Source organism: Bradyrhizobium sp. CFUWI, assembly GCF_056429085.1.
In genome coordinates, this window is the sequence record NZ_JBWJZE010000002.1 from 632,979 (window position 1) to 689,582 (window position 56,604).

At 66.8% G+C, this 56,604-nt stretch carries 52 protein-coding genes and 3 riboswitches (2 of these 55 running past the window's edge); of the genes, 40 read left to right on the forward strand and 12 right to left on the reverse strand.

Annotation, left to right across the window (positions count from 1 at the left end):
• The 10 genes from AC066S_RS06685 to AC066S_RS06730 all read left to right on the forward strand — a co-directional run.
• Positions 1–53 carry the end of a nitric oxide reductase activation protein NorD gene (locus tag AC066S_RS06685; RefSeq protein WP_478269240.1) on the forward strand. 1,867 nt of this gene lie to the left of the window's left edge, so only the last 53 of its 1,920 coding nucleotides appear in the window; its start codon lies off the left edge, out of view; its stop codon occupies positions 51–53.
• Positions 54–121: 68 nt separating this feature from the next.
• Complete coding sequence (locus AC066S_RS06690; RefSeq protein ID WP_478269241.1) at positions 122–784, forward strand: HAD family hydrolase; 663 nt, start codon at positions 122–124, stop codon at positions 782–784.
• 7 nt (positions 785–791) lie between these two features.
• Complete coding sequence (locus AC066S_RS06695; RefSeq protein WP_126256013.1) at positions 792–1,742, forward strand: sugar-binding transcriptional regulator; 951 nt, start codon at positions 792–794, stop codon at positions 1,740–1,742.
• A 295-nt stretch (positions 1,743–2,037) separates the two neighbouring features.
• Complete coding sequence (locus tag AC066S_RS06700) at positions 2,038–3,351, forward strand: ABC transporter substrate-binding protein (RefSeq protein ID WP_478269242.1); 1,314 nt, start codon at positions 2,038–2,040, stop codon at positions 3,349–3,351.
• 158 nt (positions 3,352–3,509) lie between these two features.
• Entirely contained in the window at positions 3,510–4,382 is an 873-nt protein-coding gene (locus tag AC066S_RS06705) for a carbohydrate ABC transporter permease (RefSeq protein WP_126256011.1), read from the forward strand.
• A 3-nt stretch (positions 4,383–4,385) separates the two neighbouring features.
• Positions 4,386–5,216 (forward strand): carbohydrate ABC transporter permease, encoded by an 831-nt coding sequence (locus AC066S_RS06710; protein ID WP_126256010.1) that lies wholly within the window; start codon positions 4,386–4,388, stop codon positions 5,214–5,216.
• Between the two features lie 15 nt (positions 5,217–5,231).
• On the forward strand, positions 5,232–6,233 hold the full coding sequence (locus AC066S_RS06715; protein ID WP_135168247.1) for an ABC transporter ATP-binding protein: 1,002 nt from the start codon (positions 5,232–5,234) through the stop codon (positions 6,231–6,233).
• Positions 6,234–6,270: 37 nt separating this feature from the next.
• Positions 6,271–7,044: an SDR family NAD(P)-dependent oxidoreductase gene (locus tag AC066S_RS06720; protein ID WP_135164065.1), complete on the forward strand. Its 774-nt coding sequence runs from the start codon at positions 6,271–6,273 to the stop codon at positions 7,042–7,044.
• Positions 7,045–7,084: 40 nt separating this feature from the next.
• Entirely contained in the window at positions 7,085–8,731 is a 1,647-nt protein-coding gene (locus AC066S_RS06725; RefSeq protein WP_135168248.1) for an FGGY-family carbohydrate kinase, read from the forward strand.
• A gap of 5 nt (positions 8,732–8,736) precedes the next feature.
• A complete protein-coding gene (locus AC066S_RS06730) occupies positions 8,737–9,672 on the forward strand; it encodes a carbohydrate kinase family protein (protein WP_478269243.1) in 936 nt (311 codons plus the stop codon).
• 6 nt (positions 9,673–9,678) lie between these two features.
• Here AC066S_RS06730 and AC066S_RS06735 read toward each other — a convergent pair whose 3' ends face one another.
• Positions 9,679–10,566 carry a LysR family transcriptional regulator gene (locus tag AC066S_RS06735; protein WP_126256005.1) on the reverse strand — a complete coding sequence of 296 codons (888 nt, stop codon included), beginning with the start codon at positions 10,564–10,566 and terminating at the stop codon, positions 9,679–9,681.
• Positions 10,567–10,690: 124 nt separating this feature from the next.
• Here AC066S_RS06735 and AC066S_RS06740 point away from each other — a divergent pair, with 124 nt between their 5' ends.
• From AC066S_RS06740 to AC066S_RS06775, 8 genes are all read left to right on the forward strand, one after another.
• Entirely contained in the window at positions 10,691–12,112 is a 1,422-nt protein-coding gene (locus tag AC066S_RS06740) for an amidase (RefSeq protein WP_478269331.1), read from the forward strand.
• Between the two features lie 99 nt (positions 12,113–12,211).
• Positions 12,212–13,162, forward strand: coding sequence for an ABC transporter permease (locus AC066S_RS06745; RefSeq protein WP_135168251.1), 951 nt, complete (start codon positions 12,212–12,214; stop codon positions 13,160–13,162).
• A complete protein-coding gene (locus AC066S_RS06750) occupies positions 13,159–14,046 on the forward strand; it encodes an ABC transporter permease (RefSeq protein WP_126256002.1) in 888 nt (295 codons plus the stop codon). The genes AC066S_RS06745 and AC066S_RS06750 overlap by 4 nt, the downstream gene beginning before the upstream one ends.
• Positions 14,047–14,048: 2 nt before the next feature.
• Positions 14,049–15,062, forward strand: a complete 1,014-nt coding sequence (locus AC066S_RS06755; protein WP_478269244.1) for an ABC transporter ATP-binding protein — start codon at positions 14,049–14,051, stop codon at positions 15,060–15,062.
• A complete protein-coding gene (locus AC066S_RS06760) occupies positions 15,059–16,063 on the forward strand; it encodes an ABC transporter ATP-binding protein (protein ID WP_478269245.1) in 1,005 nt (334 codons plus the stop codon). Before AC066S_RS06755 ends, AC066S_RS06760 begins: the two co-directional genes overlap by 4 nt.
• Before the next feature lie 55 nt (positions 16,064–16,118).
• The gene (locus tag AC066S_RS06765; protein WP_478269246.1) at positions 16,119–17,612 is read left to right on the forward strand and encodes an ABC transporter substrate-binding protein; all 1,494 of its coding nucleotides are present in this window, start codon (positions 16,119–16,121) and stop codon (positions 17,610–17,612) included.
• 552 nt (positions 17,613–18,164) lie between these two features.
• Complete coding sequence (locus AC066S_RS06770) at positions 18,165–19,370, forward strand: hypothetical protein (RefSeq protein ID WP_478269247.1); 1,206 nt, start codon at positions 18,165–18,167, stop codon at positions 19,368–19,370.
• Between the two features lie 354 nt (positions 19,371–19,724).
• Positions 19,725–20,585 carry a L,D-transpeptidase gene (locus tag AC066S_RS06775; protein ID WP_478269248.1) on the forward strand — a complete coding sequence of 287 codons (861 nt, stop codon included), beginning with the start codon at positions 19,725–19,727 and terminating at the stop codon, positions 20,583–20,585.
• 62 nt (positions 20,586–20,647) lie between these two features.
• Here the strand turns inward: AC066S_RS06775 and AC066S_RS06780 are convergent, their stop codons facing one another.
• Together AC066S_RS06780 and AC066S_RS06785 are read right to left on the reverse strand one after the other, a co-directional pair.
• Complete coding sequence (locus AC066S_RS06780) at positions 20,648–21,274, reverse strand: alpha/beta hydrolase (protein ID WP_478269249.1); 627 nt, start codon at positions 21,272–21,274, stop codon at positions 20,648–20,650.
• Positions 21,271–22,209, reverse strand: a complete 939-nt coding sequence (locus tag AC066S_RS06785; protein WP_126255995.1) for a ring-cleaving dioxygenase — start codon at positions 22,207–22,209, stop codon at positions 21,271–21,273. Before AC066S_RS06785 ends, AC066S_RS06780 begins: the two co-directional genes overlap by 4 nt.
• Positions 22,210–22,337: 128 nt before the next feature.
• Between AC066S_RS06785 and AC066S_RS06790 the strand changes: the two genes are divergently transcribed.
• Complete coding sequence (locus AC066S_RS06790) at positions 22,338–23,246, forward strand: LysR family transcriptional regulator (protein ID WP_478269250.1); 909 nt, start codon at positions 22,338–22,340, stop codon at positions 23,244–23,246.
• 206 nt (positions 23,247–23,452) lie between these two features.
• Here AC066S_RS06790 and AC066S_RS06795 read toward each other — a convergent pair whose 3' ends face one another.
• From AC066S_RS06795 to cobU, 5 genes are all read right to left on the reverse strand, one after another.
• Positions 23,453–26,146 (reverse strand): hybrid sensor histidine kinase/response regulator, encoded by a 2,694-nt coding sequence (locus AC066S_RS06795; protein ID WP_478269251.1) that lies wholly within the window; start codon positions 26,144–26,146, stop codon positions 23,453–23,455.
• On the reverse strand, positions 26,143–27,174 hold the full coding sequence (locus tag AC066S_RS06800; RefSeq protein ID WP_478269252.1) for an ABC transporter substrate-binding protein: 1,032 nt from the start codon (positions 27,172–27,174) through the stop codon (positions 26,143–26,145). The genes AC066S_RS06795 and AC066S_RS06800 overlap by 4 nt, the downstream gene beginning before the upstream one ends.
• A 153-nt stretch (positions 27,175–27,327) precedes the next feature.
• Complete coding sequence (bluB, locus tag AC066S_RS06805; RefSeq protein ID WP_478269253.1) at positions 27,328–27,960, reverse strand: 5,6-dimethylbenzimidazole synthase; 633 nt, start codon at positions 27,958–27,960, stop codon at positions 27,328–27,330.
• 4 nt (positions 27,961–27,964) lie between these two features.
• On the reverse strand, positions 27,965–28,747 hold the full coding sequence (gene cobS, locus AC066S_RS06810; protein WP_478269254.1) for an adenosylcobinamide-GDP ribazoletransferase: 783 nt from the start codon (positions 28,745–28,747) through the stop codon (positions 27,965–27,967).
• Positions 28,744–29,247 (reverse strand): bifunctional adenosylcobinamide kinase/adenosylcobinamide-phosphate guanylyltransferase, encoded by a 504-nt coding sequence (cobU, locus tag AC066S_RS06815; protein WP_135168261.1) that lies wholly within the window; start codon positions 29,245–29,247, stop codon positions 28,744–28,746. The genes cobS and cobU overlap by 4 nt, the downstream gene beginning before the upstream one ends.
• Positions 29,248–29,368: 121 nt before the next feature.
• On the opposite strand from cobU, the gene cbiB reads away from it, so the two are divergent.
• Together cbiB and cobD are read left to right on the forward strand one after the other, a co-directional pair.
• Positions 29,369–30,310 (forward strand): adenosylcobinamide-phosphate synthase CbiB, encoded by a 942-nt coding sequence (gene cbiB, locus AC066S_RS06820; RefSeq protein ID WP_478269255.1) that lies wholly within the window; start codon positions 29,369–29,371, stop codon positions 30,308–30,310.
• Between the two features lie 11 nt (positions 30,311–30,321).
• Positions 30,322–31,284: a threonine-phosphate decarboxylase CobD gene (gene cobD, locus AC066S_RS06825; protein WP_478269256.1), complete on the forward strand. Its 963-nt coding sequence runs from the start codon at positions 30,322–30,324 to the stop codon at positions 31,282–31,284.
• Here the strand turns inward: cobD and AC066S_RS06830 are convergent.
• Together AC066S_RS06830 and cobO are read right to left on the reverse strand one after the other, a co-directional pair.
• Complete coding sequence (locus tag AC066S_RS06830; RefSeq protein ID WP_478269257.1) at positions 31,273–32,721, reverse strand: cobyric acid synthase; 1,449 nt, start codon at positions 32,719–32,721, stop codon at positions 31,273–31,275. The two genes, cobD and AC066S_RS06830, sit on opposite strands and share 12 nt — an antisense overlap.
• A 6-nt stretch (positions 32,722–32,727) precedes the next feature.
• Complete coding sequence (cobO, locus tag AC066S_RS06835) at positions 32,728–33,363, reverse strand: cob(I)yrinic acid a,c-diamide adenosyltransferase (RefSeq protein ID WP_126255987.1); 636 nt, start codon at positions 33,361–33,363, stop codon at positions 32,728–32,730.
• A 40-nt stretch (positions 33,364–33,403) separates the two neighbouring features.
• A riboswitch (cobalamin riboswitch) is annotated at positions 33,404–33,624 on the forward strand.
• A gap of 94 nt (positions 33,625–33,718) precedes the next feature.
• On the opposite strand from cobO, the gene AC066S_RS06840 reads away from it, so the two are divergent.
• From AC066S_RS06840 to cobJ, 7 genes are read left to right on the forward strand one after another with little or no spacing between them, the layout of a single operon-like run.
• Positions 33,719–34,093 carry a DUF1636 family protein gene (locus AC066S_RS06840; RefSeq protein WP_126255986.1) on the forward strand — a complete coding sequence of 125 codons (375 nt, stop codon included), beginning with the start codon at positions 33,719–33,721 and terminating at the stop codon, positions 34,091–34,093.
• Positions 34,090–35,124, forward strand: a complete 1,035-nt coding sequence (gene cobW / locus AC066S_RS06845; protein ID WP_478269258.1) for a cobalamin biosynthesis protein CobW — start codon at positions 34,090–34,092, stop codon at positions 35,122–35,124. The genes AC066S_RS06840 and cobW overlap by 4 nt, the downstream gene beginning before the upstream one ends.
• The gene (gene cobN / locus AC066S_RS06850; protein ID WP_478269259.1) at positions 35,124–38,372 is read left to right on the forward strand and encodes a cobaltochelatase subunit CobN; all 3,249 of its coding nucleotides are present in this window, start codon (positions 35,124–35,126) and stop codon (positions 38,370–38,372) included. The genes cobW and cobN overlap by 1 nt, the downstream gene beginning before the upstream one ends.
• Entirely contained in the window at positions 38,369–39,532 is a 1,164-nt protein-coding gene (gene cobG / locus AC066S_RS06855; protein WP_126255983.1) for a precorrin-3B synthase, read from the forward strand. Before cobN ends, cobG begins: the two co-directional genes overlap by 4 nt.
• Positions 39,532–40,161, forward strand: coding sequence for a precorrin-8X methylmutase (locus AC066S_RS06860; RefSeq protein ID WP_126255982.1), 630 nt, complete (start codon positions 39,532–39,534; stop codon positions 40,159–40,161). Before cobG ends, AC066S_RS06860 begins: the two co-directional genes overlap by 1 nt.
• Positions 40,162–40,163: 2 nt before the next feature.
• Positions 40,164–40,895 (forward strand): precorrin-2 C(20)-methyltransferase, encoded by a 732-nt coding sequence (locus tag AC066S_RS06865; protein WP_478269260.1) that lies wholly within the window; start codon positions 40,164–40,166, stop codon positions 40,893–40,895.
• The gene (cobJ, locus tag AC066S_RS06870; RefSeq protein ID WP_478269261.1) at positions 40,892–41,626 is read left to right on the forward strand and encodes a precorrin-3B C(17)-methyltransferase; all 735 of its coding nucleotides are present in this window, start codon (positions 40,892–40,894) and stop codon (positions 41,624–41,626) included. The genes AC066S_RS06865 and cobJ overlap by 4 nt, the downstream gene beginning before the upstream one ends.
• On the opposite strand, the gene AC066S_RS06875 is transcribed toward cobJ, so the two are convergent.
• Positions 41,602–42,345 (reverse strand): cobalt-precorrin-6A reductase, encoded by a 744-nt coding sequence (locus tag AC066S_RS06875; protein WP_478269262.1) that lies wholly within the window; start codon positions 42,343–42,345, stop codon positions 41,602–41,604. The two genes, cobJ and AC066S_RS06875, sit on opposite strands and share 25 nt — an antisense overlap.
• A gap of 1 nt (position 42,346) precedes the next feature.
• Between AC066S_RS06875 and cbiE the strand changes: the two genes are divergently transcribed.
• The 8 genes from cbiE (at position 42,347) to cobT (ending at position 49,542) form a co-directional block, all read left to right on the forward strand.
• Positions 42,347–43,528 (forward strand): precorrin-6y C5,15-methyltransferase (decarboxylating) subunit CbiE, encoded by a 1,182-nt coding sequence (gene cbiE, locus AC066S_RS06880; RefSeq protein WP_478269263.1) that lies wholly within the window; start codon positions 42,347–42,349, stop codon positions 43,526–43,528.
• Entirely contained in the window at positions 43,525–43,893 is a 369-nt protein-coding gene (locus tag AC066S_RS06885; RefSeq protein ID WP_478269264.1) for a cobalamin biosynthesis protein, read from the forward strand. The genes cbiE and AC066S_RS06885 overlap by 4 nt, the downstream gene beginning before the upstream one ends.
• Positions 43,890–44,672 (forward strand): precorrin-4 C(11)-methyltransferase, encoded by a 783-nt coding sequence (cobM, locus tag AC066S_RS06890; protein WP_478269265.1) that lies wholly within the window; start codon positions 43,890–43,892, stop codon positions 44,670–44,672. The genes AC066S_RS06885 and cobM overlap by 4 nt, the downstream gene beginning before the upstream one ends.
• Entirely contained in the window at positions 44,672–45,982 is a 1,311-nt protein-coding gene (locus AC066S_RS06895) for a cobyrinate a,c-diamide synthase (RefSeq protein ID WP_478269266.1), read from the forward strand. The genes cobM and AC066S_RS06895 overlap by 1 nt, the downstream gene beginning before the upstream one ends.
• Positions 45,979–46,710 (forward strand): uroporphyrinogen-III C-methyltransferase, encoded by a 732-nt coding sequence (cobA, locus tag AC066S_RS06900; protein WP_478269267.1) that lies wholly within the window; start codon positions 45,979–45,981, stop codon positions 46,708–46,710. The genes AC066S_RS06895 and cobA overlap by 4 nt, the downstream gene beginning before the upstream one ends.
• Positions 46,711–46,755: 45 nt before the next feature.
• A riboswitch (cobalamin riboswitch) is annotated at positions 46,756–46,974 on the forward strand.
• 37 nt (positions 46,975–47,011) lie between these two features.
• Entirely contained in the window at positions 47,012–47,689 is a 678-nt protein-coding gene (locus AC066S_RS06905; protein WP_478269268.1) for an energy-coupling factor ABC transporter permease, read from the forward strand.
• A gap of 40 nt (positions 47,690–47,729) precedes the next feature.
• Complete coding sequence (cobF, locus tag AC066S_RS06910; protein WP_478269269.1) at positions 47,730–48,479, forward strand: precorrin-6A synthase (deacetylating); 750 nt, start codon at positions 47,730–47,732, stop codon at positions 48,477–48,479.
• 10 nt (positions 48,480–48,489) lie between these two features.
• A complete protein-coding gene (cobT, locus tag AC066S_RS06915) occupies positions 48,490–49,542 on the forward strand; it encodes a nicotinate-nucleotide--dimethylbenzimidazole phosphoribosyltransferase (RefSeq protein ID WP_478269270.1) in 1,053 nt (350 codons plus the stop codon).
• Here cobT and AC066S_RS06920 read toward each other — a convergent pair.
• Positions 49,535–50,107: a histidine phosphatase family protein gene (locus AC066S_RS06920; RefSeq protein WP_478269271.1), complete on the reverse strand. Its 573-nt coding sequence runs from the start codon at positions 50,105–50,107 to the stop codon at positions 49,535–49,537. The genes cobT and AC066S_RS06920 overlap by 8 nt on opposite strands.
• Positions 50,108–50,179: 72 nt before the next feature.
• Positions 50,180–50,381: riboswitch (cobalamin riboswitch) on the forward strand.
• 116 nt (positions 50,382–50,497) lie between these two features.
• Here AC066S_RS06920 and AC066S_RS06925 point away from each other — a divergent pair.
• The 4 genes from AC066S_RS06925 to AC066S_RS06940 all read left to right on the forward strand — a co-directional run.
• Positions 50,498–52,855 carry a TonB-dependent receptor gene (locus tag AC066S_RS06925; RefSeq protein ID WP_478269272.1) on the forward strand — a complete coding sequence of 786 codons (2,358 nt, stop codon included), beginning with the start codon at positions 50,498–50,500 and terminating at the stop codon, positions 52,853–52,855.
• 12 nt (positions 52,856–52,867) lie between these two features.
• Positions 52,868–54,292: a PepSY domain-containing protein gene (locus AC066S_RS06930; protein ID WP_478269273.1), complete on the forward strand. Its 1,425-nt coding sequence runs from the start codon at positions 52,868–52,870 to the stop codon at positions 54,290–54,292.
• Positions 54,293–54,522: 230 nt separating this feature from the next.
• Positions 54,523–56,124, forward strand: a complete 1,602-nt coding sequence (locus tag AC066S_RS06935) for an ABC transporter substrate-binding protein (RefSeq protein WP_478269274.1) — start codon at positions 54,523–54,525, stop codon at positions 56,122–56,124.
• Positions 56,125–56,141: 17 nt separating this feature from the next.
• A protein-coding gene (locus AC066S_RS06940) for an ABC transporter permease (protein WP_126255966.1) crosses the window boundary here: on the forward strand, positions 56,142–56,604 show its beginning. 479 nt of this gene lie beyond the right edge of the window; 463 of the gene's 942 nt are visible here — the first part of the coding sequence; it begins with the start codon at positions 56,142–56,144; the stop codon falls past the right edge of the window.

Here is a 56,604-nt window from a genome sequence, read left to right on the forward strand (position 1 = left end):
TCAAGCGGCTGCCCGCGGCGCTGCCGGCGATCTATCGGCAGGTCGCGCATTGACAAGGAACCGCCAGCGCCTCGCTGCTTGAGCTATTGCTCACCTAATGGGTATATGATCGAATGGCCGGATGGAGCAGGGCCGGCCGAGACCTGAACTGATCATCTTCGATTGCGACGGCGTGCTCGTCGACAGCGAGCTGCTGAGCTGCCGGTGCCTGTCCGAGGTGCTGGCCGAGTTCGACATCGCGCTCAGCCAGCAGCAGGCGCTCGAGCTCTTTCTCGGCCGCAGCACCAAGGCGATCGAGCAGCATTATCGTGGTCTCGGCCGGATCGTGCCGGAGAGCTTTCTGCCGCGCCTGAAGTCGCAGGTGCTGTCGACGTTCGCAGCCTGTCTTCAGCCGATTCCCGACATTGCCGGCGTGATATCCGACTTGTCCGTGCCGTTTTGCGTGGCCTCGTCCAGCGATTTCGATCGCGTCGCGCTCGCTCTCGACGTGACCAGCCTGCGGGCGCATTTCGGCGAGCGGATCTACACCGCGCAAATGGTCAGGCATGGCAAGCCGGCGCCGGACCTCTTTCTGCTCGCGGCGGAGAAGATGGGGGTGCAGGCTGCGCGCACGCTGGTGATCGAGGACAGCGTCAGCGGAGTCGCGGCGGGCAAGGCGGCCGGCATGACGGTCTGGGGATTTGTCGGCGGCAGCCATTACCGCGGCCGTGACGGGCAGGCTATATTGTCCGGCGCGGGGGCCGACCGGGTCTTCGCGCGCATGAGCGATTTCTGGGAGGCGTGAGGCCCGCATGGCCGCCGACAACGACAAGTCGCGACTCGACGATGCCGCGCGCGCCGGCTGGCTCTATTTCATCGCCGGTCACACCCAGGACGAGATCGCAAAGATGCTCCAGGTCTCGCGGGCCTCGGCGCAGCGGCTGGTCTCGCTGTGCCTTGCCGAGCGCCTCATCACCTTCCGGCTCGAACATCCCATCGCCGCCTGCATGGAGCTTGCGGCGCGGCTGAAGCAGCGGTTCGACCTCGTCCATTGCGAGGTGGTACCGGCCGATCCTGCTGCTCCCCAGGCCACCGCAGGCATCGCGGAGCGCTGTGCCAATCTGCTCGACGCGACGCTGCGTTCGGAGACGCCCGTGATCGTGGCGCTCGGCACCGGCCGTGCCGTGCGCGCCGCGGTCGAGCGCGTCACGCCGATCGACCGGCCCAATCACCAGATCGTCTCGCTGGTCGGCAACATCTCCGCCGACGGTTCGGCGAGCTTCTACGACACCGTCGGCCGGCTCGCCGACCGCACGGGGGCGCGGCACTATCCGATGCCGCTGCCGTTCCTGATGTCGTCGGAGGACGAGCGCAACAAGATGGTCCGCATCGAGCCGATCGCCAAGGTGAAGGCGGTCGCGGCCAAGGCGGATTTGCGCCTCGTCGGCATCGGCCAGATGGACCAGAAGGCGCAGGTTCACATCGACGGCTTCGTCACCCGCGACGAATTGTTCGAGATGATGCGGCTGGGCGCCATCGGCGAGATCACCGGCTGGGCCTATGATTCCAGGGGACGTCTGCTCAAGGCCGGCACCAACAAGCGCCTCACCAGCATTCCGCCGGAAGTGCCGGCGAAGGCCACGACGATCGGTGCCGCGGTGGGGGCGGCGAAGGTAACCGCGATCGCCGCGGCGTTGAACGGGGGGCTGATTAACGGCCTCATCACCGACGAGACCACCGCAAGGGCGATTCTGGAGCGGTAGGGCGGTCTCGCCACTTGCTCCGCTGTCATCATCCGCGAAAGCGGATGATCCAGTACGCCGCGGCCCCGCTTGGGGCAAACCAACTGACGACACGGAGTACTGGGTGCCCCGCTTCGCGGCGCATGACAGTGTGGGTGAGGCAACACCTGCCACTAACACCTGCCACCCCTCCCGCACCGCAGCACTCATAAGTTGCGCAAACGCCCGCGCGCCTGCTTGACAAGGCTCCTTCCTTGAGTTGAACATACGCCCAACGCGTGGGTATATGCTCAAACGCGATTGAGGGGAGGTCACCGTGAAACACATCCTGGGCGCCGTCTGCGGCGCATCTGCACTTTTGCTGGCCGTTCCCGCGATGGCCGAAACGACCCTGACGATCGCCACCGTCAACAACGGCGACATGATCCGCATGCAGGGGCTGACGAGTGAGTTCACCAAGAAGAACCCCGACATCACGGTGAAGTGGGTGACGCTGGAGGAGAATGTGCTGCGCCAGCGCGTCACCACCGACATCGCCACCAAGGGCGGTCAATTCGACGTGCTCACCATCGGCACCTATGAGGTGCCGATCTGGGCCAAGAAGGGCTGGCTGGTGCCGCTCGCCAATCTCGGGAGCGATTACGACGTCGCCGACCTCCTGCCCAAGATCAAGGACGCGGTCTCCGTCGACGGCAAGCTCTACGCCGCGCCGTTCTACGGCGAAAGCTCGATGGTGATGTACCGCACCGATCTGTTCGAGAAGGCCGGCCTGAAGATGCCGGAAAAGCCGACCTGGGATTTCGTGGTCGATGCCGCCAAGAAGATCACCGACAAGGGTGCCGGCACCTACGGCATTTGCCTCCGCGGCAAGGCCGGCTGGGGCGAGAACATGGCGTTCCTCTCGGCCATGGCCAATTCCTACGGTGCGCGCTGGTTCGACGAGAAGTGGCAGCCGCAGTTCAACACGCCGGAATGGAAGACGACGCTGACGACCTACGTCAATCTCATGAAGGAAGCCGGCCCGCCCGGCGCGAGCTCCAACGGCTTCAACGAGAATCTGGCGCTGTTCAACGCCGGCAAGTGCGCGATGTGGATTGACGCCACGGTCGCGGCATCCTTCGTCACCAACCCGAAGGAGTCCAAGGTCTCCGACAAGGTCGGTTTCGCGCTGGCGCCCAACACCGGCCTTGGCAAGAACGCCAACTGGCTGTGGGCCTGGAATCTCGCGATCCCCGCCGGCTCCAAGAAGACCGAGGCTGCCGAGAAGTTCATCGCCTGGGCAACCAGCAAGGACTACACCAAGCTCGTCGCCTCGAAGGACGGCTGGGCCAACGTGCCGCCGGGCACGCGTACCTCGCTGTACCAGAATCCCGACTATCTGAAGGTCGCCCCGTTCGCCAAGCTGACGCTGGCCTCGATCGACGCGGCCGATCCGAACAAGCCGACGGTGAAGCCGGTGCCTTACGTCGGCGTGCAATACGCCGCGATTCCCGAATTCCAGGGCATCGGCACCCAGGTCGGCCAGCAATTCTCGGCCGCGCTTGCCGGCTCGATGACGGTCGATGCCGCGCTGACGGCGGCACAATCGGCAACCGAGCGCGAGATGAAGCGCGCCGGCTACATCAAGTGAACCCGAGCTCGACCTCCTGAGCTCAGACTTGCGGCCATCCGCCGATCCCCGGATGGATGGCCGCCTTCTTCCCGAGGTTTCATTTTGACGCATTTTCTTCTTCTTCCCGTGAACCGGTCTCCACTTCGCTCGAAAACGCTCTGAAGGAGAAGTCAGGGATGGCAACCCGGCAGACGCAGCTTCTTGCGCGCTCGCTCCTGACGCCTGCGGTCGGGCTGCTCTTCATCTGGATGATCGTTCCGCTCGCGCTGACGATCTACTTCTCGACCCTGCATTACAGCCTGCTCGATCCCGGCTCCGAGTCGTTCGTGGGCCTGGAGAACTTCCGCTACTTCCTCACCGATCCCGCCTTCCTGGCCTCGCTTCAGAACACGCTGGTGCTGGTCGGCTCCGTGCTCGCGCTGACGATCCTGCTCGGCATTCCGCTCGCGCTGTTGATGGATCAGCCGGTGATCGGGCGCAATTTTGTGCGGCTGATGGTGATCGCGCCGTTCTTCGTGATGCCGACGGTCAGCGCGCTGGTCTGGAAGAACCTGCTGATGCATCCGGTGTCCGGCCTGTTCGCCTGGCTCGCCCAGTTGTTTCACCTGACGCCGATCGACTGGTTCACCGACGCGCCGCTGCTCGCCGTGATCCTGATCGTGACCTGGCAATGGCTGCCGTTCGCGACGCTGATCCTGCTCACCGCGCTGCAATCGCTCGACGAAGAGCAGAAGGAGGCCGCCGAGATGGACGGCGCCAGCGCGGTATCGACCTTCATTTACATCACACTGCCGCATCTGGCGCGCCCCATCACGGTGGTGATCCTGATCGAGACCATCTTCCTGCTGACGGTGTTTGCCGAGATCTTCGTCACCACCGGGGGAGGGCCGGGTCTGCAAACCACCAACATCGCCTTCCTGATCTATTCGCAGGCGCTGATCCAGTTCGACGTCGGCAGCGCCTCGGCGGGCGGCCTCGTCGCGGTGGCGATCGCCAACGTCGTCGCCTTCTTCCTCGTCCGCATCGTCGGCCGCAATCTGGAGGCTTGAAGCATGGCGCGGATGGCGACGACAGGGCGGGTGGTGGCCTCGACGATCGGAGCGTGGTTCTTCGGCTTCCTGATCTTCTTCCCGATCCTGTGGATGATGCTGACGAGCTTCAAGACCGAGCTCGAGGCGTTTGCGATACCGCCGTCCTTCCTGTTCTTCCACTGGACCACGGAAAACTATGCCACCGTGCAGGAGCGCAGCGACTATTTCCACCACGCGATGAACTCGATCATCATCGCCGGCGGCTCGACGCTCATCGCGCTCTTGATAGCCATTCCCGCGGCCTGGTCGATGGCGTTCTCGCCGACCAAGCGCACCAAGGACATCCTGCTCTGGATGCTCTCGACCAAGATGATGCCGCCGGTCGGCGTCCTGGTGCCGATCTACCTGATCTACAAGTCCTTCGGTCTGCTCGATTCCCGCATCGGCCTCGTCATCATCCTGTGCCTCGGCAATCTGCCGATCGTGATCTGGATGCTCTTCACCTATTTCAAGGAGATCCCGCGCGACATTCTCGAAGCCGCGCGCATGGACGGCGCCACCATCGGCCGCGAGCTGGTCTACGTGCTGACGCCGATGGCGATCCCGGGACTGGCGTCCACGATGCTGTTGAACCTGATCCTGGCCTGGAACGAGGCGTTCTGGACGCTCAATTTGTCGACCTCGAACGCGGCGCCGCTGACCACGTTCATCGCCTCCTATTCGAGCCCGGAAGGGCTGTTCTGGGCAAAGCTGTCGGCGGCCTCGACGATGGCGATCGCGCCCATTCTCGTCCTCGGTTGGTTCAGCCAGAAGCAGCTCGTGCGCGGGCTCACCTTCGGCGCGGTGAAGTAGAGGGGCTGCCGGATCATGGGTCGGATCACACTTCAAGGCGTGCAGAAATCGTTCGGCCCCGTGCACATCATCAAGGGCGCCGATTTGGACATCGCCGACGGCTCCTTCGTGGTCTTCGTCGGCCCGTCCGGCTGCGGCAAGACGACCTTGCTGCGTCTGATTGCCGGGCTCGAAGACGTCTCTGGCGGAAAGATCCTGATCGACGGCAAGAACGTCGTCGACACGCCGCCCGCCAAGCGCGGACTGTCGATGGTGTTTCAGTCCTACGCGCTCTATCCGCATATGAGCGTGCGCGGCAATATCGGCTTCGGCCTGAAGATGGCCGGCCTTGCCAAGGACGAGATCAACCGCAAGGTCGAGGCGGCCGCCGCCACGCTGAACCTCACGCCTTATCTCGACCGCAAGCCGCGCGAGCTCTCCGGCGGCCAGCGCCAGCGCGTCGCGATCGGCCGCGCCATCGTGCGCGAGCCCAAGGCGTTCCTGTTCGACGAGCCGCTGTCCAATCTCGATGCCGCGCTGCGCGTGCAGATGCGCATCGAGGTGACCAGGCTCCAGAAGCAGCTCGGCACCACCGCGATCTACGTCACCCACGACCAGGTCGAGGCCATGACCATGGCCGACAAGATCGTCGTCCTCAACGGCGGCAAGATCGAGCAATATGGCTCGCCGCTCGAGCTCTACGAGCGACCCGACAATCTCTTCGTCGCCGGCTTCATCGGTTCGCCCAAGATGAATCTGGTGACCGGGGATCCGGCCAAGCAGCACGGTGCATCCACCATCGGCGTGCGGCCGGAGCACCTCAAGATCGAACGCGACGGCACCGGCGGCTGGCAGGGCACGATCGCGGTCGCCGAGCATCTCGGCAGCGACACGTTCCTATACGTCGATGCCGGTGCGCTCGGCATGCTGACGGCGCGCTATATCGGGGAATTGAGCCTGCATGCCGGCGACCGCGTCTCGCTGGTGCCGGACCCTGCGCGCATCCACCGCTTCGACGAGGCCGGCAACGCGTTTTGAGGCTGACAAGAAACGTCAAGACAACGGAAACACCACCATGTACCTGGAAAAATTCAAGCTGAACGGCAAGACCGCGTTCATCACCGGCGGCGGCCAAGGCATCGGCCTTGGCTGCGCGGAAGCGCTGGCTGAAGCCGGCGCCAGGGTCGTCATCGGCGACCGCGACGGCAAGGTCGCCGACAGCGCCAAGGCCAGCCTGAAGGCGAAGGGCTTCGACATCGAAACCGCGATCATGGACGTGACCGATACCAAGCGCGTGGCCGAGGTCGCGAACGACCTCGTCGCCCGCCACGGCAAGGTCGACATTCTCGTCAACAATGCCGGCATCGCCCGCAGCGAAACCCCGGCCGAGACCGTCACCGACGAGCACTGGCTCAACGTCATCGACGTCAATCTCAACGGCACCTTCTGGTGCTGCCGCGAATTCGGCAAGCACATGCTGAAGGCGAAAAGCGGCGCCATCGTCAATGTCGGCTCGATGTCCGGCTTCATCGTCAACAAGCCGCAGGAGCAGTGCTTCTACAACGCCTCCAAGGCTGCCGTGCATCACCTGACCAAATCGCTGGCCGCCGAATGGGGCGCGCGCGGCATCCGCGTCAATGCGGTGGCGCCGACATACATCGAGACGCCGCTCAACGCTTTCGTGAAGAGCAATGCCAAGATGTACGACGCCTGGATCGGTGGAACTCCGATGGCGCGGATGGGGCAGGTCGAGGAGATCGCCTCCGTCGTGCTGTTCCTCTCCTCGGAGGCCGCGAGCCTGATGACCGGCAGCATCGTGCTGGTGGATGGCGGCTACACTTGCTGGTAGGCTCACCGTCAAAACTGACGGAAAGCGACCGGGAGCGACAATGCCGCGAGCGTATATCGGCGTCGACGTGGGGACCACCAGCACGCGGGCAGGGGTGTTTGACGAGGCTGGAAACCTGCTTGCGACCGCGCGACATCCGATCCGAATCTGGCACGAGGCCGGCGACATCGTCGAGCAGTCGTCTCAGGACATCTGGGAGGCCTGCACGACGTCGGTGCGAGCCGCGATGGCGCAAGCGAGCATTGCGCCCGACAGCATCGGCGGCATCGGCTTTGACGCCACGTGTTCGCTGGTTGTCCTCGACAGACAGGGCGAGCCGCTCACCGTCAGCGCGTCCGGCGAGGCGCAGCGCAATGTCATCGTCTGGATGGATCATCGTGCCATTGCCGAGGCGCGGCTGATCAACGAGACCGAGGATGCCGTGCTGCGCTACGTCGGCGGCTCGATCTCGCCGGAGATGGAGATGCCGAAGCTGCTATGGCTGAAGCGGCACCTTCGCGGCAGCTTCGACGCCGCCGGCCACTTCTTCGATCTGGCGGATTATTTGACCTGGCGCGCGACCGGCTCGCTGCAGCGCTCGACCTGCACCGTCACCTGCAAGTGGAATTATCTGGCCCATGACGGCGGCGGCTGGAGCGCGCAGTTCTTCAAGCGCATCGGCCTGTCGGACTTCGCGAACGAGGCATACGCCCGCATCGGCACCGAGATCGTCGCCCCCGGCACGCGGCTCGGCAGCGGTCTCACCCGCACGGCCGCGGCAGAGCTCGGCCTGTCGCCGGGCACGCCGGTCGGTGCCTCGCTGATCGACGCCCATGCCGGCGGCATCGGCGCGATCGGCGGCCGCGACGGCTCGGGCGGGGCCAGCGATGTCTGCGACCGGCTCGCCTACATCATGGGGACGTCGGCCTGCATCATGGCGACGACCAAGGAGCCGTGCTTCGTCCCCGGCGTGTGGGGGCCTTATTACTCCGGCATGGTCCCGGACTTCTGGCTCAACGAGGGCGGCCAGTCTGCCGCGGGCGCGGCGATCGACCATCTCCTCAAGTCGCATCCGGCCCATGCCGAAGCCGGCGCGCGGGCGCGCAACGAGGGGCTCGACCTCATCGACTTCCTCGAGCGCCGCATCATCGCGCGGGCCGGCGATGCCAGCCGCGCCGCGCTGCTCGCGCGCGACGTTCATGTCCTGCCTGAATTCATCGGCAACCGCTCGCCCTACGCCGATCCTGATACGCGCGCGGTGATCGCGGGCCTCGATCTCGACACCGACATCGCCTCGATGGAGCGGCTGTTCGTCGCCGGCCTGTGCGGGCTCGCCTATGGGCTCGCCGAGGTGATCGAAGCCTTTGCCGCGCATGGCGTGCGCTCCAGCATGATGATCATGGGCGGCGGCGCCAGCCGCAGCCCGCTGGTACGGCAGATCATGGCCGACACGACGGGGCTCGCCGTCGCGCTGCCGCAGACCAAGGAGCCGGTACTGCTCGGTGCCGCGATGTTGGGTGCGGTGGCCGGCGGTGCCTATGCGTCGATCGGCGAGACCATGGCCAAGATGTCGGCGCTGGGACGGAAGAGCGAGCCGACCGCGCCTGACATGGCGGCGTTTCACACCCGCAAGCGCGAGGTCTACAAGCTGCTGCGCGAGCTCGATCGCGGCAGCCGCGCGGCGATGGGCGGCATCGCGAGAGGTTGAATGACATGCTGATTGCCTGCGGCGATGCGCTGATCGATTTCGTGCAGACGCGAACCGGCGAGGGACGCGAGGCGGTGATGCCGGCCGTCGGCGGCTCCTGCCTCAATGTCGCGATCGGCATGGCGCGGCTGGGAGCGCCGACCGGCTTTGTCGGCGGCATCTCGACCGATTTGTTCGGGCGGATGATCGCAGATCATGCCGCGGCCTCTCACGTCGAACTCAATCTCGCGACCCGCAGCGATCGTCAGACCACGCTCGCTTTCGTCCGCATCGTCGCGGGCGAGTCGCACTATGCCTTCTACGATGCCGAGACCGCGACGCGGAACTGGACCTATCGGCGCGGGTCCATTCCCTTCGACACGGTTGAGGCCGTCCACATCGGCTCGACCACCCTGGTCAACGACCGGGGCGCGGCCGAGACCAGGGCCTTGATCGCGGACGCACGGCCGACTTCGACGATCTCCTTCGATCCAAATTGCCGGCCCAATCTGGTCAAGGACAAGCCGGCCTATCTCGCGCGCATGGCCGAGTTCGCGAACCAGGCCGATCTCATCAAGATGTCGGACGTCGACTTCGACTATCTCTTCGGCGACGAGCCGTATCAGCAGCGCGCGCGCGTGCTGCTCGGGCAGGGCACCAGCCTCGTCGTCATCACCCGCGGTAATCATGGCGCGATCGCGTGGCACGCGGGGGCGGGGCAGATCGAGGTCGCAGCGCCGGAGGTCGAGGTCGCCGACACGATCGGCGCGGGCGACAGCTTTCAGGCGGCGCTGCTGTTTGCCCTGTACAAGCAGGGCCGCATTGCCCGGGAAGCCTTGAAGGACATCAGTGCCGACGAGCTCCGCCGCGCGCTGTCCTTTGCCGCCAGTTGCGCCGGCCTCACCTGCACGCGCCCGGGCGCCGATCCGCCCTGGAGCCATGAGATGAGTGGGAACTGGTAGCGCGCCTCATATCCGCGCGACAACCTTCTCGGCGCATTTGAGAAATCTGGAGATCAGCGGGCTCTGGGAATCTCTTCGCCAGCACACCGCGATGTCGATGGAATCGGCTGCATCGCGCAGCGGCCTGAACACGATGCCGCGTGGCGCGCCGAGCTTGGCGCAGGCCGGCACGATCGCAAAGCCTTCGCCGGCGAGAACCAGGCTCATCGCCGAATGCACTGTCTCCACGCGGCTCGCAATCGGCATCACGATCTGATGTCGACGCAGCATGGCTGCGACTGCGGAGGAGGCCGGATCCTGCTCCGGCGGCGGCAACGCGATCAGCGGGCGGCCCTGCAACCGCTCCATCGGCACCGCGCCGAGCCGTGCGAGCGGCGAGTGGATCGGCATTGCCAGCATGAAGGGCTGTGCGCCGATCCGAGCCACCTGGATCTCGGGATGGTTGATGGCCGGCATGCACAGCGCGACCGTGACGCTGCGATCGAGCAGCCGGGCCTCGCGTGTCGATGCGCTGAGCTCGGCGAATTCGAGGTCGACGCCGGGAACCGAGCGCCGTAGCTCGGGGATGAGCCGCGGCAGCATCGCATTCGCCAGCACGAACATGTAGCCGACCGAGAGCCGCCCGCGCTTGCCGGCGGCGACCGCGCGCGCGGCTTCGGCGCCGTCGACGGCCAGCGCCAGTGCCTCGCTCGCGCGGGCCAGCAGCGCCTGGCCGGCCTCGGTCAGGTCCATGCCACGGGTGCCGCGGCGGAAAAGCGGCGCCCCGATCTCGGCCTCGAGCTTGCGGATCTGGACGGACAGCGGAGGCTGCGCCATCCGCAGCCGCTCGGCGGCCTTGCCGATGCTGCGCGCCTCGGCGACGGCGACGAAATAGCGGAGCCGGCGAAGATCCATTGGCATACCGAAAACGTATGGGTTGGCGATCAAAATCGTATTGGACGGCGAGTTAACAAAACTGTCATTCTCGCTGTCAATGTCCTCGGGCCAACGGCGGCCCGCTCCGGAGCGTGACGTGGCGATGAACGGCGACCCCTGTCTCTTGTCCGCAACCGAACTGCGCGGCCTCGTCGCCGCAAAGCGGATTTCGCCGGTCGAGATCGTCCGTGCCGTGCTTGCGCGCGCCGAGGCGCTCCAACCCGAGTTGAACTGTTTCATCACGCTCTGTGGCGACGAGGCGATGGCGCAGGCGCGTGCGGCCGAGCGCATGCTGATGGCCGGTGAGCCGCTCGGCCTGCTGCACGGCATCCCGGTCACCGTCAAGGACATCGTCAACACCAGGGGCGTCAAGACCACCTTCGGCGCCGTTCCCTACAAGGACAACGTGCCGACCGAGGACGCCGTCGCGGTGGCGCGGCTGCGCAGCGAAGGAGCCATCCTGATCGGCAAGACCACGACGCCGGAATTCGGCAGTAAATGCCTGACGGATTCGCCCTTGTTCGGCCGCACCCGCAACGCCTGGGACGCCTGCCGCTCATCCGGCGGCTCCAGCGGCGGCGCGGCGGTTGCGGTCGCCAGCGGCATCGCGCCGCTCGCGATTGCGACCGATGGCGGCGGCTCGACGCGGATTCCCGCCGCCTGCAATGGCGTGGTGGGTTTGAAGCAGAGCAACGGAATCATCCCGCACAGCCAGGCGCTGGATGTATTCGGTAATCAGACCTATGTCACACCGACCACGCGCACCGTCGCCGACACCGCGCTGATGATGCAGGCGATGGCGGGCGAGGACGCCTGTGATCCCTGGTCGATCGGCGTGCCCGTGCCGGACTTCATCGGCAGCGCCGTACCGCGCGCCGATCTGCGCGGGCTCAGGATCCTGTACTGCCTGACGCCGCCGGGCCGTCCGGTGTCCGCGGAGGTCGCCGCCAATTTCAAGGCGAGCCTCGACCGGCTGGCAGGGTTGGGGGCCGAGCTCGAGGAATTCTCGGGCGAGGGTTTCGACATCGAGCCGATCTGGCGCGCCATCAACCACACGGTCTGGCGCACGCGCTTTGCCAAGCTCGCCGCCGAGCACAAGGACGAGCTGAGCGAGGCTTTCCTCAAGCAGCTTGCACTTGCGACCGAGGTCAGCGGCGTCGACTATCAGGAAGCGATGTTCGCGCGCACCGCGCTGTTCCGCCGCGTGCAATCGCTGCTTGCGCGCGGGCACCTGCTGGCGATGCCGACCCTGACGCGGACCGCACTGCCGATCGGCCAGGACCTGTTCGGCACCATCGAGATCGATGGACGGCATTTCGATAGCGTCCGGCCGCACTGGTTCCCCTGGACCATGCCGTTCAACATGACCGGCCATCCCGCCATCAGCGTGCCCTGCGGCTTCGGCCGTGACGGCCTGCCGATCGGCCTGCAGCTCGTCGGCCGCTTCCGCGGTGATGCGGAGCTGCTGCGCGTCAGCGCGCTGTTCGAGGCGTCGAGCGACCTTCTGTCCCGCTGGCCGGCTTGAGGGGACGGGCATGCAGCAGAGGGCTCGTGCGCAAGGGACTTGCCTCCGGCGTCCGGACATGTTGATCGTGCCGCAGCTGAGCCCTGAAGCCGAGCGCGCATGAGCGTATTTGTCCTCCGACGTCTGGTGACCCTGCTGGCGACGCTGGTCGGCGCCTCGCTGATCATCTTCCTGGTGCTCGACGCGCTTCCCGGCAATGCCGCGCAGATGTTGATGGGCGCCGATGCCTCGCCGGACGCGGTGCGCGCGCTCACCATCAAGCTCGGGCTCGACCAGCCCCTGGCGGTTCGCTATCTGCAGTGGATCAAGGGACTTCTCTCCGGCGATCTCGGCAATTCCTATGTCTATGGCACGCCGGTCGCCAGCCTGATCGGGGAGCGGCTGCTGCTGACCGTTCCGCTCGCGATCATGGCCATGGCGATCACGGTGACGCTGGCGCTGTCCGCCGGCATATACACCGCCGCCAACCACAACAAGCTCGGCGACGTCGGCGTGATGTCGCTGACGCAGATCGGCATCGCGCTGCCCAATTTCTGGTTTGCGATCCTGCTGGTGCTCTTGTTCTCCGTGCGGTTGCAATGGCTCTCGGCGGGCGGCTTTGCCGGCTGGGAGGACGGCATCTGGCTCGGCTTCAAGTCGCTGCTGCTGCCGGCGATCTCGCTCGCGGTGGTGCAGGCCGCGATCCTCGCGCGCGTCACGCGCTCCGCCGTGCTGGAAGTGCTGCGCGAGGATTTCGTCCGCACCGCACGTGCCAAAGGGCTCGGCAGGCGCGAGGTGCTGTGGAGTCACGTGCTGCGCAACGCCATGATCCCGGTGATGACGGTGATGGGGCTGCAATTCGCCAATCTGCTGGCCGGCACCATCGTGATCGAGAACGTGTTCTACCTGCCGGGGCTCGGCCGCCTGATCTTCCAGTCGATCGCCAACCGCGACCTGATCGTGGTGCGCAATTGCGTGATGCTGCTCGCGACCATGGTCGTCATCGTCAATTTCGTGGTCGACGTGCTCTACGCCTTCATCGATCCCCGCATCAAGGTCCACGACCTGTGAGCGCGCCCATGACCATCGACGCGCCGCTTGCGACGCGGCCGCTGCCGGCCCGGACCTTCTGGCGCCGCGCACTGCGCCACCGCAGCTTCGTCCTCGGCGGCGCGTTGAGCCTTCTCGTGTTGGCTTCGGCACTCCTGTCGCTGGTGTGGACGCCGTGGTCGCCTTACGAGATCGACATCGCCTCGAAGCTGCGGCCGCCGTCGGCGGCGCATTGGCTCGGCACCGATTCCTTCGGCCGCGACATCGTCTCGCTGCTGCTCGCCGGCGCCCGCTCCACCATCATGGTTGGAATCATCGCCGTCAGCATCGGTCTCACCTTCGGCGTCACGCTCGGTCTGATCGCCTCGGCGCGGCGCGGCTGGACCGAAGAGATCATCATGCGCTTCTCCGACTTCACCTTCGCGTTTCCGGCGGTGCTGTCCGCGATCATGCTCGCCGCGGTGGCGGGGCCGGGCATGGTCACCTCGATCATCGCGATCGGCATCTTCCAGATCCCGACGTTGACGCGGCTGACGCGGGGCTCGGCCAACGCGATCTGGGCGCGCGAATTCGTGCTGGCCGCGCGCGCCGCGGGCAAGGGGCGCTTCCGCATCACCATCGAGCACGTGTTGCCGAACATCCTGTCGATCCTGATCGTGCAGGTCACCATCCAGTTCGCGCTCGCCATTCTCGCCGAAGCGGCGCTGTCCTATCTCGGCCTCGGCACGCAGCCGCCGCAGCCGTCCTGGGGGCGGATGCTGAACGATGCGCAGAGCCTGCTGTTCCAGTCGCCGATGCTCGCGGTCTATCCGGGCGCGGCGATCGCGGTCGCGGTGCTGGGCCTCAATCTGCTCGGCGACGGATTGCGCGACCTGCTCGATCCCAGACTGGCGCGGGAGCGATGACGATGGCCGAGCGCTCCGACGTGCCGCTGATCGAAGTTGAAAACCTCGGCGTCCGCCTCAACACCAGCCGCGGGCCGGCGCAGGCCGTACGCGGCCTCAGCTTCTCGCTGAAGCGTGGCGAGACGCTCGGGCTCGTCGGCGAGTCCGGTTGCGGCAAGTCGGTCACCGCGATGTCCCTGATGGGATTGCTGCCTGATAGCGCTGTGGTCTCCGGCAGCATCAAGCTCGACGGCCACGAGCTCGCCGGGCTGCCGGATGCGGAGTATTGCCGCCTGCGCGGCAACCGCATCAGCATGATCTTTCAGGAGCCGATGACCGCGCTCAACCCGATGCACACGATCGGCGATCAGGTTGCCGAGCCGCTGCGGCGGCACAAGACATACTCGGCGGCGCAGGCACGCAGGGAGACGATCGCCTTGCTCGACCGCGTCGGACTGCCCGATCCCGCACGGCGTGTCGATGCCTATCCGCACCAGTTCTCCGGCGGCCAGCGCCAGCGCATCACCATCGCGATGGCGCTCGCCTGCGAGCCGGACCTCCTGATCGCGGACGAGCCGACCACCGCGCTCGACGTCACCATCCAGGGCCAGATCCTCGACCTCATTGCCGATCTCGTCGAGGAGCGCGGCATGTCGATGATCCTGATCTCGCACGATCTCGGCGTCATCGCCGAGAACGTGCAGCGCATGATGGTGATGTATGGCGGCGCCGTCGTCGAGAGCGGACCGACCGACGAGGTCTTCCGCCGCATGGGCCATCCCTACACGCAGGGCCTGTTCCGCGCGCGGCCGAAGCTCGGCGCGCGCAAGGGGACGCGGCTGCAGACGATATCGGGCACGGTGCCGGAGCTGGCTGATCTGCCGGCGGGGTGCACCTTCTCCGACCGCTGTCCCCTGGTGATCGATGCGTGCCGCGCCGCGCTGCCGCCGATGGTGGAGGTCGGACCGCGCCATGGCGTGCGCTGCATCAGGACTGATGTGTCGATGGCAGAACGCGTTGGAGCGCTGACCGCATGACCGCCGCGCCGCTTCTCGACGTGAAGGATCTCGAACAGCGCTATGCGCTGCCGCGGGAAAGCCTGTTTCGTCCGCCGGGGCAGGTGCGCGCGCTCAATGGGGTGAGCGTGCAGGTTGCCGCGGGCAAGAGCCTCGGCGTGGTCGGCGAATCCGGCTCGGGCAAGTCGACTTTCGCGCGGCTGGTGATGGCGCTGGAGCGGCCGACCTCGGGACAGGTCGCGCTGCTCGGCCGTGATCTCAACCGCATCCCCGCGGATGAATTGCGCCGCGCCCGCCGCGATTTCCAGATGGTGTTTCAGGATCCTTACGGCTCGCTCGATCCGCGCCAGACCATCGCGCGCATCGTGGCCGAGCCGCTGACCGTGCTGGAGGGGGCCGACCGCACCAGGTTTCGCGACCGCGTCGCGGCGGCACTGCGCCAGGTCGGCTTGCGCGATGCGGACATGGAGAAATATCCGCACGAGTTCTCCGGCGGCCAGCGCCAGCGTATCGCCATCGCGCGCGCGCTGATCACCCAGCCCAAGCTGATCGTCGCCGACGAGCCGGTCTCCGCGCTCGACGTCTCCGTGCAGGCCCAGGTGTTGAACCTGATGCAGGATCTCCAGGAGCAGTTCGGCCTCAGCTACATCCTGATCAGCCATGACCTCGCCGTCGTCGACTATCTCTGCGACGAGGTCGCGGTGATGTATCTCGGCCGGATCGTCGAGCAGGGGCGGCCCGAAGACCTGTTCGAGCATTGCGCCCATCCCTATACGCGGGCGCTGCTGGAGGCCGTGCCGCGGGCGCGTGCCGGCGGCGGTCGGCGGCGGCGCGGTGGCCAGGCGATCGCCTCGCAATCGGCGGCGACGGCCGGATGTCCCTATGTCGCGCGCTGCCCGCTCGCCGAGCAGCATTGCCGCGAGGCCCTGCCTGCGTTACGCAAGGTCGGCGAGGGACACCTTGCCGCCTGCCACAGGGCGGAGGCCGTGATGGCGTTGCCGCAGGTCGCCATGGAAGGTTAGTGTCCGGAGCCGGAATGGCGTAGGCTGAAGAACGGAACAGGCCGGGGAGTTACGCATGTTGAGGAAATTGTCGATTGTTGCCGTTGCGGCCGCGCTCGTCGCGGCGCCGTTGCCGGTGCTGGCGCAGAGCAAGAAGGACAGCGTCGTCATGGGGATGACGCTGGAGCCGCCGGGGCTCGATCCCACCAATGCCGCCGCCGCGGCGATCGCCGAGGTCACGCTCTACAACATCTACGAGACGCTGACCAAGATCAACGAGGACGGCTCGGTCTCGCCGTTACTGGCCGAGAGCTGGACCGCTTCGCCCGATCTGAAGACCTACACCTTCAAGCTGCGCAAGGGCGTCAAATTCCACAATGGCGAGCCGTTCGATTCCGCGGCGGTGAAGTTCTCGTTCGAGCGCAACGCGGCGGCGACCAGCACCAACAAGGACAGGAGCCTGTTCCAGGCGTTCGAGAAGGTCGAGACGCCCGACGCCGACACCGTCGTGATCACGTTGAAATATTCCGAGCCGAACCTGCCGTTCCTGCTGGGACAGGCGAGCGGCTCGATCGTCGAGCCCAAGAGCGCGGCGACCAACGTCACCCAGCCGGTCGGGACCGGACCCTATCAGCTGGGCGCCTGGGCCAAGGGCTCCTCGATCACGCTCAACAAATGGGCCGACTATCGCAACGCCTCGGCGATCAAGCTCTCGAAGGTGACGATCCGCTTCATCTCCGATCCGGCCGCCCAGGCCGCGGCGCTGCTCTCGAACGATGTCGACGCATTTCCGCGCATCGCCACCCGCGTCGTTGCTCAGTTCAAGAGCGATCCGCGCTTCACGGTGCTGATCGGCGGATCCAGGGCCAAGACCATCGTCGCGATCAATCATCGGAAGAAGCCGCTTGACGACGTCCGCGTTCGCCGCGCCATTCTCGCTGCGATCGACCGCAAGGCCTTGATCGACGGTGCCGTCGAGGGGTTCGGCACGCCGATCGGCAGCTTCTACACGCCGGGATCGCTCGGCTATGTCGACACCACCGGCGTCAATCCCTACGACCCCGAGAAGGCCAAGAAGCTGCTCACTGAAGCCGGCGTCACCACGCCGCTCGAGCTGTCGCTGAAGCTGCCGCCGCCGCCTTATGCGCGGCAGGGCGGCGAGATCGTCGCGGCCCAGCTCGCCAAGGTCGGCATCGTCGCAAAGATCGAGAACGTCGAGTGGGCGCAGTGGCTGTCGCAGGTGTTCGCCGGCAATGGTCCGCACAATTTCGACCTCACCATCGTCAGCCATGTCGAGCCGTTCGACCTCGTCAAGATCACCGAGCCGGACTACTATCTCGGCTACAACAACGAGAAGTTCAACGCGCTCTACAAGCAGATTGTGTCGACGCCGGAGGAAGCCGCCCGCGCCAAGCTGCTCGGCGACGCCCAGCGCATGCTGGCCACCGACGCCGTCTCCGCCTACCTGTTCCAGCCGCAATGGCCGACCGTCATCAACAAGAAGCTGAAGGGCGTCTGGAAGGAAGTCCCGCAGTTCGAGAACGATTTTTCGGCGTGGGCCTGGGAGTAAGAGCAGCACTCGATCCAGTCGAGCCTCTCGCTTCAATTTTGGCCTCTCCCGTCGGGAGAGGTCAATCGTTTGGCAGGTCCAAGACAAAAACTGAAGAACAACCCCATGCACAGTAGCTGGGCGTAGTCATTTCAATGGCTTGCGCGTTGCGCGTTCAACGGTCGGGGCGATGCGCCGGGATGTTGATGCGTCGGGCAAAACACCGGCAATCGACCATCATCGCGTTTGCGTGGCTGGGGACGCCGTGAGGCGGCACGCCGTGAGCGGAGCGACCGATTGATCGACGTGCAATCCACCGCTTCACGCTTCGCCGCCGATCGAAGAGGCCGACCTTGGAAGGTTGTCGGCTGGTCGCGCCGGCCGTCGCCACGCAGTGGGAACGTAACGCAGTTCCCTGCGCGCAATCAAACTCTCTCCCGAATTCCTGCAAATCTCTGCCATGTGCCAAAGGTAGATTCGCTCCCGGTGAAGCGTGGTCAACAACGCGTCTTGCAAAGAAAAGAATTCTGCAGGCGTCAGGCCCGCTTCCGACAATGAAATGGGAGTTACGCCATGCAGCATCTGCCGAACGACACCATCGACGTCCTGCTCGACCAGTTTGGCCAAATCGAATCCGTCATCGGAGATCCGAACTTTCCGACCGCCACGGACGCGTGGGGCGGCAACGACACCGTGACGGCGACCATCAGCCAGCCCGAAGCAGAAGTTACGATCTTCGGCGATGACAACACGACGCTGCATGGCCTGTCCCACGGTGGCAACGACACGCTCACCGTCAATTTCAACTACGGCTGGAACGAAGCCCTCGTGGTCGGCGATGCCCAGGCGATGATCGACGACGCCAGGGGCGGCAACGACACGATCAATGTCGAGGCCGACTCGCTGTACACCAACGTGCATGCTTTCGGCGACGTCGCCGGCGACATGTCGGGCAATGCGCAGGGAGGCAGTGACACCATCACCGGTGCCGTGGGCTGGCGAAGCTATGACAATGTCTACGCCGGCGATGCCGGCGGTTCCATGAGCGGCACCGCGCAGGGCGGCAATGACACGCTCGAGATCGGTGTGAACACCCGGGAGGGCTCAGCGAACGCCAGCGGCGATGCCATCGGCTCCATCGGCGGCGATGCGCATGGCGGCAACGACAACATTACCATCACCTTCGGCGGCGACATTGTCATGACCGGCGGGTTTGCGTACGGAGATTCGGCGACCTCACTGACCGATAATGCCCAGGGCGGAGATGACATTCTGACGCTCAAGGCCGATGGCCCTGACACGCTCCAGCTGACGCACCCAACGCTTTACGGCGATGCACCGACCATGTCCGGCAATGCCCAGGGCGGCAACGATATTCTCACCGGCACAGTAACCAGTGATTTCCTGTATGGCGATGCGAAGGTCTATGCCCCGGCGGCGCCGGGCTCGATCACCGGCGGCCGCGATATTCTCGACGGCGGCGGCGGCGATGACCAGCTTTCGGGTGGAGGAAACAGCGACACCTTCGTCTTCAACGCCGGCTCCGGCAATGATCTCATCACCGACTTCGATCAAGGCAACACGGCCGTGGGCAGCACCGTGACTGAGCACGATCTGATCGACGTGCAGGACTACGGGTTTGCGGACTGGACGGCGCTGTCGAGCCTGATCAGCGACAATGCCGCCGGTGATGCCGTGATCCATCTGTCGGCGAGCGATACCATCACGCTCGACGGCGTCCAGGCGGCGAACCTGCATGCGACCGACTTCCTGATCTGAGCGAGTTGCTTTGGGCGTAAACGTCTTGCCCTGCCTCCAGCGGGGCGAGACACCGGTTACACCTTCGCCGCCGGCGGCACGACCATTTCCCCGCTTGGACGCCCGATCCTGTCCCGGCACCGAAAGAGCGGAGCGTGTCAGCCTCGCCGGCGATTCAGACTTCGATCCGCTCCGTGATGAGGAGCGCGTCGTCCACGTCCCACCTAAGTATCGAGCGATGTTCACAATTCTTACGCCGCTGAACAAGAATTCGGCGTTAACCATCGCTGGCGGTTCTAATCTGAACGAACTCGCTTCGAAGTTTCTTAAAACTTGCTGGATACCTCTCTTGGGCATGGTGACCTGGGGAAGCATATGAGCAAGCGGGCCAAGCGTAAGAAGGCGGAGACGCTCGCAATACCAATGGCCGCCAGAGTTGCAATTGGCGCCGTGGCCGTCGCCGCATTGGGCTACGGCTTGCTGTCTCGCCCGGCGAGCGTGCAAACGGCGCGGAAGCCGTCCGCGCCCCAAGCCCAGGCATCGTCAACTCCGGTTTACGTGGCGCCTCCGGTTCATGCATCAGTGTCGGCTCCGGCTCCGATTCCGGCCCCGGCGCCTCTGGTCGAGCCACCAAAAGCCGCTGACGGTCCCGGCGCTTTTGTCCGGCAGGTGGTTGACTATGCAAGCCGCCAGGCACCGGGCACCGTGATCATCGATACCAAGAACACGTTTCTTTATTTCGTCCTGAACGACACGCAGGCGATGCGCTACGGCATCGGTGTCGGCCGCGAAGGTTTCACATGGTCCGGTGAGCAGACTGTGGCCCGTAAGGCAGAATGGCCGGATTGGCATCCGCCCGCGGAGATGGTCTCGCGTCAGCCTTATCTGCCGCGGTTCATGGCAGGTGGCCCCGGCAACCCGCTCGGCGCCCGGGCGATGTATCTGGGCGAAACCGAATATCGAATTCACGGCACCAACAAGCCCGATACGATCGGGAAGCGAGTTTCGTCCGGCTGTATCCGGCTGACCAATGAGGATGTCGTAGACCTCTATGAGCGGGTGAAGATCGGAGCGAAAGTGATCGTGCTTCCGACGAGTGCTGCGCGTCGACCCTCCCAGGGCGGGCCGTCCGACGCCGCCTTCCGGTTGCCGGACCCGGCATCGCCGTCGAACCGGTCCTTGGCAGCCAACGCGAAGATGCCGTCGTTTGGACCGGAAATCGCCGAGGCCCGGTAACTCAACCCTCCGTCCGAGTGAAGGTGGCGGCGCATCGTTCGGAAAACGATGCGCCGCCCCTCTCATGCGGCTTTCGCTTCAAGATTGCCGATCCAGTCGCGGGCGAGCGTCACGTCGGCTTGCGACAATTGATGGCCCGCCGGCAGGACCCTGTGCGTCATGCTCGCGCCTGCTTGCGAGAGCAGGGTCGCGAGCCTCGCCGAATTGCCGGCCGGCACGATCGGGTCGCCTTGCCCGGACAACAGCAGGATCGGCTTGCCGGCAAGATCCGCCGTTGGCGGATCAGACAGCGGCACCATCGCGCGCAGCAGGATCGCGCCGGCAAGCACGTCCGGCTCCAGCAGCAACAGCGCGGCGGCGATATTGGCGCCGTTGGAGAAGCCGACCGCGACGGGCGCGGCGATGCCGTAGCGCTGCCGCGCCTCGCTCACGAAGTCGCCGAGTTCATGCGCGCGGCGGCGCACATCTTTCTCGTCGAACACGCCTTCGGCGAGGCGGCGGAAGAACCGGGGCATGCCGTGCTCGAGCACGCGGCCGCGGGGCGAGAGCAGGGCGGAGCCGGGCGAGATCATCTTGCCGAGCCCAAGCAGGTCGTTCTCGTCGCCGCCGGTGCCGTGCAACAGCAGCAGCGGAGGGGAGCCCGCGCGGGTCGCGGGCTCGAAGCGGTGGATGAAGGCACTCTCAGTCATGACGCGGTCTCTTCCAGGCTCGGCAGCACGCCCTCGATCTGCTTGCGGTGCTGCTCGAGGAAAGCAGGCAGCTTGAGGTCCTGCCCCAGCGTCGCGACGGGCTCGTCGACGGCGAAGCCGGGGATGTCGGTCGCGATCTCGAACAGCACGCCGCCGGGCTCACGGAAGTAGATCGAGCGGAAGTAGTTGCGGTCCCTCTGCTCGGTCGGATGCAGGCCGTGATTGCTCACGAGCTTTTGCGCCATGCTGCCTTGCTCGGCATCGTCGGCCGCGCGGAACGCGATGTGATGGACCGACCCGCCGCCCTGATGCCCGCGCAAAAATCCCTTGGCCTCGTAGATGTCGACGATGCTGCCTTCGGCATCGCCCGCAGCCTTGAAGCGGATCACCGAGCCTTCGCGGCCGGTCTCCTTGAAGCCGAAGACGTCGGTGAGGATGGCGGCGGTCTTCGCAGCGCTGTCGAGCAGCAGGGTCACGCCGTGGAAGCCGCGGATGGCATGCTCGGCGGGCACGTCGCCATTGCTCCAGCCGGGTTCGCCTTCGGCGCCTGATACCCCGACCAGCGCGAGCGCCATGCCGTCAGGATCGGTGAACGGCAGCACGGATTCGCCGAAGCGCTTCTCCAGCGCCTCATAGGCAATGCCCTTCTCGGTGAAGCGCTGGGTCCAGTAGCCGAGCGAGCGCTGCGGCACGCGGAAGGCGGTCTGATGGGTCTCGCCGACGCCGCGGCGTCCGGGCGACACGCCGGCCCAGGGAAAGAAGGTCAGGATGGTGCCGGGGCGGCCGGTCTCATCGCCATAATAGAAGTGATAGGTGCCGGGATCGTCGAAATTGACCGTCTTCTTGACGAAGCGCAGGCCCAGATCCCGGGTGTAGAAGCCGAAATTGCGGATGGGGTCGCCGGCGATCGCGGTGACATGGTGCAGTCCAGACATGGTCGTCCTCCTGAGTTCGGGGAGCGTCTTGCTCTGGCCGGAAATATTGTTCCGCTTTGGATTGGAGACAATCCATGCAAATATGACCGCTATGTCTACGATTTGGAAACAATCGGCGAAGGCGGCCCTTGGATAAGCTCGGCAGCCTCCGGGCCTTCGTGAAGGTGGTGGAAAGCGGCAGCTTTGCGGAAGCCGGCCGGCAGCTGCGGCTGTCGCGCTCGGCGATCAGCAAATACATCGCCGACCTCGAGGAGAGCCTCGGGGTCCAGTTGCTTATCCGGACCACGCGGCACGCCAGCCCGACCGAGAACGGCAAGCGCTATTTCGAACGCGCGCTCGTCATCCTCTCGGAGGTCGAGGCGGCCGACCAGGCGGTGACGCAGGCGCAGTCGGCGCCACGCGGGCTGCTGCGCGTCAACGCGCCGATGTCGTTCGGCACGATGCGGCTCGGTCCCGTGCTCGCCGATTTCATGGCGCGATATCCGGAGCTTCAGCTCCAGATCGTGCTCAGCGACGACCTGCTCGATCCGGTCCAGGACGGCTTTGACGTGACGTTGCGGATCGCGGAATTGGAATCGTCGAGCCTGATCGCGCGAAAGATCATGCCGGTGGCGCGCATGATCTGCGCTTCGCCGGATTATCTCGCCCGTCACGGCACGCCCAGGCATCCGCAGGATCTGCGCGAGCATGTCTCGCTGACCTACGGCTTCCTGCTGACCGGCAATCAGTGGAAGCTCACAGGCCGCGATGGCGACCACTGGATCCAGCCGGCCTGGTCGCTTTGCGTCAACAATGCCGAGGTGCTGCGTGATGTCGCGATCAAGGGCAGGGGGCTGGCGCTGCTGCCGGAGTTCATCGCTGCCGACGCGTTGACGAAGGGCGAGCTGCAAGCCGTGCTCGACGATTATGCCGCGCCGCCGCTCGCGCTCTATGCGGTGTATCCGCCGACGCGGCATCTGTCGGTGAAGGTGCGGCTCTTCATCGACTTCCTGGTTGAGCGGTTTGGCCGCGAGGACGAGGGCGTGCGAACGCGCTGAAGACAACTCATGATCGCGCCTAAGTCAGGTCTCGATTTCGAGCCGAACTTCCACATCCTCACCAATGCGGGCAAGCCTGCGCGCTCGTGTCTCCGCAATCGCTGAGGCGCTCCCATTGCAGCCTTGAGCGCTAGTCGAAAATCCTGAGCCGTTTTCCAACTGCTTGCATCGAGTTCTATGTCGTGCATGGCATACCAAGTGATTGTCTAGCCGACCGTACGCTGCTCGGCCGGCCGCAGCAATTGGTCCAATGCGCCCATCGAGGCCTCCTGAAGCGCGGCGAGTCCCTGCGCGGCTTCTTCGCATTCGGCGGGAGACATCGAGGGCGCAGCCAGTTCAACCTCGCGGCAGCGTTCGAACAGGCGGACGAGGCCGAGCGCGCCGGCGGCGCTGCCGAGCTGGTGCGCGGAACGCGCCACCTGCTTGTGATCGCCGGCTGCCGCGGCGCTGACGATGTCGGCGATCAGCCTGTCGCTGGTTTCCCGTAGCAGACGGTGCAGGCTTGCGATCTGTGCGGCACCCAGCAGCTCGCGCTGGTCGTCGAAAAAATGCCGGTCGATCAATGCGCCCGCGGCAAGCTGCGTGGCGGTCGGCTCGGCTTCCGGATCGTCCTCGATCGCCTCGCGCAGCGCGCCGATCAGGATCGGCTTGCTGATGATCCGGACGATGCCGGCGTCTGCGAGCCGCTCGCGCGCGCTGGACGACACGTCCGCCGTCACGGCGATGATGCGCGGTATCTTCGGCAGATCGAGTGCGCCGATCCGGGTCGCGGCCTCGACGCCGTCCATGTCGGGCATGTGCAGATCCATCAGGATGACGTCGAACGAATGATCGCCGGCGAGCTCGACGGCCGATGCGCCGCTCCTGGCGATCGTGGGGTGATGGCCGAGCCGCTTCAGGATCGCCTCCCCGACCTCGCAATTGACGGGATCGTCGTCGACCAGCAGCACGCGGCGCGGCCGCGACGGCGGCGGAAGCGCGCCTTGCGCGATGCCGCCTGCGGCCAGGCCCAGCGGCACCTCGAAGCTGAATGTGCTGCCCACCCCTGGCGTGCTCGCAACCGTCAACTGGCCACGCATCAGGCGGGCCAGGCGCCGCGCGATCGCAAGGCCGAGGCCCGTGCCGCCGAACCGCCGGGCGATGCTGTCGTCGGCCTGGACGAAATCCTCAAAGATCCGCTCGTGCATATCGGTGGCAATGCCGATGCCGGTGTCGCGCACGGTGACGCGCAGCAGGACATGATCGTCGTGCCGCTCGGCGGCCGCGGCCACGGCGATCCCACCCGACGGCGTGAACTTGACGGCGTTGCCGATCAGGTTGAGCAGGATGCGATTGAGCCTGACGGGGTCGCCGTGCACCGAGGTATGGACCGACGCATCGCAGGCAAGATCGAAGGTCAGTCCCTTGCCGACGGCCTGCGGACGCATCAGCTCGGCGGCGGTCTCGATCAGTTGGTCGAGGCGGAAATTGCGCGGCTCCAGCGTTTCGGCGCTGGCCTCCAGGCGCGCATATTCGAGGATGGTGTCGACCAGCGCGATCAGCGTCTCGCCCGACGCGGCCGCGGTCGCGAGGTGGCGCCGTTGCGCCTCACCGAGGCTGCCGTCGTCGAGCAGCTGCACAACGCCCATGACGCCGTTCAGCGGCGTGCGCAGCTCGTGGCTGACGACGGCGAGGAAGCGCGACTTGGTCTCGTTGGCCGCCACCGCCGCGCTGCGCGCGCGCTCGGCGGCGTCGTGCTCGGCGAGCGCGTGATCGCGAGCCTTCTCCAGCTCGGAGGTGCGCTCGATCACCTTGCGCTCGAGCGTCGCGTAGGACTCGCGCAAGTGCGCCGCCATCCGGTTGAACTGGTCGCCGAGCGCTTCCAGCTCGTCGCCGGTCCTGATCGCGAGCCGCAGACCGAGATCGCCGCTGCCGATCCGCCGGGCGCCCTGCGTCAGCAGCTGGATCGGCCCGGTCATGCGCCGGCTGAGGAAGAGCGACACCAGCACCGCACCGATCAGCAGGACGACGAGGAGAAAGGTCGAACGGCCGATCGATGCATAGATCGGCGCATAGGCTTCGCTGAGCGGCAGCTCGACGAACACCAGCCAGCCGAGCGAGGGCACCGTCGCATAGGTCGACAGCACGCGCTGGCCGGTCAGATCCTCCTTGACCAATCCGCCCGAAGGCGGCCCCACGCCTTCGAGCGCGGCGCGCACGTCCGCATGGCCGGAAAGATCGCTGCGCTGCAGTGCCCGCCACAGATCGGGATGGGCGATCAGGACCCCCATGCGGTCGACCACATATGCCTTGCCGGTGTTGCCGACCCTGATCCCGGTGACGAGGTCCCAGATGAAACGCAGATTGACCTCGGCGACGATCACATTCGGATTGCGGCCGGTGCCGCGCGTGGCGAGCGTCATGAACGGCTCGGTGTCGGCGAAGAAATAGACCGGCCCGTAATAGGCGCGGCTTTCGTTGGCGCCGCGGAAGGCGGGCGAGGCGGACAGATCGGCCTTGCTGCCGATCCGGTCGGCGACACGGCGGGACACGCGCACCTGCTCGAGCCCGCGCGAGTCGAGCTCGGCGATTTCCGCGATCGCCGGCGAAAGGCGCAGGAGACGGATGGCGTTGAGGCGCTCGTCTTCGTTGGTCGACAGCTCCGGCGGCAGGCGCGAGAGCCATCTGATCTGGTTCTCGATCTGGCCGACGAACTGGCCGATCTGGATCGCCGCGGATGCTGCCTGCTCGCGCTGGGTTGCCGCCAGAAGCTGCTTCTGCTCGCGATAGGAGAACCAGACGTCGAAGCCGGTGTTGATGGCGAGCGCGGCAAAGGCGAGGGCGAGGATCGAGTAGAGATATTTGCGGAACAGCCGCCCGGGAGGCGTCCGCAAATGTCCCTGGTCGACCGTCTCGCTCACTCGCGGATCTCGTCGGCGCGCGCGAGCAGCGTGAACGGAATGGTCAATCCCAGCGCGCGCGCAACCGTGCGGTTGATCAGGAGCTCGTATTTCCGCGGCGATTGCACCGGAAGATCACCTGCCTTGGTGCCGCGCAGGATGAGATCGACATAGTCGGCCGAGCGTACTTCCAGCGTCGGCCCGTAGCTCATCAGCCCGCCGGCATCCATGAAGTAATGGAACGGATAGATCGTCGGCACGCGATACTTGACCGCCGCCGCGACGACCGCCTGCCGGTTGACGATGAGGAAGCTGTCGACCAGCGCAATCATCGCCGCCTTGGGCGGTTCGGAGAAGCGCCTGACGGCTTCGTCGATGTCCGCCGGCGCATTGACGGGGGCGGGGAGGACCGACACGCCGGACTCGGCCCCCTGTTGCTCGATGGAGTCGAGGAAGAAGCGTCCCGCCCGAGGCGAGGTCGCCGGATTGAACATGACGCCCACGCGCGCGAGATCCGGCACGGCCTCCCGGATGAGCTGAAGCCATTTGCCGCCCATCTCGGCGGTGCTGTTGGTGAAACCGGTCACGTTGCCGCCGGGATGGGCAAGGCTATCGACGAAGCCATTGCCGACGGGATCGTTGGCGGTCGCAAAGACGATCGGAACGGTCTTGGTGGCGGCGAGGACCGCTGCGGTTTCGACGGTCGATCCCGTCAGGATCACATCCGGCTTGAGCTCGAGCAGTTCCTGAACAGCCGCCTTCAGCCGGTCCGGTGCGCCGAAGCTCGAACGCAGCTCGAGGCGGAAGTTGACGCCTTCGACCCAGCCGCGCTGTCTCAAGCCGACGATGAGGCTGCCGAGACGAGAGGTCGCGCTGTCGATCATGCTCCGCCTCGTCAGCTCGTCGTCGAGCGGCAATGCGGTCAACGATGCGACGATCCGCATGCGGTCCGACGTTGCGCCGAGCGCGATCCATCCCGCGGCGGTTGCTCCCGCAACACGAATGAAGCCGCGGCGATCGACCGCGAAAGCGGAAGGCCGTTTGGTCATGGAGTTCTTTGCATGATGGCTTGCCCCAGCTCGGATGCTTAGCGCGAACGGCCGGTGTCCACAATTGATCAAAAAGCCCTTGTGAATGTTCATTCGCAGCGTTTGGCAGCTCGATACCGTATTCGTACGCGGCCCGAGGGATGGTCCGGTGCGCTAACGCCGCAGCGTAAACTCGTCCGCCCCGCGCCGATGCTCCCATTTCGCCTGCTCCAGCTCCGGCCGGTCGCATTCGGTCTCGGGATAGCCGATGCAGAGATAGGCGATGAACTTCCAGGGATCGGGCACGTCGAGGACGGCGTGCACGCGATCCGGATTGAGGATCGACACCCAGCCGAGGCCGATGCCTTCCGCGCGCGCGGCGAGCCACATCGCGGTGATGGCGGCGACTACGGAATATTCCGTGGTCTCCGGCATGGTCGCGCGACCCAGACCGTGGCCGATGTCGCTGGTCTTGTCGGCGAACACCGCGAGATGGCCGGGCGCCTGTTCAAGGCCGGACAGTTTCAGGGTAGCATAACGCGCGGCGCGTTCGCCGGAATAGCAGCTCAGCGCATCGACGTTGCACGCCCTGAAATCGTCGATCACGGCGCGGCGGCGCACGGCATCGTCGACGATGACGAAGCGCCAGGGCTGGCTGAGGCCGACCGAGGGCGAGAGGCAGGCGGTCTCGATCAGGCGGTCCATGGCGCCGTCCGGCAGGGGATCGCTGCGAAAGCGGCGCACGTCGCGGCGCCACACGAACAGCTCGCGCAATTGCCGGCGGAAGGTGTCGTCGAATTCGACCATGAGGTCAGCCTCCGATCTGGAAGGAAGCGGCGACCAGCAGAATGATGATCTCGCCCAGCTGCTCGAACGCGCCGAGGATGTCGCCGGTCTGCCCGCCGATCTGGCGGACCGCAAGCCGCGCCAGCATCAATCCGGCGAGCGACAGCAGGACCAGGCCGACCAGCGCCTTGCTCGGCCCCAAAGCCAGGGCGAGCGCGAGCGTTCCGACTGCAAAGGCGACGGCGATGCTCCGGCCCGGCGGCGCGCCGGCGCTCGCCGACAGCCCGTCCGGCCGGGCGGGCGGGACCAGGGCCATGAAGGCCGGCACGCCGGCGCGGGCAGCAGCATGCGCGGCGCAAAGCGCGAGTGCGACGGAATACGGATTGGCGATGGTCGCGAGCGCGCTCCAGCGCAGGCCGAACGACAGGATCAGCGCGCAGACGCCGTAGGTGCCGATCCGGCTGTCGCGCATGATCTCCAGCTTGCGCTCGCGCGTGCGGCCGCCGCCGAGCCCGTCGGCGGCATCTGCGAGACCATCCTCGTGCAGCGCGCCGGTGATGAGGGCAGTGGTAGCCAAGGCGAGCAGGGCAGCAAGGTTCGGCGTCAGCCCGAACCGCGTGGCGACCTTGTAGACGAAAGCGCCGGCAAGGCCGACCAGCAGTCCCGCGACGGGAAGCGCCCAGGTCGCGCGCGCGACGGCGCCGTCAGGCGCCGGCTTCGACGACGCCACCGGGAGGATCGTGACGAACGATGCCGCCATCCTGAGATCGGCGACGATGTCCTTGAGGAGCTCGGCGCGCGGCATCATTTCAATTTCATGGGAAGGCCGGCGACGACGAACTCGACTTCATCGGCGGCGGCCGCGATCGTCTGGTTCATGATCCCCGCGGCGTCGCGAAAACTGCGCGCCAGCGCATTGTCGGGCACGATGCCGAGGCCGACCTCGTTGGTGACGAGGACGACGGGGCTCTTCAAGCGGGGCAGGGCGCTGGCGAGCTCGGTCACGTCACGCTCCCAGTCGCGCGCCGCATGCATCAGGTTGGAAAGCCACAGCGTCAGGCAGTCCACCAGCCGTGCGCCGCCGCCATCGCTCGCGACCAGCGCATCCACGAGATCGAGCGGTACCTCGCGCTCGATCCAGTCGGCTCCGCGCCGCGCGCGATGCCTTGCGATGCGCGTTTCCATCTCGCTGTCGAGCGGCTCGGCCGTTGCGACATAGACCGGCTGCCCGGGAAAGGCGCGCGTGCGCATTTCCGCGCGCATGCTCTTGCCCGATCGCGCTCCGCCGGTGATCAAGATGACAGCCATAAAGGTCTCCTGGAGGCCTGACTAACCACCAATCGCGGCCAAAGACAAAGCCGAAATCGGGCGTGGAGGGGCTTGCGCTCGCGCCTTGCTTTGCGCAACAGGGGCGGGACAGGAGGCAGGATTGGGCTTTGCGGGCGCGATGGTGGTGGCGATGGCGGTGGATGCCCTCTCGGGCTGGCCGTCATGGCTGTTCGCGCGGATCGGCCATCCCGTGACCTGGCTGGGGCGGCTGATCGGCGCCATCGATCGCGGCTGGAATCGCGCAGCCGATCCGCCGGCGCTTCGCCGCGCCGCGGGTATCGCTGGAGCGCTTTTGGTGATTGCAGTCTCCGTTGTGATCGGCTGGATGATTCAGACCTTGCTTCCCAAGGGTTGGATCGAGATCGTGCTGGTCGGCATCCTCTCCTGGCCGCTGGTCGCGCTGCGCTCGCTGCACGATCATGTGGCTGCCGTGGCGAAGCCGTTGCGGGCCAGCGACATCGCCGCCTCGCGCGAGGCGGTCTCGCGGATCGTCGGTCGCGATCCCACAGCGCTCGACGAGGCCGGCATCGCGCGCGCGGCTATCGAGAGCCTCGCGGAAAACGCCTCGGACGGCATCGTCGCTCCGGTGTTCTGGGGGGCGCTGTTCGGATTGCCCGGCGTTTTGGGTTACAAGGCGATCAACACGCTGGACTCCATGATCGGCCATCGCAGCGAGCGGCACGAAGCCTTTGGCTGGGCCGCGGCGCGCATCGACGATGTCGCCAATTTCATTCCGGCGCGCCTGACCGGATTTTTGTTCGTGCTGCTGGCGCCGAGGCGGTCCGAAGCGCTGTCATGCATGACACGGGACGCGCGCCGTCACCGCTCGCCGAATGCCGGCTGGCCCGAAGCGGCGATGGCCGGCGCACTCGGCGTACGGCTCAGCGGTCCCCGCATCTATCACGGCAGCATCACGAACGAACCCTGGCTCAACGAGGGCGCGCGCGATCCGCTTGCCGCGGATATCGGCGAGGGACTGACGGTCTACCGCCGTGCCATGCTGCTGCTCGCCGGCGTGCTTGCGATCCTGGCCTTCGCGTGAAAGAACGGGGCATGCGCGAGCACGGCGGAAATCTCGATCAAGCCCAAGAGCGTTTCGGCGGACGCGCCGAGGACTGGATCGACCTGTCGACCGGGATCAACCGGCTGCCTTATCCCGTCGGCGAGGTGAGCGCGCGCGCGTGGAGCGCGCTGCCGTCGCGCGCCGAGATCGAGGCGCTGCATCAGGCCGCGCGGCATGCCTATCGCACCAGCGCACCGATCGTCGCGCTCGGCGGCGCGCAGGCCGCCATTCAATTGCTGCCGCAACTCGCGCCGCCCGGCCGCGCGCGCATCCTCGCGCCGACCTATAATGAATATGCCGGCGTGCTGTCGGCCGCGGGCTGGGATGTGCAGGAGGCAGGCGAGCTCGACGCGCTGGCGGGCGCCGACCTCGCCGTCGTCGTCAACCCCAACAATCCCGACGGCCGGACTCATGCGCCAAAGGATTTGCTGGCTCTGCTGCTGCGGGTCGGCCGTCTCGTGATCGACGAGAGCTTTGCCGACGCGGTTCCGCTGTCGCTTGCACCTGAGGCGGGACGGCCGGGGCTGCTGGTCCTGCGCTCGTTCGGAAAGTTTTACGGCCTTGCCGGCCTGCGGCTGGGCTTTGCTCTTGGCGATGCGGCTGATGTGGCCAAGCTCGCGGCGGCTTCAGGGCCATGGCCGGTCTCAGGGGCAGCGATCGCAATCGGTTGTCGCGCGCTGCATGACGATGCCTGGGCCGAGGCCACATCCGCGCGGCTTGCGCGCGACTGCGTTCGCCTCGACGAGATGGCGCGAGCGCAGGGCTGGACCTTGGTCGGCGGCACCCCGCTGTTTCGTCTTTACGAGACGCCTGACGCACGTGCTGCGCAGGAGAAGCTCGCGCGCGGCCATATCTGGTCGCGCGTGTTTGCGCGAGAGCCGACATGGCTGCGGCTCGGGCTTCCCGGCAGCGAAGCCGAATGGACGCGCCTCGCCGAAGCCCTAGCGTGCTAGCGCGAGCAGGCCTGCGACGTCGAGATGTTTTTCGATGTGATCGGCCAGCGCCTCGAGCGCGCTTTCGACCCGGGCCATATAGGGCTCGTTGCCGGCGGGAATGTCGAGCTTGGCCAGATACGCCTTGCGGAAATCATCCGACGTGAACAGGCCGTGCAGATAGCTGCCCTGCACGCGGCCGTCGCGCGAGACCGCGCCTTCCGGCTCGCCGTTCAGCGTCGCGAAGGGGCGGATGCGATCCGGTCCGTCGGTGCGCCCGATGTGGATTTCGTAAGCCTCGATCGCCTGCTTTGTGGCGGCATGCACGGCCGCGACACGCGTCAGCGTCTTCTGCGGGCTCATCACCGTCTCGACATCCAGCAGCCCAAGTCCTGGCGTATCGCCCGCGGGGCCCTCGATGCCATCGGGATCAGCAACGCTGCGCCCCAGCATCTGATAGCCGCCGCAGAGGCCGAGCACGTGGCCGCCGCGGCGATGGTGCGCGAGCAGGTCGATGTCCCAACCCTGCGCGCGCAAAAAGGCGAGATCGCCGCGGGTCGATTTCGAGCCGGGGATGATGACGAGGCGCACGTCGCCGGGAATCGCTTCGCCGGGCCGCACCATTACGAGATCGACGCCAGGCTCGAGCTTCAGCGGATCGAGATCGTCGAAATTGGCGATCCGCGACAGCGCAAGACAGGCGATCTTGCATTGGCCGGGCTTGCGCGCGTCGCTCAGGCCCAGCGCGTCCTCGGCCGGCAGCTCGCCGGCGCGGGCAAACCAGGGCAGCACGCCGAAGCCGCGCCAGGCGGTCTTTTGTTCGATGAGCCTGTAGCCGTCGTCGAACAGGGTAGGATCGCCGCGGAACTTGTTGATGACGAACCCCTGGACCATCGCGGCATCGTCGGGGTCGATCACCGTCTTGATGCCGACGAGCTGTGCGATGACGCCGCCACGGTCGATGTCGCCGACCAGCACGACCGGCACGTCGGCCTTGCGGGCAAAACCCATATTGGCGATGTCGGACTTGCGCAAATTCACCTCGGCCGGACTGCCGGCGCCCTCGACCAGCACGAGATCGGCGCGCGCCTTCAGCCGTTCAAAACTCTCCAGCACCGCGCCCATCAGCGAGGGCTTCATTGCGGCGTAGTCGCGCGCACGCGCCGTGGCAATGCGTTTGCCTTGGACCACGATTTGCGCGCCGACATCGGTCTCGGGCTTCAGCAGCACCGGGTTCATGTCGGTGTGCGGCTCCACGCCTGCGGCGAGCGCCTGAAATGCCTGGGCGCGGCCGATCTCACCGCCGTCGACGGTGACGGCCGCGTTGTTCGACATGTTCTGCGGCTTGAAGGGCAGCACGCGCAAGTCCCGCCGCGTGAACGCGCGCGCGAGGCCGGCGACGATGAGCGATTTGCCCACGTCGGAGCCGGCTCCCTGGATCATCAGCGCGCGTGCCATCGTCGTTCAGAACTCGACGCCGGCCTGAGCCTTGATGCCGGAGCGGAAGGGATGCTTGACCAGCGTCATCTCGGTGACGAGGTCGGCGATCTCGATCAGCTCGTCCTTGGCGTTGCGCCCGGTGAGCACGACGTGAGTCATCGGCGGCTTCGAGGTGGTCAGGAAGTCGACGACCTCGGCGATGTCGAGATAATCGTAGCGCAGCGCGATGTTGATCTCGTCGAGCACGACCATGCGCAGGTTCTCATCGAGGATCAGCTCCTTGGCCTTCTCCCAGCCGGCGCGCGCGGCGGCGATGTCGCGGGCGCGGTCCTGCGTCTCCCAGGTGAAGCCTTCGCCCATCGCATGGAACTGGCAGAGCTCGCCGAAATGACCGGTGAGCAGGCGGCGCTCGCCGGTGTCCCAAGCGCCCTTGATGAATTGCACCACCGCGCAGGGGAAGCCATGGGCAACGCAGCGCACGATCATGCCGAAGGCGGAGGAGGACTTGCCCTTGCCGGCGCCGGTGTGGACGATAATGAGGCCCTTTTCGCCGCTCTTGGTCGCCATGATCTTGTCGCGGGCGGCTTTCTTCTTCGCCATTTTCTGGGCGTGCCGGGCGTCGGTTTCCTCAGGTGTTTGGGTGTCCGGTTCAGGCGTCATTGGATCCGGTCCTTCGGCTTGACAAGAGGCGGCCACCGGCAAATGGTGGCCCGGCGTTGGTTCCTGTCCTATGACAGGCGAAGAGGGAATGCGATAGGGTCCGAATCGGCAAGATTTGGGTCCAAAATGCAGCCGCCCCCGCGACCGTGACCGGAGAGATGCCCAAAGCCACTGATTCCCCAGGGAATCGGGAAGGCGGGGATCGAAGGGCCTAGACCCTGCTCCGCAAGCCGGGAGACCTGCCAGCGCGGACGAGTTTTGGACCGGCGGACGGGGTGTTCCGCGACGGGGAAGCGGGCCTTCTGACGAATGGTCCGTGTGCCTCATCGCCTCCCGCTGTTATCTGGAAGAGGCGATGACCGTCACACTTCACGTCTGCATCACCTGCCGTGCCGGCCAGACGCTTGGCGAGGGCGAGACCACGCCCGGCAAGCGCCTGCACGGTGCGATCCTCGAGGCCGGCGTGCCCGACGGCGTCAATGTGGTTCCCGTCGAATGCCTGTCGGCCTGCAGCCAGGGCTGCTCGGTGGCGCTGAGCGCACCCGGCCGCTGGTCCTATGTTTACGGCCGCCTGTCGGATGCGAATGCGCAGGACGTAGTCGCAGGCGCTGCGGCCTATGCGGCCGCGCCGGACGGGCTCGTGCCCTGGCGCAGCCGCCCCGAAATCTTCCGCAAGCAGTCGCTTGCCCGCATTCCCCCCATTGCAATCGTGCCGGAGGCCGCCGAATGAGCTCGCTCGCAAAAGTCCCGGTCACGGTGGTCACTGGTTTCCTCGGCTCCGGCAAGACGACGCTGATCCAGCATCTTCTCGCAAATCCCAACGGCAGGAAGCTCGCCGTGCTCGTCAACGAGTTCGGCAGCGAGGGCGTCGACGGCGAGATCCTGAAGTCCTGCGCCGATGCGAACTGCCCGGAAGAGAACATCGTCGAGCTTGCCAATGGCTGCATCTGCTGCACCGTCGCCGACGATTTCATTCCGACCATGGAGAAATTGCTGGCGCGGCCGGTGCGGCCCGATCACATCCTGATCGAGACTTCGGGCCTGGCGCTGCCGAAGCCGCTGCTGAAGGCGTTCGACTGGCCACAGATCCGCTCGCGCATCACGGTCGACGGCGTGATCGCACTCGCCGACGCCGAGGCCGTGGCGGCGGGCCGCTTCGCGCCCGATCCTGACGCCGTCGAGGCGCAGCGCGCGGCCGACGCCAATCTCGACCACGAGACGCCGCTGTCGGAAGTGTTCGAGGACCAGATCGCCTGCGCCGACATCGTGCTGCTGACCAAGGCCGATCTCGCGGGCGCCGCCGGCATCGAAGCCGCCAGGGCGGCCATCACCGCCGAGATGCCGCGCCGCGTGCCGATGCTGCCCGTCACCGACGGCGCGATCGACGCCCGCGTCATCCTCGGCCTCGGCGCGGCCGCCGAGAACGATCTCGCCGCGCGCCCCTCGCATCATGACGGCGAGGAGGAGCACGAGCACGACGATTTCGCTTCCGTCGTGATCGACCTTCCGGAAGTCGCCGACATCGATGCGCTCGTTGCCTCCGTGCAGCGCCTGGCGCGCGAGCAGAACGTGCTGCGTGCCAAGGGCTATATCGCGGTCGCGGGCAAGCCGATGCGTCTCTTGCTTCAGGCCGTGGGCGAGCGCGTGCGCCACCAGTTCGACAAGCCCTGGGGCGCAGGTCTCAGGCAGTCCAAGCTCGTCGTGATCGGCGAGCACGGCGATATCGATGAGGCCGCGATCAGGTCAGGACTTGGTATCTGATGCACGTCGTTTTCCGCGAGAGCCGCGGTCTGGAGGAGACCGCGACACCCAGAGACATCGGCCAGGACCCGGCCGATCTCGTGGTGCTCTCGTATTCGGATTCCGACCTTGCCGCGTTCGCTGCCGGCTGGCGGCGTGGCCGCAGCAGCCTGCCATCATTGCGGCTCGCCAATCTCGCCGAGCTGCGCCATCCGCTCTCGGTCGACACCTATATCGAGAAGACGCTGTCGCAGGCGCGGGGCATTCTGGTGCGGCTGATCGGCGGCGAATCCTATTGGCAATACGGGCTCGCTGCGCTCCAACAGCTCGCGAAGGACCGCAACATCGTGCTCGCCGTGCTGCCGGCCGACGGTCGCGATGACACGCGGCTCGATTCATATTCGACCTTGCCGGTCTCGACGCTGCGACGGCTCAAGGTGCTCTGCGACACCGGCGGTCCGGTCGCCGCGCAGGCGGCGATCGCGCAGCTCGCGCTGGCCTCGGGGCTTTATGCCGGGCCCGTCACCGGCGAGATGACCGTGCCGGAGATGGGCTTCTACGATCCCTCGCGCGGCGTCATTGCTGCGCCGGCCTCGAGTGAGGACAGGCCGCTCGCGCTGGTGACATTCTATCGCTCGTACCTTACGGCCGCAGATGCAGGCCCGGTCGATGCCCTGATCGCCGCGCTGCGCGAGAAGGGCTTTGACGCATATGGCGCGTTCGTCACCTCTTTGAAGGCCCCGGGCGTTGCCGATTGGTTGCGCGCGCATCTCGCGCAAAATCCTCCGGCCGCGATCGTCAACGCGACGGCGTTCTCGGCCATCGGCGAGGACGGCACGACGCCGTTCGATGCCGCATCCTGTCCGGTGTTCCAGGTCGCGCTCTCGACGGCGCGGCGCGAAGACTGGGCAGAGTCGCTGCGAGGTCTCTCGCCCGGCGATCTCGCGATGCATGTGGTGCTGCCCGAGGTCGATGGCCGGCTGTTCACGGGTGTCGTGAGCTTCAAGTCGGCAGGGATGCGCGATCCCGATCTGCAATTCGCCCATCTGGCGCACGGGCCCGACGAGGAGCGCGTCAAGGCCGTCGCCGCGCGCGTTGCGGCCTGGCGGCGACTTGCACAGAAGCCCGCCGCCGAGAAACGGGTGGCGATCGTGCTCTCGAACTATCCGGGGCGGCCACACCAGATCGCGCATGCGGTCGGCCTCGATGCGCTGGCTTCGGTGGAAGCATTACTGTCCGATCTCGCTGGGGCCGGCTTCGCTGCCGCGCCGGTTCAAGCACTCGGTGGGACACTGTTGAAGCAGAAGCTCGCCTGGAACGTTGCCGATTATCGCGCGGCCCTTTCGCGCCTGCCGCAATCCCTGCAGGATGATCTCGCGCAGGCCTGGGGCGCGCCGGAGGATGATCCCAGCTGTCGCGATGGCGCGTTCCGTTTCGCGGCCATCGCAAGCGGCCGGTCCATCATCGCGGTGCAGCCGGAGCGGGGCGATGCGGTCACGCGCGATGCCGATTATCACGATCTCGCCCGCACGCCGCGCCACGCTTATGTCGCGTTCTATCTCTGGCTCCGCGCGCAGGGGATCGATGCCGTCGTGCATATGGGCGCGCATGGCACGCTGGAATGGCTGCCCGGAAAATCCGTCGCGCTGTCGTCCGCGTGCTGGCCGGAAGCGCTGATCGGCGATCTGCCCGTCATCTATCCCTTCATCGTCAACGATCCCGGTGAAGCCGCGCAGGCCAAGCGCCGTATCGGCGCGGTCACCATCGGCCATCTGCCGCCGCCGCTCGCGCAATCTGCGGTGCCGGAGGGGTTGCGCCGGCTCGAACGTCTGCTCGACGAATATTCGACCGCCGATGGTCTCGATCCCGCGCGCCGCCAGCGGCTGATCGCGGCGATCCGCGACGAGGCACGCGCGGCCGGTCTCGAAGACGATCTCGGCCTCGATGCCTCGGCCGCGCCAGCTGAAGCTATTCCGCGGATCGATCGCTTCGTCTGCGATCTCAAGGAAAGCCAGTTCGGCGACGGCCTCCATGTGTTCGGCCGCGGCGCCTGCGGCGACGCCGAGCGCGATGCGCTGCGTTCCGCACTTGGCGGCAAGCGCGTCGCACCCGGGCCGTCGGGCTCGCCCTATCGCGGCCGCCAGGACGTGCTGCCGACCGGGCGCAATCTCTTTGCCGTCGACCCGCGCGCGGTGCCGACGCCGTCGGCGCATGCGCAGGGGATAAAACTCGCGGAGGAACTGCTGCGCCGTCACCTGCAGGATCACGGCGACTGGCCGAAGGGCCTCGTCGTCGATCTCTGGGGCTCGGCGACTATGCGCACGGCGGGCGAGGAATTTGCGATGGCGCTGCATCTGGCCGGCCTCGCGCCGCGCTGGGATCACGCCTCCGGCCGCGTCACCGGCTATGACATCATCGCCCCGGCCGAGCTCGGCCGCCCCCGCATCGACGTCACGTTGCGGGTCTCGGGCCTGTTCCGCGACGTTTTTTCGGGCCTCGCGCAATTGTTCGAGGCCGCCTGCGAGGCGCTCGCCGCGCGCGAGGACGAGGGCGAGGAGAATCCGTATCGCCACCGGACCTCCCGTGTGTTCGCGCCGCGTCCCGGCCAATATGGTGTCGGCCTCTCGGCGATCCCCGATGCGTTCACGCCGGAGACACGCGAGGCCGCCGGCGAAGCCTGGCTGTCGGCCTCGTCCTGGGCATTCTCGGCCGATGGCGAGATGCAGCACGATCGCGCTGGGATCGAAGCGCGGCTTGCCTCTGCCGACGCCTTCGTCCACGTCCAGGATTTGCCGGAAACCGACCTGCTGCTCGCCGCCGACTATGCCGCGCATGAAGCCGGCATTGCGGCCGCCGCAGCGCATCTCGGCGCGGCAGGGCCGGCGCTCTATCACCTCGACACGACACGTCCCGAACAGCCGTATGCGCGTACGCTGACTGAGGAGATTTCCCGCGTCGTCCGGGCGCGCGCCGCCAATCCGGCCTGGATCGCCGGCATGATGCGCCATGGTTTCCGCGGCGCCGCCGAGATCGCCGCGACGCTGGAGCACATGGCCGCGTTCGCCCATCTTGCCGGCGCCGTGCCGCCACATCTGTTTGATCTCTACTACGATGCGACGCTCGGCAATGACGATATCCGGGCTTTCATGGCGCGCGAAAATCCGTCGGCGCTCGCCGCGATGCAGACCTGCTTTGCGCGCCTGCATGATGCGGCGCTGTGGCAGACGCGCCGCAACTCGATCGCCGCGGCACTGCGGGAGGCCTCATGAGCGCTTCCGCGGTCAAGGGCTGGTGTCCCGGCGCGCTACGCCCGATGCTGTCGGGCGATGGGCTCGTGGTGCGGGTGCGCCCGTTCGGCGGGCGCCTCGAACCCCCACAGATCACCGGGCTTGCCGAGCTCGCCGGGCAACACGGCAATGGCCTGATCGACGTCACGAGCCGCGCCAATCTCCAGATCAGAGGCGTCAGCGAGCAAGGCCATCGGCCGCTGCTCGACGGCCTCGCGCAACTGGCGCTGCTCGACCCCGACGCCGAGATCGAAGCTCGGCGCAACATTCTGGTGACGCCGTTCTGGGACGGCGGCGACGAAACGCAGTCGCTCGCTGCCGAACTGGAGGAGGCGCTCGCCGATAGCGGCCTCGCTCTTCCGACCAAGTTCGGGTTCGCCATCGATGACGGAAGGTCACGGGTGCTCGCCGGCGATTCCGCCGACATCCGCATCGAGCGCGATCGCTCGGGCCGTCTCCTGGTGCGGGCCGATGGTGCGAGGCTCGGCCGCTCCGTCGCACGCGGACAGGCCGTGAGCACGGCGCTGGCGCTCGCAAGCTGGTTCCTGGTCTCCGGCGGCGCGAGGAGCGGGCGAGGGCGGATGGCGGCCCACATCGCGTCCGATGTGGCATTGCCTCAATCGCTGCGCGGCGAGACCGAGCCTGCGCCCGTAATGGCCGCCTCGCGGCCCGGGCACTATCCGCAAGGCGCGATGGTCGGCGTTGCGTTCGGGCAGATGCTGCACACGACGCTGCATCAGTTCGCCGGTTGCGGACACGCGCTACGCATGACGCCCTGGCGGATGCTGCTGAGCGAAGGCAAGCGCGAGATGCCGAGCGCGCCGGGACTCATCACCGAGCCGTTCGATCCTGCGTTGCGCGTCATCGCCTGCAGCGGTGCGCCGCGCTGCCGCGAAGCCCACGCCGATACGCGCGCGCTGGCCGCGGCGCTCGCGCCGCGCATCGCCGCCGATGCGCGGCTGCACGTCTCGGGCTGCGGCAAAGGCTGTGCCCATTCCGGCACGGCCGCAGTCACACTGGTTGCGACGCGTGCCGGCTTTGATCTCGTTCGCGACGGCTCGACGCGCGATGAGCCGGTGCTGCGTGGCCTCAACGGCGCCGACATCGTCAGCGACCCCTCCATCCTGGTGGGAGGGAACTGATGCCGCACACCTACGAGACCGACGGCGCGGCGATCTACCGGCAGTCCTTCGCCACGATCCGGGCCGAGGCCGATCTTGCCCGCTTCACGCCGGACGAGGAGCAGGTGGTGGTGCGGATGATCCACGCCGCCGGCATGGTCGGGCTGGAGTCGCATATCCGCTTCACGCCAGGCATGGCGATAGCCGCGCGCGCGGCCTTGCAGAAGGGGGCGCCGATCCTGTGCGACGCGCGCATGGTCTCCGAAGGGATCACGCGCGCGAGGCTGCCCGCGGCCAACGCCGTCATCTGCACCCTTGGCGACGAGACCGTGCCCGCGCTCGCGCAATCGATGCGCAACACCCGGTCGGCCGCGGCGCTCGAGCTGTGGCGGCCGCATCTCGCCGGTGCGATCGTTGCGATCGGCAATGCGCCGACGGCGCTGTTTCATCTGCTCAACATGCTGGAGGATCGTGACTGCCCGCGGCCCGCCGCGATCATCGGTTGCCCTGTCGGCTTCGTCGGTGCGGCCGAATCCAAGGCGGCGCTGATGGCCGATCCGCCGGCGCCGGCGTTGACCGTCGCGGGCCGCCTTGGCGGTTCCGCAATCACGGTCGCGGCCGTGAACGCCCTGGCGAGCCGGAGCGAATAGCGATGGGACGCATCATCTGTTGCGGTCTCGGCCCCGGCGATCCTGATCTGATGAGCGTGCGCGCCGATCGCACCGTGCGCGGCGCCAGCCACGTCGCCTATTTCCGCAAGAAGGGCAGGTCGGGCCAGGCGCGGCGTATCGTCGAGGGCATGCTGGCAGCCGGCGTCACCGAGTATCCGATGGAGTATCCGGTCACGACCGAGATCGCATTCGACAGTCCGGAATACATGCACTTGCTCGCCGGTTTCTACGATGAATGGGCCGAGCGCTTGGCGCGGCTCGCGCGCGCGGTCGATGTCGTCGTGCTCTGCGAGGGCGATCCCTACTTCTACGGCTCCTTCATGCATCTCCATACGCGCCTGCAAGGCCGCGTCGAGATTGAGGTGATCGCGGGCATTCCTGGCATGGTCGGCTGCTGGAACGGCGTCGGACAGCCGATCGCGCTCGGCGACGACGTGACGACCGTGCTGATGGGGACGCTGGCTGAAAGCGAGCTCGAGCGGCGCATGCGCGATTCCGATGCGCTCGTCGTCATGAAGACCGGCCGCAATCTCGCAAAGGTGCGCCGCGCGCTCAGCTCAGCAGGCCGGCTGGACGACGCCTGGCTGGTCGAGCGCGGCACCATGCCGGGCGAGCGCGTGGTACGGCTCGCCGAGATCGACGCCTCCGACTGTCCCTATTTCGCGATCGTGCTGGTTCACGGCAAGGGCCGGCATCTGGACGCCGCCGAATGACGGGCACGCTGACCATCGCGGGCCTTGGTCCCGGCAGCGATGCGCTGGTGACGCCCGAGGTCACGGCCGCGCTTGCATCCGCGACCGACATTCTGGGCTACGCGCCCTATGTCGCGCGCGTGCCGCGGCGAGCCGGTCTCACCCTGCATCCTTCGGATAACCGCGAGGAGCTGCAGCGCGCCCGCGAGGCATTGCGGCTTGCGTTCGAAGGCGGGCAGGTGGTCGTCGTGTCCTCCGGCGATCCCGGCGTGTTCGCGATGGCCTCCGCCGTGTTCGAGGCGCTCGAACAGGCGCCGCACTATCAGGCGGTTCCGATCCGCGTGCTGCCCGGCATCACCGCGATGCTGGCGGCTGCCGCCCGAGCCGGCGCCCCGCTCGGCCATGATTTCTGCGCCATCAACCTTTCCGACAATCTCAAGCCCTGGGCCGTGATCGAGAAGCGCTTGCGTCTCGCGGCCGAAGCCGATTTCGCGATCGCGATGTACAATCCGCGCTCGGCGAGCCGGCCGGAAGGATTTGGCCGCGCGCTTGCGGTGCTGAAGGACGCGCGCTGTGGCGAGCGCCTCGTGATCTTCGCGCGCGCGATCAGCGCGGCTGATGAGAAGATCGAGATCGTGACGCTGAATGAAGCGACGCCAGAAATGGCCGACATGCGCACGCTGGTGATCGTCGGCAATTCGCAGACACGCCGGGTCGGCCGCTGGGTCTATGCGCCGAGGCGGGTCGAATGACCGAGCCATTGCATCACATCAGTAACGCTCTCGACCCGCCGCCGCTCGGGCAGCGCCGGTCGCGAGATCATGATTACGGGCAGGCCGAGCCTGCGGGCCGCGTCGATCTTGGCGCGCGCGCCATCGCCGCCGGAATTGCGGGCGACGATCCAGGCGATGCCGCGCCTGCGCATCATCTCGAGCTCGCTATCAAGCGTGAACGGTCCGCGCGATACGATCACGTCCGCCGCAAAGGGCAGGGGCGCTTCGGGCGGATCGACGAAGCGCAGCGTGTAGGAGTGCTGCGGCTTGGTCGCAAACGGCGCGATATGCTGGCGGCCGATGGCGAGGAACACGTTTGCCGGCGCCTCGGGCAGCGCAGCGGCCGCGGTGTTGACATCGGCGACGTCGATCCAATTGTCGCCGGAGGCCTTCGTCCAGGGTACGCGCTCCAGCGCGATCAGCGGCGTGGCGGTTTCCGCGCACGCTTCGACCGCATGACGGCTCATCTCGGCTGCGAACGGATGCGTCGCGTCGATCACGTGGGTGATCCCCTCGCGACCGATGTAGTCGGCAAGCCCGCTCACGCCGCCGAAGCCGCCGATGCGGGTCGGCAGCGGCTGGTCCGCGGGCGTGCGGGTGCGGCCGCCATAGGAATAAACGGCATCAAGCCCGGCGCGCGCGATCTCCGCGGCGAGCAGGCTCGCATCGGCCGTTCCGCCCAGTATGAGGGCGCGCATCGTGTCTGATCCCTGGCTGACCATCATCGGTATCGGCGAAGATGGCCTTGCCGGCCTGTCCGAGGCAAGCCGAAAGGCGCTCGATGAGGCCGAAACCGTGTTCGGCGGTGAGCGGCACCTTGCGCTTGCCGGCGTCGGCAGCCGTGGCCGACCGTGGCCGGCGCCCTTCGACGCCGCTGTCGTTCTGAGCTGTCGCGGCCGGCCGACGGTGGTGCTCGCCTCCGGCGATCCGTTCTGGCACGGCGCCGGCGCCGTCCTCGCCGAGATGCTCGGCGGCGGCGAGTGGATCGCGCATCCGGCACCGTCGACCTTCTCGCTCGCGGCCGCGCGGTTGGGCTGGCGGCTGGAGACCACGACATGCATCGGCCTTCATGCCGCGCCGTTCGAGCGCCTGATACCGCATCTGGTGCGAGATGCGCGCATCATCTGCCTGATGCGTGACGCAAGAGCGGTCGGCGATCTCGTGAAATGGCTGACGGAACGCGGATGGGGCGCCTCATTGTTGTGGACGCTCGAGGCGCTTGGCGGGCCGCGAGAATACATTGACCAGCATCGCGTCGACCTCTTTGCCGAGGAGGTCGCCGCAAATCTGGTCGCGGTGGCGGTTTGGGCGAGGGGAACGCAGGGCATTCCCCGCAGCTCGGGCTTGCCAGACGATCTGTTCGTTCACGACGGCCAGATCACCAAGCGGCCGGTGCGCGCGCTGGCGCTCTCGGCGCTGGCGCCGCGTCCGGGCGAGCGACTGTGGGACGTCGGCGCCGGCTCGGGGTCGATCTCGGTCGAGTGGGCGCTGTGCGGGGGGACGGCGACCGCCGTCGAGCCGCGCGAGGATCGCGTCGCGAACATTCGCAAGAATGCAGCCGCGTTCGGACTGGCGCATCGGGTTGCTGCCGTCACCGGGAAGGCGCCGGAAGCTCTTGCCGGGCTAGACGCGCCGGATGCCGTCTTCATTGGCGGCGGTCTCGACAGCGCGATGTTCGATGCGATCTGGTCGCGCCTCGCGCCTGGAGCGCGGCTCGTTGCACATTCGGTCACGCTGGAGACGGAAGCGCTGCTTGGCGATCTGCAGCAGCGCCACGGCGGCGATCTGATGCGGGTCGAGATCGCGCATGCGGGCCCGCTCGGCCGCTATCGTTCCTGGGAGGCGGCACGGCCGGTGGTGCAGTGGAGCGCGGTCCGATGAAGGTGGCCGGGCTTGGATTCAGAAAGGACGTCACGCTGGCTTCGCTGCGTGAGGCGCTGTTGGCAGCGGGTGGCCCGGCGGGGCTCGACGCGGTGGCAACTGTCAGCGACAAGGCCGATACGGAGTCGCTGAAGCAGCTCGCACGCGAGTGCGGTGTGCCGATCAAGGCTGTTCCTGCCGACATGTTGACCGGTATCGCAACGCCAACCCAGTCACATCTCGTGATGGAGAAGTTCGGCACGGGATCGGTTGCCGAAGCCACGGCGCTCGCGGCGGCTGGCCCTCGGGCGCGGCTGATTGCGACCCGCGTGGTCTCGCGGGATCGCACCGCAACCGCCGCAATCGCGGAAGGAGACGCGGCATGACGGTGCATTTCATCGGCGCAGGGCCGGGCGCACCTGATTTGCTGACCTTGCGCGGACGCGATCTGATCGCCGCGTGCCCGGTCTGTCTCTATGCCGGCTCCCTGATCCCTGATGGCGTGCTGGCGCATTGCCCGCCCGGCGCGCGCATCGTCAACACGGCGCCGCTGTCGCTCGACGAGATCATCGCGGAGATTGCCGCCGCGCATGCGGACGGCAAGGATGTCGCGCGGCTGCATTCCGGCGATCTCTCGATCTGGTCGGCGATGGGCGAGCAGCTCCGCCGTCTGCGCGCGCTCGGCATTCCCTATACGGTCACGCCAGGTGTGCCGTCCTTTTCCGCAGCTGCGGCCGCGCTGGAGGCCGAGCTGACGCTGCCTGGGCTTGCCCAGACGGTGGTGCTGACGCGCACGCCGGGTCGCGCCAGCGCGATGCCTGACGGCGAGAAGCTGGCCGCATTCGCCGCGACCGGCGCGGTGCTCGCGATCCATCTGTCGATCCACCTGCTCGACAAGGTCGTGGCCGAGCTCACGCCGCATTATGGCGGGGACTGCCCGGTCGCCATCGTCTGGCGCGCGAGCTGGCCGGACCAGCGTATCGTGCGCGCGACGCTGGCCACGCTCGATGCTGCCGTCGGCACGGAGATGGAGCGCACTGCGCTGATCCTGGTCGGCGAGACGCTTGGTGCTGCGGATTTCGACGACAGCCGTCTCTATGCGGCCGACTACGACCGCCGCTATCGGCCTGTTGGCGCCGAGCCGCGCTTTCCGGAGGCGTCGTGATGGCAGCAGGCCTCGTCATCTCCGCACCGGCCTCCGGCGTCGGCAAGACCACGCTGACGCTGGCGCTGGCGCGGGCCTGGCGCCATCGCGGCTTGAACGTGCAGTGCTTCAAGAGCGGGCCGGATTACATCGATCCCGCCTTTCACGCCGCCGCCACGGGACGCGCCTCCGTCAACGTCGACAGCTGGGCGATGGACCGCGGGACGATCCTGCATCTGGTCAGCCGCGGCAGGGATGCCGATATCGTGCTCGCCGAGGGCTCGATGGGCCTGTTCGACGGCGTCGCCGCGCGCGGCGTCTGCGGCACCGGTGCCACCGCCGACATCGCGGAGATGCTGGGCTGGCCGGTGCTGCTGGTGATCGATCCCTCGGGCCAGGCGCAGACCGCCGCCGCAATCGCCGCGGGCCTGCGCGATTATCGCCCCGGCGTCAGACTTGCGGGCGTCGTGCTCAATCGCGTCGCCAGCCCGCGCCACGAAGACCTGGTGCGGCGTGCGCTTGTTGATGCCGGCATCGCCGTGTTCGGCGCGCTGCCGCGCCATGCCGAGATCAGCCTGCCGAAGCGGCATCTCGGTCTGGTGCAGGCCGAAGAGCAGGCCGAGATCGGCAAGCTGGTCGACGAGGCCGCGCGCTTCGTCGCCGAGCATGTCGATCTCGATGCGGTGCTGCGCTCCGCAGCCGGATGGTCGCCGCAACCGGCGGCGAGCGGCCTGAACGTGGCGCCGCCGGGACAGCGCATTGCGCTGGCGCGCGATGCGGCGTTCTCCTTCATCTATCCGCATATGCTGGAAGCCTGGCGCGCGGCGGGCGCCGAGATCTTGCCGTTCTCGCCGCTGGCCGATGAAACGCCTCATGCGAGCGCCGATGTGTGCTGGTTGCCCGGGGGCTATCCCGAGCTTCATGCCGGCAGGATCGCGTCCAATGCCCGGTTTCGCGACGGCCTGCGCGCCTTCGCGGAAACGCGGCCGGTGCATGGCGAATGCGGGGGCTATATGGTGCTGGGAGCCGCTTTGACCGATGCGGACGGGGTCCGCCATGAGATGACAGGCCTGCTTGGCCTTGAGACCAGCTTTGCCAAACGCCGCATGCATCTGGGCTATCGTCTCGCGGCGCTCGCCGCGCCGATGCCGGGCCATCGTTCCGGCGCGCGTCTGCGCGGTCACGAGTTTCACTATTCGACCATTGTTGCCCAGCCTGACACGCCGCTGGCGGTCGTGCATGATGCAACGGGCGCGGTCATCGCCGAGACCGGCTCGCAGCGCGGCCATGTCAGCGGCACCTTCTTTCATCTGATCGCGGAGGACCGGTGAGCGGGTTCGTTTCCTTCATCTCCGCCGGACCCGGCGACCCCGAGCTGCTCACGCTCAAGGGCGCCGCGCGGCTGCGCGAGGCCGACGTCGTGCTCTATGACGATCTCGCCTCGGGCGCGATCCTCGATCTCGCCCGGCCGGGCGCCAATCTCGTCGCGGTCGGCAAGCGCGCAGGGCGGCCCTCGACCAAGCAGCATCACGTCAACCGCCTCCTGGTCGACTATGCCGCAACCGGCGCGCGCGTGGTTCGGCTCAAGTCCGGCGATGCCGGCATTTTCGGCCGGCTCGAGGAGGAGATCGAGACGTTGCGCGAGGCCGGCATCGGCTATGAGATCGTTCCCGGCGTCACCTCGGCTTGCGTCGCCGCCGCGCAGGCGGGCATTCCCCTGACCCGGCGCCACACCTCGCGCCGGGTGCAGTTCATCACCGGCGCCGACGTCACCGGCGAGCTGCCGCCGAATCTGAACTGGGCGGCGCTGGCCGATCCTGAGGCGACGACCGTGGTCTATATGGGCCGGCGCACCTTTCCGGCGCTTGCCGCAAAATTGATCGCGCACGGCCTCGCCGCGGAGACCCCGGCGCTGTTCGCCGAATCCCTCGGCCGATCCGACGAGCGGCTGGTTCGCACCACGATTGCCGAGCTTGCCGAGCAGCTTGCCCGTGGTGGCGCTGCTTCCACCGCCGCCGTGATCCTGTTCGGTGCGCTGGCGGGGGATTATCCCTCATGATCGTCTCGGCCGCGCCTCGCCCCTTGACGCAGGCTCGGCGAAAGGGGCACACAGGAGAGGCAAGGTGCTCAACGCGGCGCAAAGCGCCGGAGCATAATCGGGAATGGGGATGGGCGGACCAAGTTGCGGCGCCCAAAACCCCAGCCGCCCCCGCGACTGTAAGCGGTGAGGAGCTCCGATCAGCCACTGGGCCGCAAGGTCCGGGAAGGCCGGAGAACCCAGTGAACCGCGAGCCAGGAGACCGGCCCTGCACGTTTTGAGGCCAAGGCCGTCGGGTGTGACGGCAGGAAGGATCTGAGCCATGCATATCGAACCCGGAATCGTGACGGGCGCCAAGCTCGTGTTGAGTTACGCAACCGGCATCGCCGCAGGCGGCGTTGCCTTGAAGCTCGCAGCCGAAACCGTGCGCGAGCAGGGCGTCGGCTCGTTCGCGGCGCGGACGATCGCCACCACGATCCTCGTCTTCACGTTCTTCGAGATCCTGCCGCACTTCCCGGTCGGCGTCTCCGAGGTGCACTTCATCCTCGGCTCGACGCTGTTCCTGCTGTTCGGTGCCGCGCCCGCGGCCTTCGGCCTCGCGTTCGGCCTGCTGCTTCAGGGCGTGTTGCTCGAGCCGGTCGACCTGCCGCAATACGGCATGAACGTCACGACGCTGCTGGTGCCGCTGTTCGCGATCCAGGCGATCGCCACGCGGATCATTCCGCGCAACACGGCCTATGTCGACCTGAAGTATCGGCAGGCGTTGGCGCTGTCGACGACCTATCAGGCCGGCGTGATCGCCTGGGTGGCGTTCTGGGCGCTCTATGGCTCCGGCTTTGCGATGAGCAACCTCGCCAGCATCGCGACGTTTGCGGCTTCCTACGCGCTGGTGATCGTGATCGAGCCGCTCGCCGATCTCGCCGTGCTGGCGCTGGCGAAGTCGCTGCGCGGCGTCACCGCGCCCGGCCTCGTCACCCCGCGCCTGCACAACGCAGCTTAAGCGAGACAGGGGGCGGCCGTCATGGCCGCCCCCACGCGCGATGCTCACGCTTTCCCTGATCGGCATCGGTTGCGGCGATCCTGGCCAGCTCACGCGCGCCGCCGTTCAAGCCATCAACGCCGCCGACCTCGTCCTGATTCCGCGCAAGGGAACGGCGAAGTCAGATCTCGCCGATCTCAGGCGGACGATCTGCGCGGATGTGCTCACCAGCGACACGACTGCCATCGCCGAGTTCGATCTTCCCGTGCGCGATGCCGCCGAAACGGATTACCGCAAGGGCGTGGACGACTGGCACGATGCGGTCGCCGCGACCTGGTCGCGGGCGATCGCAGATCATCTCGGAAGCAAGGGCAAGGTCGCGCTGCTGATCTGGGGCGATCCTTCGCTGTACGATTCCTCGCTGCGCATCGCGCGGCGGCTCGATCCCTTGCCCAAGATCGAGGTCGTGCCCGGCATCACGTCGATCCAGGCGCTGTGCGCGGCACATGCGCTGCCGCTGAACGATATCGGCGAGCCGTTTCTGGTCACGACGGGGCGGCGCTTGCGCGAAGGCGGCTGGCCGCAAGGCATCGACACCGTGGTGGTGATGCTCGACGGCGGCACGGCATTCGAATCGTTGGATCCGGCAGGGATTCACATCTACTGGGGTGCCTATCTCGGCATGCCCGATCAGATCATCATGTCCGGCGCCCTCGCCGAAACCGGCCCGCGCATCGTCGCGGCAAGGCAGGAAGCGCGCGCGCGGCATGGCTGGATCATGGACAGCTATATTCTCAAGCGCAGGCGTTAAGCGAGGCAGCATGCTCCCCGAATGGGTCACCCGGAACTGCCCCGCGATCTCCGCGATCCATCGCGAGGCGGCGATTGCGCGGCAGGCGCAGCTGACGAAGCCGACCGGCGCGCTCGGCCGGCTCGAGCAGCTTGCGATCGAGCTCGCAGGCCTGCAGGCAACCGAGCAGCCGCGCGCGGCGCGGGTGCCGATCATCGTCTTCGCCGGCGACCACGGCATCGTCGCGCAAGGCGTCTCGGCCTATCTGCAAGAAGTGACCATCGCGATGATGGCGAATTTTGCCTCCGGCGGTGCTGCGATCTCGGTGCTGGCGCGCGAGCTTGGCTCCAGCCTGGAGGTGGTCGACGCCGGCACGCTGGCGCAGCAGGAGATGGCGGGGATCGTCACCGACAAGCCGCGCCACGGCACCCGCGATTTCAGCGTGGAGGCTGCGCTCACACCGGCCGAACTGGCGTTTGCCTTCGAGGCCGGCCAGCGCGCGGTTGCGCGCGCGGAGGCCAATCAGCCCGATCTGTTGATCTTCGGCGAAATGGGGATCGGCAACACCACGGCGTCGGCAGCGATTGCGGCAAGCCTGCTCGGCATCAGCGCCGAGGAGATCGCGGGCAGCGGCACTGGCGTCGACGCGGCCGGCCGGGCACACAAGGCACGCGTGATCGATGCCGCGATTGCACGTCACGGCGTTGCGGGCGCGGCGCCTGAGAAGATACTGTGTGCTGTCGGCGGGCTGGAAATCGCCGCGATCTCGGGCGCGATCATCGCGGCCGCGCAGCGCCGCATCCCGGTGCTGATCGATGGCTTCATCGTGTCGGTCGCAGCGCTCGCAGCGGTGCGGCTGAACCCGTCATGTCAGCCCTATCTGCTGCCGTCGCATCAATCGGCCGAGCAGGGCCACCGCCTGGTGCTGCGCGCCCTGAACGTGCAGCCGCTGATCAGCCTCGATCTCAGGCTCGGCGAGGGATCGGGCGCCGCCATCGCGCTGCCGCTGGTGCGCGTCGCCTGCGCGCTTCACAACGGCATGGCCACCTTTGCAGAGGCCAATGTGCCCGACAGGCCTAGCTGATCCGCTGATTGACCGAGACGACGCGCCAGCCGGTCGCGAGGCGATCGATCCGGGTCAGCGACAGCGGATCGATCACGAAGCGCAAGGCGGCTTGTGGCGAGAGATCGAGTGCGATGCACAGCGCGGCGCGGATGGTGCCGGAATGCACGATGAGCGTGGCTGGTCCGGCTCCGATCCGCGACAGACCGAGCCGCACGCGCGCGACTTGATCCGCAAAGCTTTCGCCGCCCGGTGGCCGTCCGCCGGCCGGATCGTTCCAGAACTGCGCATAGGCCTCGCCGCCGGCGGCAGCGAGCGCGTCGTGCCGATGGCCGGTCCAGTCGCCGAAATCCTGCTCGCGGAATTCGCTGACCTGCTCCGGTTCGAGGCCCAGCGCTTGCGCGGTCTCGACCGTGCGCCGCGACGGGCTGGCGTAGCTCGCAGCGTCCCGCGGCAGGCGCTGCCGCAGCGCCTCCAGTTGTGTGCGATCGCGGAGAACGGCCGGCGCATCGGCGGCATGGATCGTCCCTTTGACGCCATCGACCGGCGCGTGCCGTATCAGCCAGAGGAAGGTCTCGCCTTCCATGCTCATCTCCAAGGAAGTTGGTCGCTGTGGCAATAACGCCGCAACTGGCACATTGACTCTGTTGTGACGGTAATCCTAGATGCTCGCGACGGTTTCCCCGAGAGGGGATGAAAAGGGAATGCGGTGCGGGGACGTTGTCCCCAATGCCGTGGCTGCCCCCGCAACTGTGAGCGGATAATCCTTCGTCAGAAGCCACTGGGTCCTCGGTCCCGGGAAGGCGACGAAGTGGTGATGACCCGCGAGCCAGGAGACCTGCCGTCAGCCGTGGTCACACGCGAAGATGTCGGTCGGGGAGTACAGACATTCGGCTTCATCGGGCGGCCGCAAGGCCAAAAGGTGAGACCTCGTTCGCTGTGACGTGCCACTGACGTCATACCGAGGTTTCCAGCCGTGTCTTCCATCCGCATCTTCCGACCGCGCCATTTCCTGCTTGCTTCGGCGGCTCTCACGTCCTTTGCAGCGCTCGATCTGCCCGCCGCACAGGCGCAGCAGGCTCGCGAACCGCTGCCGCCGGTCGAAGTGTCGCCGGCCCAATCCCGCAAGCCAGCCAGATCAGCCGGCCGGGAGGCGCAAGGCCCACGCCGCGCGGCAGCGCGCAGGCCTGCCGCCGCATCCGCAGCGCCCAAGCCCGTCGTCCCGGCTGCGACGGTGCAGACGCCGCTCAACTCCAATGCCGTGGCCGAGAGCGCCTCGCGGCTCGGCCTGACGGTGCGCGAGATGCCCGCGACCGTCGAGGTGATCTCGGCCGAGACCATGCGCGAGCAGGGCTACCGCACCGTCTCCGACGTGGCCCAGGGCGCGGTCGGCGTCACCTCCGGTGACGATCCGGCCGAGCCGTCCGCCTTCTCGATGCGCGGTTTCACCAACAGCCAGATCAACACCCTCTACAACGGCATCAAGATCGGCCCGCAGAACATGACCTCGCGGATCATGGACACGGCCAATCTGGAGGCCGTGGAGTTCTTGAAAGGCCCGGCCTCGCTGATCTCGGGCGAGGGCGCAGCCGGCGGCGCGATCAATTTCGTCACCAGGCAGCCGCACACGGGACCGATCAGGAACGAGGCCGATTTCTCCTGGGATTCCCTGAACTCGTTCCGCGCGCATTACGGCTCAGGCGGCAGCACCAACGTGCAAGGCCTCGACTACCGCTTCGACGTCAGCCGCTCCGCGCTCAACGGCTTTGCCGACGACACCAATACCAAGATGCTGGATGTGTCCGGCCAGCTCAACTACCGCATCTCCGACAGCCTCAAGGTGTGGGGTGCGATCGAGTACCGCGAGGATCGTGGCAAGGCCTATTGGGGCGCGCCGCTGGTGCCGATCGCCTTCAGCGGCTCGCATGCGACGAGCGGGATCGTTTCGGGCAATTACGTCTCGAACTACAACAAGACCGATCTCGGCGCGGTCACCATCGACGACCGCACCTTCAACACCAATTACAACGTCCTCGACAATCGCAACGTCGCGCAGGAAGTCTGGTTGCGCGGCGGCTTCGAGCTGAAGCTCGCGCCCGATCTCACGCTGAAAAGTCAGGCCTATGGCTATGGCGCCGAGCGCACCTGGTTCAATAACGAGATCGAGGCGTTCAACTCGACCACGAACCTGGTCGATCGCGAGCGCTTCTACGTCGCGCACAGCCAGCGTCTCGTCGGCAACATCACCGACCTGATCTGGGACACGAACATCGCAGGTTTCGACAATCGGCTGGTCACGACGTTGTCCTCGAGCTATCTCGATTTCGTCAGGCCGGGCGCGGCCAATTTCCCTGGCGATTCCGTTTCGCTGGTCGATCCCAACCGGGGCTTCTACGGCCTTCTCACGACGCAGCAACAGACTGCGCGTATCGACAACGAAGCCCTCTCGTTCGAGGACCGGCTGAAGCTGACCCGGACCTTCGCGCTGATCGGAGGCATCCGCGTCGAGCATATCGGACTGGATCGCAACTCGACCGACAAGAGCGGCTTGGAGAAAGCAGGCTTCCCGTACACGAAGGACTGGGCGCCTGTGACGGGGCGCATCGGCTACACTTGGGAGGCCGTGCCCGGCCTGACCTTCTTCAGCCAGTATGCGACCGGCGCGGATGTGTCGGCCAACAACATCTTCCTGCTCACGCCGACCCAGCCGCTGGACCTCACCACCGCACGCACCTACGAGACAGGCGTCAAGCATCTGTTCTGGGACAACAGGGCGGAGTGGTCGTTCTCGGCTTACGACATCGTGCGCAAGAACGTCTATGCCGCGGCCGGCGGGCAGGCGCTCAACATCGCCGGGCGGCAGGAGTCCAAGGGCGTCGAGCTTGCGGCGTCGTTGCGTCCGATCGAGCCGCTGCGGCTCTGGGGCAACATCGCCTATGTCGATGCGCGCTATGCCGATTACAATTTCGCCGGCGGCTCGTTCACCGGCAACACGCCGCCGAACGTCCCGCGCATCGTCGCCAATGCCGGCGCGTCCTGGCGCTTCTTCACGCCCTGGCCGGTGGAGCTCGGCATCACCGGCCGCCATGTCGGCGACCGCTACAACACCGATGCCAATGTCGTGACGATGAAAGCCTACACGGTGGCCGACGTCTACGCCTTCGTCGACATCCCCAAGACGGTGTTCAACGTAGTCGACCAGGCCCGCCTGACCTTCCGCGTCCGCAACATCACCGACAAGCGCTATGCGATCTGGGGCGATCCGTTCTATCCGGACCAGATCCTGCTCGGCGCGCCGCGGACTTACGAGCTCTCGGCGGCGTTCAAATGGTAGGACGCTGACCGCATGCTGGGCGCGGTCGTCCTGTTGCATCGCTGGCTCGGGGTCGCGTTCTGCGTGCTGTTCGCGATGTGGTTCGCGACCGGCATCGTGATGCACTTCGTTCCGTTTCCGTCGCTGACGGAAGCGGAGCGCTTTGCCGGCCTCGCGCCGGTGGAGCATGCGGAGACGAGGATCTCAATCGCCGACGCGGTCGCCGCGAGCGGGGTCATCGATGCCACCCGCGTGCGTTTGGTCCAGCGGATCGGCGGATCGGTCTATATCGTGTCGGGTGCATCGCGCGTCCGTGCGGTCCGTGCCGCCGACGGGCAGGACGCAGCTTTGATGTCTGCCGATCTCGCGCTCGCCATCGCGCAAGATCACGCCCGCCGCCGCGGGCTCGATGCCGCGCGGGCCGGGAACGTCGCGCTGGAAGACTACGGTCAATGGAGCGTGCCGAACGGCTTTGACCGCCATCGGCCCTTGTTTCGCATCGCCCTCGGCGACGCCGCTGGAACGGAGATCTATCTGTCGTCGCGCAGCGGCGAGGTCGTCCTCGATACGACGCGAGGCGAGCGCGGCTGGAATTGGGCCGGCAGTGTGCTGCACTGGATCTATCCCACGGTCCTGCGGAGCAACTGGTTGCTGTGGGATCGCCTCGTCTGGACGCTGTCGCTGCTGGCCTTGCTCGCGGCTTCGCTGGGCGCGCTGCTCGGGATGGTGCGGATCAGCATGCGAGATCGCCGGATCTCGACGCCCTACCGCGGCTGGCATGCGCTGCATCACCTCGTTGGCCTCGCGGCAACGGTGTTCGTGCTGACCTGGATTTTCAGCGGCTGGCTTTCGATGGATCACGGCCGGCTGTTCTCGCGCGGGGAGCTGAGCCCCACCGAAGCCGGCGTGATGAACGCGGCACCGGACTGGACGGCGGCTCCGTCATTCGATCGACAGCCGACAGCGGCGCCGGTCCGCGAGGTTGAATGGTTTGCCTTCGGCGGTCATGTCTATCGCCGCGATCGCTCCGCCCTCGGCGTCCAGACCTTGGCCATGGCAGGGGATGCGTCCCGTGCGGAATTTCTGACCGCGCGCGACGTCGAAGCGCTCGCGGTGCGGCTCGCCGCTGGATGCGGCACGCCGTCAATTTTGGCCGGAAACGACGACTATCCCGCGCATTCCGCCGTCCCCGGAGCACCCGTCTACCGCGCGCGCTGCGGCGATCTCTGGTTCGACATCGACGGTGCCGGCGGCCAGGTGCTGCAACGGCTGGATGCCTCGCGGCGCGCCTATCGCTGGTTCTACAGCGCGCTGCACACGCTCGATTTTCCGGTCCTCATGGCGCATCCACGATTGCGCGATATCGTGATCGTCGGGCTCTGTGCGCTGGGCTTCGTGTTCTCCATGACCGGTGTGGTCATCGGCTGGCGCCGCTTGCGGCTCTCTCTGATGGTCTGACCAGGCGAATCAGCCGCGATCTCGGCGCGCTGCACACGTTCTGCGACCGCACCCTCGTGGATCGCAACGTTGGCGACAACTCTTTGAGGCCCCGGGCGGCTCAAAATCGCGATGAGATCCTGCTGGCGAAGGGCCGGTTAGTGGCATACCATTTGCAAGCGAATGGGCTCTGGTTTCAACTGCTCTTGGCCAACGATTGGCCGGCATCACGGCATTACTTGGAGGACTTCATGGATCGCAGGACCGTATTGAAGGGACTGGCTGGCGCGGGTGGTTTGGCATTGACCGGCCTCGCGGCCCCGGCGATCGCACAAGGCGCATCGGCCCGCACCCTGCGCTTCGTGCCCCAGGCCAATCTCGCCAATTTCGATCCGATCTGGGGCACGCAATATGTCGTGCGCAACGCCGCCGCGATGGTCTGGGACACGCTCTACGGCATCGATTCCTCGCTGCAGCCGCAGCGTCAGATGGTCGAGTCCGAGGAAGTGACGGACGACGGCACCACCTGGACGTTCAAATTGCGGCCGGGCCTCAAGTTCCATGACGGCGAGCCGGTGCTGAGCAAGGACGTCGTTGCGAGCCTGTCGCGCTGGTCGGCGCGCGACCCCATGGGATTGATGATCAAGGCGCTCCAGCAGGAGCTCACTGCCGTCGACGACCGCACCTTCAAATGGGTGCTCAAGCAGCCCTTCCCGAAGATGCTTTACGCGCTGGCCAAGAACAACTCGCCGTGCAGCTTCATCATGCCGGAGCGAATCGCGCAGACCGATCCGTTCAAGCAGATCACCGAATATGTCGGCTCGGGGCCGATGAAGTTCGCCAAGGGCGAGTGGGTGCCCGGCGCGAAGGCTGTGTTCGAGAAGTTCACCGACTATGTGCCGCGGCAGGAGAAGGCCTCCTGGCTCGCCGGCGGCAAGCAGATGCAGCTCGACCGCATCGAATGGATCGTGATGCCGGATCCGGCCACGGCAGCCGCAGCGTTGCAGAACGGCGAGGTCGACTGGTGGGAAAACCCGATTGCGGACCTCGTTCCGGTCCTGAAGAAGAACAAGAACATCAGCGTCGACATCGGCGATCCGCTCGGCAATATCGGCTCGTTCCGCATGAACCATCTGTTCGCGCCCTTCAACGACGTGCGGGCGCGGCGCGCGGTGCTGATGGCGCTCAGCCAGGAAGACTACATGCGCGCGATCGTCGGCGACGACAACGCGCTCTGGAAGCCGCTGCCCGGCTTCTTCACGCCGGGCACGCCGCTCTATAGCGAGGTGGGCGGCGAGATCCTGAAGGGCAAGCGCGATCTCGATGCGGCCAAGAAACTGCTCGCCGAGAGCGGCTATTCCGGGCAGCCAGTGACGTGCATCGTGGCGCAGGACCAGCCGATCACCAAGGCGCTGGGCGACGTCACCGCCGACCTGCTGAAGAGGCTCGGCATGAATGTCGACTTCGTCGCTACCGATTGGGGCACGGTCGGCTCGCGCCGCGCGCAGAAGACCCCGCCGGGGCAGGGCGGCTGGAACATGTTCCACACCTGGCACGCGGGCGCCGACTGCATCAATCCGGCACCGTACACCGCCATTCGCGCCAACGGCGACAAGGCCTGGTTCGGCTGGCCGAACAGCCCCGGCACGGAGAAGGAGGTCGCGTCCTGGTTCGAGGCCAAGAACCTCGACGAGGAGAAGGCCGCCATCGGCCGCCTCAACAAGGCGGCCCTCGATGACGTCGTCTACGCGCCGACGGGCTTCTTCCTGAGCTACACTGCGTGGCGCAAGAACGTCTCCGGCATCACCAAGGGGCCGCTGCCGTTCTTCTGGGGCGTCTCCAAGTCTGCATGATCGTGCGCTGAGGCCAGATGCTCTCCTATATCCTCCGCCGCATCGCCGCGACCCTGCCGGTCATGGCCATCGTCGCGCTGTTCGTGTTCAGCCTGCTCTACATCGCGCCGGGTGATCCGGCCGTGGTGATCGCGGGCGACCAGGCGAGTCCGGAGGATGTGGAGCGCATCCGCCAGAGCCTCGGCCTCAACCGTCCGTTCCTGGTCCAGTTCGGAAGCTGGGTCTGGCGCATCCTGCACGGTGATCTCGGCACCTCGATCTTCACCAATCTGCCGGTGTCGGCGATGATCGGGCAGCGTCTCGGACCGACGCTGTCGCTGATGATCGTCACGCTGCTGCTCACGATCGTGGTGGCGGTGCCGCTCGGCGTGGTGGCGGCGTGGAAGGCCGGCAGCCTGATCGACCGCGTCATCATGGGCTTTGCCGTGTTCGGCTTCTCGCTGCCCGTCTTCGTGGTCGGCTACATGCTCGCCTACATCT

What these genes read in the sequence shown, in the direction of transcription:
- AC066S_RS06730 (WP_478269243.1), top strand. Translation starts at nt 8,737, where the DNA reads ATGCTGATTGCCTGCGGCGATGCGCTGATCGATTTCGTGCAGACGCGA.
- cobM (WP_478269265.1), top strand. Translation starts at nt 43,890, where the DNA reads ATGACGGTGCATTTCATCGGCGCAGGGCCGGGCGCACCTGATTTGCTG.
- AC066S_RS06785 (WP_126255995.1), bottom strand. Translation starts at nt 22,209, where the DNA reads ATGTCTGGACTGCACCATGTCACCGCGATCGCCGGCGACCCCATCCGC.
- AC066S_RS06775 (WP_478269248.1), top strand. Translation starts at nt 19,725, where the DNA reads ATGAGCAAGCGGGCCAAGCGTAAGAAGGCGGAGACGCTCGCAATACCA.
- AC066S_RS06935 (WP_478269274.1), top strand. Translation starts at nt 54,523, where the DNA reads ATGGATCGCAGGACCGTATTGAAGGGACTGGCTGGCGCGGGTGGTTTG.
- cobJ (WP_478269261.1), top strand. Translation starts at nt 40,892, where the DNA reads ATGACGGGCACGCTGACCATCGCGGGCCTTGGTCCCGGCAGCGATGCG.
- AC066S_RS06875 (WP_478269262.1), bottom strand. Translation starts at nt 42,345, where the DNA reads ATGCGCGCCCTCATACTGGGCGGAACGGCCGATGCGAGCCTGCTCGCC.
- cobF (WP_478269269.1), top strand. Translation starts at nt 47,730, where the DNA reads ATGCTCACGCTTTCCCTGATCGGCATCGGTTGCGGCGATCCTGGCCAG.
- AC066S_RS06780 (WP_478269249.1), bottom strand. Translation starts at nt 21,274, where the DNA reads ATGACTGAGAGTGCCTTCATCCACCGCTTCGAGCCCGCGACCCGCGCG.
- AC066S_RS06765 (WP_478269246.1), top strand. Translation starts at nt 16,119, where the DNA reads ATGTTGAGGAAATTGTCGATTGTTGCCGTTGCGGCCGCGCTCGTCGCG.
- AC066S_RS06720 (WP_135164065.1), top strand. Translation starts at nt 6,271, where the DNA reads ATGTACCTGGAAAAATTCAAGCTGAACGGCAAGACCGCGTTCATCACC.
- AC066S_RS06745 (WP_135168251.1), top strand. Translation starts at nt 12,212, where the DNA reads ATGAGCGTATTTGTCCTCCGACGTCTGGTGACCCTGCTGGCGACGCTG.
- AC066S_RS06695 (WP_126256013.1), top strand. Translation starts at nt 792, where the DNA reads ATGGCCGCCGACAACGACAAGTCGCGACTCGACGATGCCGCGCGCGCC.
- AC066S_RS06715 (WP_135168247.1), top strand. Translation starts at nt 5,232, where the DNA reads ATGGGTCGGATCACACTTCAAGGCGTGCAGAAATCGTTCGGCCCCGTG.
- AC066S_RS06760 (WP_478269245.1), top strand. Translation starts at nt 15,059, where the DNA reads ATGACCGCCGCGCCGCTTCTCGACGTGAAGGATCTCGAACAGCGCTAT.
- AC066S_RS06920 (WP_478269271.1), bottom strand. Translation starts at nt 50,107, where the DNA reads ATGGAAGGCGAGACCTTCCTCTGGCTGATACGGCACGCGCCGGTCGAT.
- AC066S_RS06860 (WP_126255982.1), top strand. Translation starts at nt 39,532, where the DNA reads ATGCCGCACACCTACGAGACCGACGGCGCGGCGATCTACCGGCAGTCC.
- cobO (WP_126255987.1), bottom strand. Translation starts at nt 33,363, where the DNA reads ATGACGCCTGAACCGGACACCCAAACACCTGAGGAAACCGACGCCCGG.
- AC066S_RS06735 (WP_126256005.1), bottom strand. Translation starts at nt 10,566, where the DNA reads ATGGATCTTCGCCGGCTCCGCTATTTCGTCGCCGTCGCCGAGGCGCGC.
- AC066S_RS06865 (WP_478269260.1), top strand. Translation starts at nt 40,164, where the DNA reads ATGGGACGCATCATCTGTTGCGGTCTCGGCCCCGGCGATCCTGATCTG.
- cobU (WP_135168261.1), bottom strand. Translation starts at nt 29,247, where the DNA reads ATGGCTGTCATCTTGATCACCGGCGGAGCGCGATCGGGCAAGAGCATG.
- bluB (WP_478269253.1), bottom strand. Translation starts at nt 27,960, where the DNA reads ATGGTCGAATTCGACGACACCTTCCGCCGGCAATTGCGCGAGCTGTTC.
- cobT (WP_478269270.1), top strand. Translation starts at nt 48,490, where the DNA reads ATGCTCCCCGAATGGGTCACCCGGAACTGCCCCGCGATCTCCGCGATC.
- AC066S_RS06885 (WP_478269264.1), top strand. Translation starts at nt 43,525, where the DNA reads ATGAAGGTGGCCGGGCTTGGATTCAGAAAGGACGTCACGCTGGCTTCG.
- AC066S_RS06770 (WP_478269247.1), top strand. Translation starts at nt 18,165, where the DNA reads ATGCAGCATCTGCCGAACGACACCATCGACGTCCTGCTCGACCAGTTT.
- cobS (WP_478269254.1), bottom strand. Translation starts at nt 28,747, where the DNA reads ATGATGCCGCGCGCCGAGCTCCTCAAGGACATCGTCGCCGATCTCAGG.
- AC066S_RS06755 (WP_478269244.1), top strand. Translation starts at nt 14,049, where the DNA reads ATGGCCGAGCGCTCCGACGTGCCGCTGATCGAAGTTGAAAACCTCGGC.
- AC066S_RS06905 (WP_478269268.1), top strand. Translation starts at nt 47,012, where the DNA reads ATGCATATCGAACCCGGAATCGTGACGGGCGCCAAGCTCGTGTTGAGT.
- AC066S_RS06840 (WP_126255986.1), top strand. Translation starts at nt 33,719, where the DNA reads ATGACCGTCACACTTCACGTCTGCATCACCTGCCGTGCCGGCCAGACG.
- AC066S_RS06800 (WP_478269252.1), bottom strand. Translation starts at nt 27,174, where the DNA reads ATGACCAAACGGCCTTCCGCTTTCGCGGTCGATCGCCGCGGCTTCATT.
- cobN (WP_478269259.1), top strand. Translation starts at nt 35,124, where the DNA reads ATGCACGTCGTTTTCCGCGAGAGCCGCGGTCTGGAGGAGACCGCGACA.
- AC066S_RS06690 (WP_478269241.1), top strand. Translation starts at nt 122, where the DNA reads ATGGAGCAGGGCCGGCCGAGACCTGAACTGATCATCTTCGATTGCGAC.
- AC066S_RS06830 (WP_478269257.1), bottom strand. Translation starts at nt 32,721, where the DNA reads ATGGCACGCGCGCTGATGATCCAGGGAGCCGGCTCCGACGTGGGCAAA.
- cobG (WP_126255983.1), top strand. Translation starts at nt 38,369, where the DNA reads ATGAGCGCTTCCGCGGTCAAGGGCTGGTGTCCCGGCGCGCTACGCCCG.
- AC066S_RS06740 (WP_478269331.1), top strand. Translation starts at nt 10,691, where the DNA reads ATGAACGGCGACCCCTGTCTCTTGTCCGCAACCGAACTGCGCGGCCTC.
- AC066S_RS06705 (WP_126256011.1), top strand. Translation starts at nt 3,510, where the DNA reads ATGGCAACCCGGCAGACGCAGCTTCTTGCGCGCTCGCTCCTGACGCCT.
- AC066S_RS06930 (WP_478269273.1), top strand. Translation starts at nt 52,868, where the DNA reads ATGCTGGGCGCGGTCGTCCTGTTGCATCGCTGGCTCGGGGTCGCGTTC.
- AC066S_RS06710 (WP_126256010.1), top strand. Translation starts at nt 4,386, where the DNA reads ATGGCGCGGATGGCGACGACAGGGCGGGTGGTGGCCTCGACGATCGGA.
- cobD (WP_478269256.1), top strand. Translation starts at nt 30,322, where the DNA reads ATGCGCGAGCACGGCGGAAATCTCGATCAAGCCCAAGAGCGTTTCGGC.
- AC066S_RS06895 (WP_478269266.1), top strand. Translation starts at nt 44,672, where the DNA reads ATGGCAGCAGGCCTCGTCATCTCCGCACCGGCCTCCGGCGTCGGCAAG.
- cobW (WP_478269258.1), top strand. Translation starts at nt 34,090, where the DNA reads ATGAGCTCGCTCGCAAAAGTCCCGGTCACGGTGGTCACTGGTTTCCTC.
- AC066S_RS06725 (WP_135168248.1), top strand. Translation starts at nt 7,085, where the DNA reads ATGCCGCGAGCGTATATCGGCGTCGACGTGGGGACCACCAGCACGCGG.